The 57671-nt window shown below is 60.4% G+C and carries 48 protein-coding genes and 1 pseudogene (2 of these 49 cut by a window edge); 31 read left to right on the forward strand and 18 right to left on the reverse strand.

What is annotated here, in order from left to right; genetic code table 11:
* The 3 genes from fadA to P406_RS20470 form a co-directional block, all read right to left on the reverse strand.
* Positions 1 to 778, reverse strand: partial view of an acetyl-CoA C-acyltransferase FadA gene (gene fadA, locus P406_RS20455; RefSeq protein WP_003417674.1) — the 5' portion only. 398 nt of this gene lie to the left of the window's left edge; 778 of the gene's 1176 nt are visible here — the first part of the coding sequence; the start codon lies at positions 776 to 778; its stop codon lies beyond the left edge, outside the window.
* Between the two features lie 4 nt (positions 779 to 782).
* A complete protein-coding gene (gene fadB, locus P406_RS20460) occupies positions 783 to 2948 on the reverse strand; it encodes a fatty acid oxidation complex subunit alpha FadB (RefSeq protein ID WP_046237191.1) in 2166 nt (721 codons plus the stop codon).
* A 693-nt stretch (positions 2949 to 3641) separates the two neighbouring features.
* Positions 3642 to 4079 carry a hypothetical protein gene (locus tag P406_RS20470; RefSeq protein WP_003412166.1) on the reverse strand — a complete coding sequence of 146 codons (438 nt, stop codon included), beginning with the start codon at positions 4077 to 4079 and terminating at the stop codon, positions 3642 to 3644.
* 130 nt (positions 4080 to 4209) lie between these two features.
* On the opposite strand from P406_RS20470, the gene P406_RS20475 reads away from it, so the two are divergent.
* Entirely contained in the window at positions 4210 to 4650 is a 441-nt protein-coding gene (locus P406_RS20475; RefSeq protein ID WP_003412168.1) for a universal stress protein, read from the forward strand.
* Between the two features lie 68 nt (positions 4651 to 4718).
* On the opposite strand, the gene P406_RS20480 is transcribed toward P406_RS20475, so the two are convergent.
* Complete coding sequence (locus tag P406_RS20480; RefSeq protein WP_003412170.1) at positions 4719 to 6629, reverse strand: ATP-binding cassette domain-containing protein; 1911 nt, start codon at positions 6627 to 6629, stop codon at positions 4719 to 4721.
* A 204-nt stretch (positions 6630 to 6833) separates the two neighbouring features.
* Here P406_RS20480 and P406_RS20485 point away from each other — a divergent pair, with 204 nt between their 5' ends.
* On the forward strand, positions 6834 to 8762 hold the full coding sequence (locus tag P406_RS20485; RefSeq protein ID WP_003412171.1) for a transglycosylase SLT domain-containing protein: 1929 nt from the start codon (positions 6834 to 6836) through the stop codon (positions 8760 to 8762).
* A gap of 57 nt (positions 8763 to 8819) precedes the next feature.
* On the opposite strand, the gene P406_RS20490 is transcribed toward P406_RS20485, so the two are convergent.
* Together P406_RS20490 and P406_RS20495 are read right to left on the reverse strand one after the other, a co-directional pair.
* Entirely contained in the window at positions 8820 to 9629 is an 810-nt protein-coding gene (locus P406_RS20490; RefSeq protein WP_046237193.1) for an MOSC domain-containing protein, read from the reverse strand.
* A gap of 102 nt (positions 9630 to 9731) precedes the next feature.
* Positions 9732 to 10658 carry a chemotaxis protein CheV gene (locus P406_RS20495; protein ID WP_003315817.1) on the reverse strand — a complete coding sequence of 309 codons (927 nt, stop codon included), beginning with the start codon at positions 10656 to 10658 and terminating at the stop codon, positions 9732 to 9734.
* A gap of 450 nt (positions 10659 to 11108) precedes the next feature.
* On the opposite strand from P406_RS20495, the gene P406_RS20500 reads away from it, so the two are divergent.
* Both P406_RS20500 and P406_RS20505 read left to right on the forward strand, forming a co-directional pair.
* Positions 11109 to 11540: a hypothetical protein gene (locus tag P406_RS20500; protein WP_003412175.1), complete on the forward strand. Its 432-nt coding sequence runs from the start codon at positions 11109 to 11111 to the stop codon at positions 11538 to 11540.
* Positions 11541 to 11706: 166 nt separating this feature from the next.
* A complete protein-coding gene (locus P406_RS20505) occupies positions 11707 to 12369 on the forward strand; it encodes a response regulator (protein WP_046237194.1) in 663 nt (220 codons plus the stop codon).
* Here the strand turns inward: P406_RS20505 and yegS are convergent.
* Complete coding sequence (yegS, locus tag P406_RS20510) at positions 12353 to 13270, reverse strand: lipid kinase YegS (RefSeq protein WP_046237195.1); 918 nt, start codon at positions 13268 to 13270, stop codon at positions 12353 to 12355. The two genes, P406_RS20505 and yegS, sit on opposite strands and share 17 nt — an antisense overlap.
* Before the next feature lie 523 nt (positions 13271 to 13793).
* Here yegS and P406_RS20515 point away from each other — a divergent pair.
* The 11 genes from P406_RS20515 (at position 13794) to P406_RS20565 (ending at position 28077) form a co-directional block, all read left to right on the forward strand.
* Complete coding sequence (locus P406_RS20515) at positions 13794 to 15230, forward strand: undecaprenyl-phosphate glucose phosphotransferase (RefSeq protein ID WP_003417681.1); 1437 nt, start codon at positions 13794 to 13796, stop codon at positions 15228 to 15230.
* Positions 15230 to 16687: a mannose-1-phosphate guanylyltransferase/mannose-6-phosphate isomerase gene (locus tag P406_RS20520; protein WP_046237196.1), complete on the forward strand. Its 1458-nt coding sequence runs from the start codon at positions 15230 to 15232 to the stop codon at positions 16685 to 16687. The genes P406_RS20515 and P406_RS20520 overlap by 1 nt, the downstream gene beginning before the upstream one ends.
* A gap of 132 nt (positions 16688 to 16819) precedes the next feature.
* Positions 16820 to 17599, forward strand: coding sequence for a polysaccharide biosynthesis/export family protein (locus tag P406_RS20525; RefSeq protein ID WP_003370469.1), 780 nt, complete (start codon positions 16820 to 16822; stop codon positions 17597 to 17599).
* Positions 17600 to 17616: 17 nt separating this feature from the next.
* Entirely contained in the window at positions 17617 to 19608 is a 1992-nt protein-coding gene (locus tag P406_RS20530) for a GumC family protein (protein WP_003417683.1), read from the forward strand.
* Positions 19608 to 20786, forward strand: a complete 1179-nt coding sequence (locus P406_RS20535) for a glycosyltransferase (RefSeq protein ID WP_046237197.1) — start codon at positions 19608 to 19610, stop codon at positions 20784 to 20786. The genes P406_RS20530 and P406_RS20535 overlap by 1 nt, the downstream gene beginning before the upstream one ends.
* A 1-nt stretch (position 20787) precedes the next feature.
* Positions 20788 to 22101 carry a cellulase family glycosylhydrolase gene (locus P406_RS20540; protein ID WP_003417685.1) on the forward strand — a complete coding sequence of 438 codons (1314 nt, stop codon included), beginning with the start codon at positions 20788 to 20790 and terminating at the stop codon, positions 22099 to 22101.
* A 3-nt stretch (positions 22102 to 22104) separates the two neighbouring features.
* Positions 22105 to 23322 (forward strand): glycosyltransferase family 4 protein, encoded by a 1218-nt coding sequence (locus P406_RS20545; RefSeq protein ID WP_046237198.1) that lies wholly within the window; start codon positions 22105 to 22107, stop codon positions 23320 to 23322.
* The gene (locus P406_RS20550; protein WP_046237199.1) at positions 23313 to 24413 is read left to right on the forward strand and encodes a glycosyltransferase family 4 protein; all 1101 of its coding nucleotides are present in this window, start codon (positions 23313 to 23315) and stop codon (positions 24411 to 24413) included. The genes P406_RS20545 and P406_RS20550 overlap by 10 nt, the downstream gene beginning before the upstream one ends.
* The gene (locus P406_RS20555; RefSeq protein WP_046237200.1) at positions 24413 to 25828 is read left to right on the forward strand and encodes an O-antigen ligase family protein; all 1416 of its coding nucleotides are present in this window, start codon (positions 24413 to 24415) and stop codon (positions 25826 to 25828) included. The genes P406_RS20550 and P406_RS20555 overlap by 1 nt, the downstream gene beginning before the upstream one ends.
* Positions 25825 to 26646 carry an acyltransferase gene (locus P406_RS20560; RefSeq protein WP_003417689.1) on the forward strand — a complete coding sequence of 274 codons (822 nt, stop codon included), beginning with the start codon at positions 25825 to 25827 and terminating at the stop codon, positions 26644 to 26646. Before P406_RS20555 ends, P406_RS20560 begins: the two co-directional genes overlap by 4 nt.
* A 15-nt stretch (positions 26647 to 26661) precedes the next feature.
* Complete coding sequence (locus tag P406_RS20565; RefSeq protein WP_046237201.1) at positions 26662 to 28077, forward strand: lipid II flippase MurJ; 1416 nt, start codon at positions 26662 to 26664, stop codon at positions 28075 to 28077.
* Here the strand turns inward: P406_RS20565 and P406_RS20570 are convergent.
* Entirely contained in the window at positions 28011 to 28964 is a 954-nt protein-coding gene (locus P406_RS20570) for a LysR family transcriptional regulator (protein WP_046237254.1), read from the reverse strand. The genes P406_RS20565 and P406_RS20570 overlap by 67 nt on opposite strands.
* Positions 28965 to 29092: 128 nt before the next feature.
* Between P406_RS20570 and P406_RS20575 the strand changes: the two genes are divergently transcribed.
* The 6 genes from P406_RS20575 (at position 29093) to P406_RS26855 (ending at position 34508) form a co-directional block, all read left to right on the forward strand.
* On the forward strand, positions 29093 to 30253 hold the full coding sequence (locus P406_RS20575) for a TDT family transporter (RefSeq protein WP_046237202.1): 1161 nt from the start codon (positions 29093 to 29095) through the stop codon (positions 30251 to 30253).
* A 65-nt stretch (positions 30254 to 30318) separates the two neighbouring features.
* The gene (locus P406_RS20580; protein ID WP_046237203.1) at positions 30319 to 31251 is read left to right on the forward strand and encodes a hypothetical protein; all 933 of its coding nucleotides are present in this window, start codon (positions 30319 to 30321) and stop codon (positions 31249 to 31251) included.
* An 81-nt stretch (positions 31252 to 31332) separates the two neighbouring features.
* Entirely contained in the window at positions 31333 to 31677 is a 345-nt protein-coding gene (locus P406_RS20585; RefSeq protein ID WP_082100886.1) for a DUF7693 family protein, read from the forward strand.
* A gap of 553 nt (positions 31678 to 32230) precedes the next feature.
* The gene (locus P406_RS20590; RefSeq protein WP_046237205.1) at positions 32231 to 33448 is read left to right on the forward strand and encodes an aldose 1-epimerase family protein; all 1218 of its coding nucleotides are present in this window, start codon (positions 32231 to 32233) and stop codon (positions 33446 to 33448) included.
* Between the two features lie 106 nt (positions 33449 to 33554).
* Positions 33555 to 34232, forward strand: coding sequence for a type 1 glutamine amidotransferase domain-containing protein (locus tag P406_RS20595; protein ID WP_046237206.1), 678 nt, complete (start codon positions 33555 to 33557; stop codon positions 34230 to 34232).
* 126 nt (positions 34233 to 34358) lie between these two features.
* The gene (locus P406_RS26855) at positions 34359 to 34508 is read left to right on the forward strand and encodes a hypothetical protein (protein ID WP_002554136.1); all 150 of its coding nucleotides are present in this window, start codon (positions 34359 to 34361) and stop codon (positions 34506 to 34508) included.
* A gap of 7 nt (positions 34509 to 34515) precedes the next feature.
* On the opposite strand, the gene P406_RS20600 is transcribed toward P406_RS26855, so the two are convergent.
* Positions 34516 to 35451 carry a LysR family transcriptional regulator gene (locus P406_RS20600; protein WP_046237207.1) on the reverse strand — a complete coding sequence of 312 codons (936 nt, stop codon included), beginning with the start codon at positions 35449 to 35451 and terminating at the stop codon, positions 34516 to 34518.
* 222 nt (positions 35452 to 35673) lie between these two features.
* Positions 35674 to 36765 carry an MBL fold metallo-hydrolase gene (locus tag P406_RS20605; RefSeq protein ID WP_046237208.1) on the reverse strand — a complete coding sequence of 364 codons (1092 nt, stop codon included), beginning with the start codon at positions 36763 to 36765 and terminating at the stop codon, positions 35674 to 35676.
* 194 nt (positions 36766 to 36959) lie between these two features.
* Here P406_RS20605 and P406_RS20610 point away from each other — a divergent pair, with 194 nt between their 5' ends.
* Positions 36960 to 37574, forward strand: a complete 615-nt coding sequence (locus P406_RS20610; protein ID WP_003315845.1) for a TetR/AcrR family transcriptional regulator — start codon at positions 36960 to 36962, stop codon at positions 37572 to 37574.
* Positions 37575 to 37594: 20 nt separating this feature from the next.
* Here the strand turns inward: P406_RS20610 and fahA are convergent, their stop codons facing one another.
* Complete coding sequence (gene fahA / locus P406_RS20615) at positions 37595 to 38890, reverse strand: fumarylacetoacetase (RefSeq protein WP_046237209.1); 1296 nt, start codon at positions 38888 to 38890, stop codon at positions 37595 to 37597.
* Positions 38890 to 40194 carry a homogentisate 1,2-dioxygenase gene (gene hmgA / locus P406_RS20620; RefSeq protein ID WP_046237210.1) on the reverse strand — a complete coding sequence of 435 codons (1305 nt, stop codon included), beginning with the start codon at positions 40192 to 40194 and terminating at the stop codon, positions 38890 to 38892. The genes fahA and hmgA overlap by 1 nt, the downstream gene beginning before the upstream one ends.
* Positions 40195 to 40334: 140 nt before the next feature.
* Here hmgA and P406_RS20625 point away from each other — a divergent pair, with 140 nt between their 5' ends.
* Positions 40335 to 41126, forward strand: a complete 792-nt coding sequence (locus P406_RS20625) for an IclR family transcriptional regulator (RefSeq protein ID WP_046237211.1) — start codon at positions 40335 to 40337, stop codon at positions 41124 to 41126.
* 81 nt (positions 41127 to 41207) lie between these two features.
* On the opposite strand, the gene P406_RS20630 is transcribed toward P406_RS20625, so the two are convergent.
* On the reverse strand, positions 41208 to 42782 hold the full coding sequence (locus tag P406_RS20630) for a sensor domain-containing diguanylate cyclase (RefSeq protein WP_046237212.1): 1575 nt from the start codon (positions 42780 to 42782) through the stop codon (positions 41208 to 41210).
* Positions 42783 to 43146: 364 nt separating this feature from the next.
* Here P406_RS20630 and P406_RS20635 point away from each other — a divergent pair, with 364 nt between their 5' ends.
* Positions 43147 to 45345, forward strand: a complete 2199-nt coding sequence (locus P406_RS20635; protein ID WP_046237213.1) for a putative bifunctional diguanylate cyclase/phosphodiesterase — start codon at positions 43147 to 43149, stop codon at positions 45343 to 45345.
* A gap of 60 nt (positions 45346 to 45405) precedes the next feature.
* Here P406_RS20635 and hppD read toward each other — a convergent pair whose 3' ends face one another.
* Positions 45406 to 46482, reverse strand: a complete 1077-nt coding sequence (hppD, locus tag P406_RS20640) for a 4-hydroxyphenylpyruvate dioxygenase (RefSeq protein ID WP_003370421.1) — start codon at positions 46480 to 46482, stop codon at positions 45406 to 45408.
* A gap of 141 nt (positions 46483 to 46623) precedes the next feature.
* Positions 46624 to 46769, reverse strand: a pseudogene (locus P406_RS30035) (maleylacetoacetate isomerase); the annotation flags it as partial.
* Positions 46770 to 46907: 138 nt separating this feature from the next.
* Here P406_RS30035 and glcD point away from each other — a divergent pair.
* From glcD to P406_RS20660, 4 genes are read left to right on the forward strand one after another with little or no spacing between them, the layout of a single operon-like run.
* Positions 46908 to 48407, forward strand: a complete 1500-nt coding sequence (gene glcD / locus P406_RS20645; RefSeq protein WP_046237214.1) for a glycolate oxidase subunit GlcD — start codon at positions 46908 to 46910, stop codon at positions 48405 to 48407.
* On the forward strand, positions 48407 to 49465 hold the full coding sequence (glcE, locus tag P406_RS20650; protein ID WP_046237215.1) for a glycolate oxidase subunit GlcE: 1059 nt from the start codon (positions 48407 to 48409) through the stop codon (positions 49463 to 49465). Before glcD ends, glcE begins: the two co-directional genes overlap by 1 nt.
* A 3-nt stretch (positions 49466 to 49468) precedes the next feature.
* Positions 49469 to 50701, forward strand: coding sequence for a glycolate oxidase subunit GlcF (gene glcF, locus P406_RS20655; protein WP_046237216.1), 1233 nt, complete (start codon positions 49469 to 49471; stop codon positions 50699 to 50701).
* A gap of 34 nt (positions 50702 to 50735) precedes the next feature.
* Entirely contained in the window at positions 50736 to 51143 is a 408-nt protein-coding gene (locus P406_RS20660; RefSeq protein WP_046237217.1) for a heme-binding protein, read from the forward strand.
* Between the two features lie 47 nt (positions 51144 to 51190).
* Here the strand turns inward: P406_RS20660 and P406_RS20665 are convergent, their stop codons facing one another.
* Both P406_RS20665 and gntR read right to left on the reverse strand, forming a co-directional pair.
* Positions 51191 to 52162, reverse strand: coding sequence for a beta-propeller fold lactonase family protein (locus tag P406_RS20665; protein WP_046237218.1), 972 nt, complete (start codon positions 52160 to 52162; stop codon positions 51191 to 51193).
* 328 nt (positions 52163 to 52490) lie between these two features.
* Positions 52491 to 53507 carry an HTH-type transcriptional regulator GntR gene (gene gntR / locus P406_RS20670; RefSeq protein ID WP_046237219.1) on the reverse strand — a complete coding sequence of 339 codons (1017 nt, stop codon included), beginning with the start codon at positions 53505 to 53507 and terminating at the stop codon, positions 52491 to 52493.
* A gap of 283 nt (positions 53508 to 53790) precedes the next feature.
* On the opposite strand from gntR, the gene P406_RS20675 reads away from it, so the two are divergent.
* The 3 genes from P406_RS20675 (at position 53791) to csrA (ending at position 56441) form a co-directional block, all read left to right on the forward strand.
* A complete protein-coding gene (locus P406_RS20675) occupies positions 53791 to 54279 on the forward strand; it encodes a gluconokinase (protein ID WP_003412230.1) in 489 nt (162 codons plus the stop codon).
* Positions 54280 to 54377: 98 nt separating this feature from the next.
* The gene (locus P406_RS20680) at positions 54378 to 55730 is read left to right on the forward strand and encodes a GntP family permease (RefSeq protein ID WP_003412234.1); all 1353 of its coding nucleotides are present in this window, start codon (positions 54378 to 54380) and stop codon (positions 55728 to 55730) included.
* 522 nt (positions 55731 to 56252) lie between these two features.
* Complete coding sequence (gene csrA / locus P406_RS20685; protein WP_002554157.1) at positions 56253 to 56441, forward strand: carbon storage regulator CsrA; 189 nt, start codon at positions 56253 to 56255, stop codon at positions 56439 to 56441.
* Between the two features lie 118 nt (positions 56442 to 56559).
* On the opposite strand, the gene P406_RS20690 is transcribed toward csrA, so the two are convergent.
* Positions 56560 to 57671, reverse strand: the 3' portion of a protein-coding gene (locus P406_RS20690) for a pyridine nucleotide-disulfide oxidoreductase (protein WP_046237220.1). Its footprint extends 289 nt past the window's final position; only the last 1112 of its 1401 coding nucleotides appear in the window; its start codon lies off the right edge, out of view; the stop codon is at positions 56560 to 56562.

Here is a 57671-nt window from a genome sequence, read left to right on the forward strand (position 1 = left end):
CACGCTGGGCCGACATGACGATCATGCACGACGCACCGTCAGTGATCTGCGAGGACGTACCGGCAGTCACGGTGCCACCTTTTGGATTGAAGGCAGGCTTGAGTGCCGCCAGACTTTCCAGAGTGGTGTCCGGACGGATGGTTTCATCGTAGTCGAAGACCTTGAGGAAACCGTTCTCGTCATAGCCCTGCATCGGGATGATTTCGTCCTTGAACTTGCCTTCCAGCGTCGCCTTGTGCGCCAGCTGGTGGGAACGCAGACCGAACGCGTCCTGCTGCTCGCGGGTGATGCCGTGCATTTTTCCGAGCATTTCGGCGGTCAGGCCCATCATGCCGGAGGCCTTGGCAGCGTGCAGGGACATGTGCGGGTTCGGGTCAACACCATGCATCATGCTGACATGACCCATGTGCTCGACACCGCCGATGACGAACACATCACCGTTGTTGGTCATGATTGCCTGAGCAGCCGTGTGCAGCGCGCTCATGGACGAACCACAAAGACGGCTTACCGTCTGGGCGGCCGAGGTGTGCGGGATCTGGGTCAGCAATGACGCCATGCGCGCGATGTTCCAGCCCTGCTCCAGGGTCTGGTTGACGCAGCCCCAGATCACGTCCTCGACTTCAGCCGGGTCGACCTTGTTGTTGCGCTCGAGCAATTTGCTGATCAGGTGCGCGGACATATCTTCGGCGCGGGTGTTGCGGTGCATGCCGCCCTTGGAGCGGCCCATCGGGGTGCGACCGAAGTCGACAATCACGACGTCTCTTGGATTAAGGCTCATTGGTTCATTCCTCGGAAGACGCTTGACCGAAGAAGCTCTGGCCTTTGGCGGCCATCTCACGCAGCTTCGCGGTCGGTTGATACAGGGCACCCAGTTCGGCGTATTGGTCAGCCAGGGCAACGAATTCGGCAACACCGATGGAATCGATGTAGCGCAGCGCGCCGCCACGGAATGGAGGGAAACCGATACCGTAGATCAGGCCCATGTCAGCCTCGGCAGCGGTTTCGACAATGCCGTCTTCCAGGCAGCGGACCGTTTCCAGGCACAGCGGGATCATCATCCAGTTGACGATGTCTTCATCGCTGACTTCGCGCAGCTCGTAGACAATCGGCTTGAGCACGTCCAGCACTGCCGGGTCATTGACCTTCTTGGGCTTGCCCTTCTTGTCGGTCTCGTACGCGTAGAAACCCTTGCCGTTCTTCTGCCCGAGGCGCTTGGCGTCGTACAGAGCATCGATCGCAGAGCGACGATCATCTTTCATACGATCAGGGAAACCTTCGGCCATGACGTCACGACCGTGGTGGCCGGTGTCGATACCGACCACGTCCATCAGGTAGGCAGGGCCCATCGGCCAGCCGAATTTCTCCATGACCTTGTCGATGCGCACAAAATCCACGCCCGCACTGACCAGTCTGGCGAAACCACCGAAATACGGGAACAGCACGCGGTTGACCAGAAAGCCCGGGCAGTCGTTGACCACGATCGGGTTCTTGCCCATTTTCTTGGCGTAGGCAACGGTCGTGGCGACCGCTTCTTCACTGGATTTCTCGCCACGGATCACTTCCACCAGCGGCATCATGTGCACCGGGTTGAAGAAGTGCATGCCGACGAAATTTTCCGGGCGCTTGAGGGCCTGGGCCAGCAGGCTGATCGAGATGGTCGAGGTGTTGGACGCCAGAATGGTGTTTTCACCCACGTTGGCTTCGACTTCGGCCAGTACCGCCTGCTTGACCTTGGGGTTCTCGACGACTGCTTCGACGACCAGATCGACATTGCCGAAATCGCCGTAGGACAGCGTAGGACGAATGGCGTTAAGCGCTTCGGCCATCTTCGCCGCGGTCAGACGACCTTTCTCCAGGCGACCGCCAAGCAGTTTGGACGCTTCGTTCAGACCCAGTTGAATGGCTTCTTCGCGGATATCCTTCATCAGGATCGGCGTGCCTTTGACTGCCGACTGATAAGCGATGCCGCCGCCCATGATCCCGGCGCCCAGCACGGCCGCCTGCTTCACGTCCTTGGCAATCTTGTCGTAGCCCTTGGCTTTCTTTTTCAGCTCCTGATCGTTCAGGAACAGGCCGATCAGACTCTGCGCGGCAGCAGTCTTGGCCATTTTCACGAAACCGGCGGCTTCGATTTCCAGCGCCTTGTCACGACCGAAGTTGGCGGCTTTCTGGATGGTCTTGATGGCTTCGACCGGGGCCGGATAGTTCGGGCCGGCCTGACCTGCGACGAAGCCCTTGGCGGTTTCGAATGCCATCATCTGTTCGATGGCATTGAGCTTGAGCTTGTCCAGCTTCGGCTGACGCTTGGCCTTGTAATCGAACTCGCCGGAAATGGCGCGCTGGATCAAATCAAGGGCGGCGGCCTGCAGCTTGTCGGGCGCTACCACTGCGTCCACGGCACCGACCTTGAGAGCGTCTTCCGCAGCGTTTTCCTTGCCCGAGGCAATCCACTCGATCGCGTTGTCGGCACCAATGATGCGTGGCAGACGCACGGTGCCGCCGAAACCCGGGTACAGGCCCAGCTTGACCTCGGGCAGACCGACGCGAGCGCTGCTGGCAATGACTCGATAGTCTGCGGCCAGGCACATTTCCAGACCGCCGCCTAGCGCGATACCGTTGATTGCCACGACAGTCGGCACGTTCAGGTCTTCGAAATCACTGAAAATCCTGTTCGCTTCCAGATTGCCGGCGACCAGCTCAGCTTCCGGCAACTTGAAGTTGTCGACGAATTCGGTGATATCGGCGCCGACAATGAATGAATCTTTGCCACTGGTGACAATCACGCCCTTGACCGATGCGTCGGCCTTGACCGCATCGACTGCCTGGCGGAACTCATTGAGGGTGAGACGGTTGAACTTGTTGACGGACTCACCCTTGAGGTCGAAATTCAATTCGACGATGCCACTTTCAAGAGCCTTAACCGTGATGGCTTTACCTTCGTAAATCATCAACTGATCTCCACAATATGGAAGCTGAACAATACCCGCCGGACCTCAATGTCCGACGGGGCTACGACGTCGCCGTCGATGAACACGCCAAATCACACGCTTACCGCCGCGACGTGGTAGTCGGGATTCTGTCAGAGCCCTCTGACGACCAAACGCTCATTTCATACGCCCGTTTGATTTGGGTACGCACACCATCAGGCATAACCACACGATTGTCAATTCGACAAAACGCCTGAAAATCCACGTTTTAACAGGAGCATGCGCAAGGCCCATAATGCCCACGAAGACCTGCGATCCTCCATCATTCGCAGTAATGATAGTGGCCATTCGAATACCCTGCAGCTGCAGCATGGGGCACGCCGTAATACGCCGCCACGCAAGGCCTGGCGGGCTTCTGCATGACGATAGCCGCGACGCGTGACATTCGATAGGCGCCGCGAACAATCAGCCAGGAACGCACCGCACGAGGGCACGCGCAAAAAATATTTGCAGGAATCGCGACAAAAAGGAGCAAAAGGTCTAGAGTCGCAGCACTGCGCCACAAGAGGCTCGCAATGCAGCTGATTTGCGGGTGCGCAACAGCGAAAGCCGACATGGCGGCGAAAGCCTGTCGGCACGCGACGAATTATCGGCCTGCCTGGCCAACCCCGGCCCGATGTTGTTATCGGGCTTTTTAATGCCTGCGATTCAGGGTCAGGCCAGCGCCTTGAGCAGCGCATCAATACGCTGTAACACTTCTGCCTCGCCCCGCTCCGCCCAGTACACCGCAACCAGCTGCCCGTCAGCCTCGACCTTGTAGGCATCCACGGGCAATGTTTGCAGGTAAGGAAGCAGCTTCGCGTCTTCGCAAGGCTCGCGCCAGCGGTTGCACCACACGCCCGGCTCGCTTTGCCAGTACACCCAGGCATCTGCATGCGAGCCCAGACGCGGACGATGGTACTGCGCGCAAGGGCTGGGCGGCTCCTTGCTCAGCCAGTGCGGCCACTCCTGCGGGGTCAGTTGCATGCCCATGCCCAGGCGCCGCGCCTGCATGCGCAACGCCATCCTGCCGCTCTGCTGGCGCGAGGGACGTAACCACACCAGCGGACTCAACATCACACCAATGATTGACAGGACTATCCAGACCGTCATATTTCTTGCCCCCAGCCGATTTCAGGCTCTTTACAACACTCTTGAAAACAATGACTTGCACATGGGCCTGCCCAGATGCCAACGAAAGAGCCATACTCTCATCATTGCAATTCTCCCGGAGGACACCCTCATGCCATACAAACACATTCTGGTTGCCATCGACCTCACCGATGAGTGTGACCCGGTTATCCGTCGCGCCAGCGGGCTGGCCAAGGCCAGCGGGGCAAAACTGTCGGTCGTGCACATTGTCGAACCGATCGCCATGGCGTTCGGCGGCGACGTGCCGATGGACCTTTCACAGTTGCAACAGCAACAGATCGACCAGGCCAGGGAGAAGCTTGCAAAGCTGGAGGTCAAGCATACGGAGCTGGAGAACAGCAAAAGCCACATGGTGTTCGGCCAGCCACGCCAGGAAATCCACAAGCTGGCCAAGAGCGAAGCGTGCGATCTGATCGTTGTCGGCAGCCATGGCCGTCACGGCCTGGCCCTGCTGCTCGGCTCGACAGCCAACGACGTTCTGCACGGCGCACCGTGCGATGTGCTGGCGGTGAGCCTCAAGAAACCCGAGTAAGCTGACCTGCTACAGCGAAAAGCCCGGTCAACCCGGGCTTTTCTGCATGTCAGGAACGCGCCGGACGATCACTCGTCCAGTTCGGCCCAACGCTCCAGCAGCTTGTCCAGCTCGGCCTGCAGGTTTTCCAGCTGCGCCAGCACGGCTGCAGTCTGCTCCGCCGAGCGCTGGTAGAAGCCCGGCTCGGCCATTTCCGCGTTCAGCGCGGCCATCTTGCCTTCGACTTCATCGATCTGCGCAGGCAACGCCTCCAGTTCGCGCTGAAGCTTATAGCTGAGCTTCTTCTTCGCCACCGGCATGTCCTGAGCGGCGACCGGTGCGGCCTGCACCACAGCGCTGGCCAGCTCGGCCTTGCCCGACTTGGTGTCGGCGACGCCCAGCAGACGCGGCGAACCGCCCTGACGCAGCCAGTCCTGATAACCACCCACGTACTCGCGAACCTTGCCCTCGCCTTCGAACACCAGGGTGCTGGTGACGACGTTGTCGAGGAATGCCCGGTCGTGACTGACCATCAGCACAGTGCCCTTGAAGGTCAGCAGAACCTCTTCGAGCAGCTCCAGAGTTTCGACGTCCAGGTCGTTGGTGGGTTCGTCGAGCACCAGCAGGTTGGCTGGCTTGCTGAACAGCTTGGCCAGCAACAGACGGGCACGCTCGCCACCGGACAGCGCCTTGACCGGCGTGCGGGCACGCTGCGGGCTGAACAGGAAGTCGCCGAGATAGCTCAACACATGACGGCTCTGGCCGTCGATGTCGATGAAATCACGTCCCTCGGCAACGTTGTCGATTACGGTCTTTTCCAGATCGAGCTGGTGACGCAACTGATCGAAATAGGCCACATCCAGACGCGTGCCGACTTCAACCTTGCCGCCGGTCGGCTGCAGGTTGTCGAGCATCAGCTTGAGCAGCGTGGTCTTGCCGGTACCGTTGGCGCCGAGCAGACCGATACGGTCCTCGCGCTGCAGGACCATGGAGAAATCCTTGATCAGGGTCGGCCCGCCCGGGTGGGCGAAGCTGACGTTATCGAGCACCATGACCTGCTTGCCGGATTTCTCGGCGGTGTCGAGCTGAATGTTGGCCTTGCCGGTACGCTCACGGCGCTCGCTGCGCTCTACACGCAGCTCCTTGAGCGCACGCACGCGACCTTCGTTACGGGTACGACGCGCCTTGATGCCCTGGCGTATCCAGACTTCTTCCTGAGCCAGACGCTTGTCGAACAGTGCGTTGGCGGTCTCTTCGGCGGCCAGCGCGGCTTCCTTGTGGACCAGGAAACTGGCGTAGTCGCCATCCCAGTCGATCAGGCCGCCGCGGTCCAGCTCGAGGATGCGGGTCGCAAGGTTTTGCAGGAATGCCCGGTCGTGCGTGATGAACAGCACTGCACCCTGGAAATCCTTGAGGGCTTCTTCAAGCCAGGCGATGGCGCCGATATCCAGGTGGTTGGTAGGCTCGTCGAGCAACAGCAGGTCCGGCTCGGACACCAGCGCCTGGGCCAGCAGAACACGGCGACGCCAGCCACCGGACAGTTCGGCGAGGGTCTTGTCGGCAGGCAGCTGCAAGCGGCTGAGCGTGCTGTCGACCAGCTGCTGCAAGCGCCAGCCATCACGGGCTTCGAGGTCCTGCTGAACGTGCATCAGCTTGTTCAGGTCTTCCTCGGTGACGCAGTTCTGCGCCAGGTGGTGGTACTCGGCCAGCAAGGCACCGACGCCATCCAGACCTTCGGCAACCACGTCGAACACCGTCCGTCCGTCGGCTACCGGCAATTCCTGGGGCAATTCGCCGATCTTGAGGCCGGGCGCGCGCCAGACAGCCCCGTCATCAGGCTTCTGAACGCCTTTTACCAGCTTCAACATGCTGGATTTGCCTGTGCCGTTACGGCCGATGATGCACACCCGCTCGCCACGGGCGATCTGCCAGGACACCTTGTCCAATAACGGCATGGCGCCGAAAGCAAGGGACACATCGCTGAATTTGAGCAGGGTCATGAGCTTCTCCAAAAACCGGGCGCGCATTCTACCTGAGATAGCAGGCAGATGTCGGCATTCATGGCACCGCCGCGCGCCTCGACAAGACTTTATGACCGCCAATTATTTCCATATGAGACAAGCTCGTCGGCAATGCTTTCACCAAGAGCTGGCAAAAGGCTAAGCTAGCAATACTTTTCACCGACTCATCTGCTCGGAAGTCTCATGCGCAGTCGTTTGTTCAGCTTTTTATCGTGCCTGCTCCTCTCCGCCACCGCCGTCCAGACTGCTCATGCGGTAGACCTCAACCAACAACGCAAGTATTACGACGAAGCGAAGCGCGCACTGGCCAAGGGCGATTCCGGCCCCTACCAGATGTACGCCACGGCCCTGGCCGACTATCCGCTGGAGCCTTACCTCGAATACGACGAACTGACGGCGCGCCTGAAAACGGCAAGCAATCCCGAAATCGAGAAGTTTCTTGCCGAGCACGGCGACCTGCCGCAAGCCAACTGGATGAAGCTGCGCTGGTTGCGCTGGCTGGCCGAGCGTGGCGACTGGCAAACCTTCGTCAAGTATTACGACCCGAAGATGAAGTTCGTCGAGCTGGACTGCCTGTACGGTCAGTACCAGTTGAACAGCAACAAGCGCGCCGAAGGTTTCGCCAGTGCCGAAAAGCTCTGGATGACCGGCAAGACATTACCCGCTGCCTGTGACGGTTTCTTTGCCCAGTGGGCGGCCGCCGGCCAGCTGACCGAACAGAAGCGCTGGCAGCGCGCCAAGCTGGCGGCGCAGACGCGCAATTACAGTCTGGCCAGCACGCTGGTGGACAGCCTCAACTCGCTGGCACCGCAAGGACGCCTGCTGCTGGCTGTCGCGCAGAAACCCGAGATGGTCAACAACCCGTCGCAATTTGCCCCGGTAGACGAAGCGATGTCCGACGTGGTCGGTCTCGGCCTGCGCCGGCTCGCCAAGCAGGACCCGCAGAAAGCCCTGTCGATGCTCGATGGCTATGCCGCGACCATGCATTTCTCCCGCGAAGAGCAGGTCGAGATTGCCAAGGAAATCGGCCTGACCCTGGCACGTCGTTATGACGACCGCGCACTGGAGGTCATGACCAAATACGACCCTGAATTGCGTGACGACACCGTGACCGAGTGGCGCCTGCGCCTGCTGCTGCGTCTGGGTCGCTGGGAAGATGCCTATGAGCTCGCGCGTCGACTGCCCAAGGATCTGGCAGCGACCAATCGCTGGCGTTACTGGGAAGCCCGCTCTCTGGAACTGGCACAACCCAACAGCCCGCTGATTGCCGCGCTGTACAAGGATGTCGCCAAAGAGCGTGACTTCTACGGCTTTCTGGCTGCCGACCGCACCCAGAGCCCGTACCAGCTCAACAACAAGCCGCTGGTGCTGAGCCAGGCGCTGATCAACAAGGTACGCAACACGCCGGGCGTGCGTCGCGCACTGGAGTTTCACGATCGCGGCGAGATCGTCAACGGTCGGCGCGAGTGGTATCACGTGAGCCGCCTGTTCAATCGTGACGAGATGGTTGCCCAGGCCAAGCTGGCCTACGACATGCAATGGTATTTCCCGGCAATCCGTACCATCAGCCAGGCGCAATACTGGGATGATCTGGATATTCGCTTCCCGATGGCACACCGCGACACGCTGGTACGCGAAGCCAAGGTGCGTGGCCTGCATTCGAGCTGGGTGTTCGCCATCACGCGCCAGGAAAGCGCCTTCATGGACGATGCCCGCTCGGGCGTCGGTGCCAGCGGGCTGATGCAACTGATGCCTGCCACCGCCAAGGAGACCGCGCGCAAGTACAGCATCCCGCTGGCCTCGCCTCAGCAGGTGCTGGACCCGGACACCAATATCCAGCTGGGTGCCGCCTACCTGAGCTCGGTGCATGCGCAGTTCAACGGTAATCGGGTGCTCGCCTCAGCGGCCTACAACGCCGGCCCGGGCCGTGTGCGCCAATGGCTTAAAGGTGCCAACCATCTGGCCTTCGATGTCTGGGTAGAGAGCATTCCGTTCGATGAAACCCGCCAGTACGTGCAAAACGTATTGTCGTACTCGGTGATCTACGGCCAGAAGCTCAACTCCCCTCAGCCTCTGGTCGACTGGCACGAGCGGTTCTTCGACGACCAGTGACCGGTCGGCAGGAGTGCTGCGCTCAGCACTCCTGCCGGACAACGGCAGTCCCCGCCCCTACTCCAGCACTTCGACGGACATGCCCACTTCAAGCTCGCCCAACCCCTCGTTGGCCACGTTCTGGCCGAACAGCACGTTGCCTTCCACTTCCCGATAATTCTTGAGCGTGGCGAACGGTTCGCGATCTGCACTGCGCTCGCCGGTTGCCGGGTCGACAGTGGTCAGGATGCAGCGTGCGCAAGGCGTGAGCAGCTGGAACTCGATGTCGCCGATGCGGATGCGTTTCCAGCCATCCTCGGCAAAGGCCTCGGCCCCTTCGATCACCAGATTGGGCCTGAAGCGCAGCATTTCCATCGGCCTGCCCATGCGCGCTGACAGGTCATCGAGCGATCCCTGACCGATCAGCAACAGTGGAAAACCATCGGCAAAGCTCACCCGGTCGTTGACCGTCTGATAGCCGCCAGGGATCCAGCGTGCACGCTCCGCCGGCAGATAGACCATACGCGTGGGCTTGCCGATAAACCGGCTGACCCATTCGGCCGCCTCATCGCCCGCATCCGGCACCTGCAGCGAGTCACGCCAGACGGTGACGCCACGCAGATTCAGGTCGATATTCAGCGGAACCGCGACGTCCAGGGGTTCGAAGCCAGGTGCCGAAAGCGTCACGCCGCCACTGGCGTTCCACAATACCGACAGTTGGGACATGTGCGGCAGCGCACGCTGAGTGAAGAACCGGCCATTGCTGGCGTCGACCAGCATCCAGCGTCGATCACCCGCCAACCCCAACGCATCGAACGATGCGCGCTGCATCGACTCGGCCTTGCAGGATTTGAGCGGGAAACGATAGAGCGAGCTGAGACGTAACATGGGCGCCGATTCCTTTGAGGGCTGGATAAGCTTTGCTGCAGACAGCAAAGCTTATCCGATGCCGGAGCCGGCGGCACTCGCGATGAAGAATCGCGCGCGGCGTCAGACAATCATCAAAAGACGTTCGCGCACGACCTCGACCAGCTTGTCGGGCTGGAACTTGGAAAGGAAGTTGTCACAGCCGACCTTCTTGACCATCGATTCGTTGAAGCTGCCGGACAACGAGGTATGCAGGACGATGTACAGGCCGCGCAGGCGTGCATCGTTACGAATCTCGGTGGTCAGGCGGTAGCCGTCCATTTCCGGCATTTCCGCATCGGTGAACACCATCAGCAGCTTCTCATGCACGTTCTCGCCTGCATCCGCCCAGGCCTTGAGCATGTTCAGCGCCTTGAGACCATCGCTGGCGACGTGCAGCTTGAGACCCAACTGAGACAGCGTGTCGCGCAACTGCGCCAGCGCAACCTTGGAGTCGTCGACCAGCAACACTTCGCGGCCACGGGCGTTTTCCAGCACCGGGTCTTCGAGCTTTTCGCGGGACACCTTGGCGTTGTAAGGCACGATCTCGGCGAGTACTTTTTCAACGTCGATGATCTCTACGAGCTGATCATCGACCTTGCTGATCGCGGTCAGGTAATGCTGACGACCGGCGCTGACCGGCGGCGGCATGATGGCATCCCAGTTCATGTTGACGATGCGGTCGACACCGCCAACCAGAAAGGCCTGAACCGATCGGTTGTATTCGGTGACGATGATCGTGCTGCCTGGGCCCGGGACCAGCGGACGCATGCCGATGGCCTGGGAGAGGTCGATCACCGGAAGGGTCTGGCCGCGCAGGTTGACCACGCCGCACACAAACGAGTGGCGTTGCGGCATGAGGGTCAGCTTGGGTAGCTGCAATACTTCCTGGACCTTGAACACGTTGATCGCAAACAACTGCCGACCGGCAAGGCGAAACATGAGGATTTCCAGGCGATTCTCGCCCACCAGTTGTGTGCGCTGATCTACTGTGTCGAGAATGCCTGCCATTATTAGCTCCTGAAGCGATGGTCACATTGATTCTGTTGAGCCTGTATCGGCTGAAATCAGCCGGACCTTAATGGCGATGAACGGCCACTCTCAAGCATTGATGTCATTTTACCATCATGCTTTACTGATGTCGCTTTCAAGACACGCAAATGCAGCTCCAAACCAACACCGAAAATGCCTCGGTGCCTCTCTGCGACCAAAACCAAATCAAATATCTGCAAAAAGTCAATCAGGGATAACCTGATATGATCGACATCTAATTGCCACTATTGTGACGGCATTCTCACTACATGAATGGCGTTTGATTTGTGTCCGCGTCCCAATCCTTGCAATCGAGTGGCGCTGGCAACATTCAGAAACGCCCTACATACTTTTGTTTGAAATCGACATTAACTGTCAGCCATTCGCCGCGGGCGGAAGTTCGCTATCCATGATCAGTGGAGACAAAGGATGCTGAGCCACAACGATTGGCAGCACAAGCACGACCAGTTCCTGAGCCTGTCTCAGGCACTTCTGCACAAGTCGGAAGAATGTCTTTCGCATCTGGAGCTGATCCCCAACGATGAGGACGCTACCGGCTGCCTGTTGACCACCCTGCGCAAGCTCGCGCAGGAGGCAGAAGCCGTTCCAGTGCCGTGCATTGCCGATTTTTCCCGTCAGCTGTGCCAGCTGTTGAAAACCGGCGGCCAGGCCAACGAGCTTTCTCAGGAAGCCCTGCTCGCCGTCAAGAACTGCCTGACACTGATGTACTGGCAAGTCGAGCTTCTCGATCCGCATACCGGCGAGCTGACGATGGACGACCACGAACAGCTTGAACTGCTGGAAAAACTGGCCAGCGTCTCCGCGCAATCGGCTTCGCCGAAAGATGCAACCCGCCAATAACACTCGATCACATCCGGCCGTTGAGAGTCACATAGCGATGTCATTGAGGCAGCGTTGTCACGTCAGCATTTTCCGTTCATTGTCTTTATTGCAGCTAACATCCTATTCAAGTATGACCCGAGGCTGCACACACGTTTGAGCGGTCTCATTTGCACAAGAAATCACAATGACCTGCAATCTGTTATTGGTCGACGACCACTCCCTTATCAGAGCCGGCGTGCGAGCGCTGGTTGCAGACATGCCTGGATATACCATCCTGGGCGAAACGGCTGACGGCTCGCAACTGGCGAGTCTTGCGCAGCGCCTCAAGCCCGACATCATCCTGCTCGACATCTGCATGAAAAGCATCGACGGCCTGGATGCACTCAAGCACCTGCTGAAGGTGCAACCGCACTGCAAGGTGTTGATCCTGTCGGCGCAGAATGATCCGGACATGATCATGCGTACGCTAGACATCGGCGCGCAGGGTTATCTGCTCAAGGACACTACGGCTGCGGAACTCGAACAGGCATTGGAGGCGCTACGTGGCAACGAGCGCTATCTGAGCCCGGCCATTGCTCAGATGGTCATCGAGTGCGCACTGCGCGGTACACCCTCGGACCGGGCCCAGGCGGCGAAAGAGCGCTTTCGACTGACCGCTCGGCAACTTGAAATCCTGCGCCTGATCGTGCGCGGCAAGTCCACACGCGAGATCGCCGATGGCCTGGGGCTGAGTGTCAAGACCATCGAGACTCACCGCGCCCAGGTCATGAAACGCCTGCAGATATTCGACGTGGCCGGGTTGGTGCTGTTTTGCGTTCGCGAACGGATTATCAGTCTGGACGACTGAGCTTCGGTGCGCCGCCCAGTAACGGCGAGTCCGCTGGCAGGTGCACCTGAAGCGCGCCCGGCCGGGCCTCGAAACGCAGGTCCTCGCCCGACAGCGGCTCACCGTCCAGATTGATATCCAGGCCTTGGGCGGACTTGAGCTCTACCCAAGGCAAACGCGCGCGAATGAACATATTGTCGATCCCCAGCCCGCCCTCCAGAAGGCTCCTCAGCGTGCCGACCACTTCCTGAGGCGCTGGCAGGATGCTGATGTCGAGAAGACCATCATCGGCCATCGCGGTCGGGCACAGCTCGTGTCCGCCGCCCGCCTGCCGACCATTGCCGATACCCAGTGCAAGCAAGTCACCGCGCCAATGAAAATCCGGCCCGGTGAGCTCGCCATGCGCCGCATGCAGCTCGCTGAATCGGGTCAGGCCGGTAAACAGATAGGCAGCGCCCCCAAGTACCTTCTTCAGGTCCTCGGACGTGTTGGCCGTGACCTGGCTGCCAAACCCGCCGGTCGCCATGTTGAGGAACAGCTTGCCGCCGACCTCCCCCAGGTCGACGGCACGTGGCGCCACGTCCATCAGTTGCAGGGCTTTGGAGACCTCCAGAGGCACGCCGGCCGCACGGGCGAAATCGTTCGCAGTCCCCAACGGCAGAATAGTCAGGCTGGCCTTGGTTTCGGCCAATGCCAGGGCTTCGGCGATATCGCGCAAGGTACCATCGCCACCACCTGCGACAATGTGCCGATGACCGGCGGCCAAGGCTTCGTCGACCAGGCGCTGGGCATCGCCGGCTTCCCAGGTCAGTCGCACGTCCAGTTCCCAACCCTGCTTGCGCTTGTCTGCCACTGCGTCACGCACGTCTTCATTGAGTGCCTGTTTACCGTGAAGAATGAGCATTGCCCTGCGTTGTGTCATGACACCTCCTCTGCCGAACCCTACGAATTGAAACCTGCGAGCGACGCTCTTTTCTGTTATCGGCGCCCGCTTACATTTCGCACGACGCATGACTGTGACCCCGGACGGTCGGAAAAAGCCCATCCGATGCGGAAATTTTTTTCACCCTGGCAACCGCTCGTTTTGCCCCGCAGGCACTGGCGAGAGCCACTTAACGGGCGGTCCGGATCAACGCCTGCGTCATGAATGAAGCACTTTTGTACTGTCGCTATTCGTTTCATGAGCTTTACTGACAGCATTACCCTCAACTGAGAGAAATTTCCTTCACAAATGATTGAAAAGGCTTAAATAAAATCCGGTCAGGGACGACATACATAAAGTGCTATTCACAAAAGACGATCTGGATTCCTCATCAGCACGATGCGTAACTGGCTACGCTTGGACTCAGTCCACGTAGAAACACCCTTCGGGTGTTGCAGGCAGACAATAGAAAGACGTCCTGAATCAGCAGAATTCAGGCGCATACAGGGAGTAAGGGATTTCTATGAGGTTGCAGCCCGTCGACAGTCTTTCGCTGACCCGCACCAGCCTGGTCGAATACTTTCTTTTCGGCATCCGCCTGGCTCACGGCATCGCCTGCATACTGCCGGGCCTGGTGATCATGCTGTTGATCAAGGATGGCGGCGCGGAAACACAGCAGAGTTACCTGACCATGCTGCTGTTTTTCGGTTTTGTCGGGGTGCTGGTATTTCAGGCCATGGGCGTCTATTCCGAAGCGCTGTTCAGCAACGATCTGCGCATGGGCGCGATGGCGCTGGCCTGGACCGCCGCGTTCGGACTGCTGCTGTTCATGCAGCAGGCAATGGGCCTGTTCGGCTACCTGCCACCCGAAGAACTGCTGATCTGGTACCTGACCAGCCTTGCGCTGTTCGGCATCATTCGCCTGCTGCTGCTGACGCTGTTCAAGCATCAGATGCGCAAGGGCGTCTTCCTGCAGCACGCGGTGATTCTGGGCGCGACGGAGAATGGCCAGCGCCTGGCCGAATACCTGCTTGAACATCAGGACATTCGTTCGGGCGTGACCGGTTTTATCGACGACCGTATCGGCCGCATGCCCAAGACCGTGGCCAACCTGCCGTTGCTGGGCAACACCAACGATCTGGAACGACTGATCCGCGAAGAGAAAGTCACTCAAGTGCTGGTCGCCCTGCCGTGGACGGCAGAAAACCGCATGGACTACATCATCCGCGAACTGCGCAGGCTACCGGTCAACGTGCTGCTGGTGCCGGACATGATTGCCTTCCGGCACACCCACAACCGCATCACCGAAGTCGCCCGACTGCCGATGTTCAATGCCTCGGATCTGCCGCTCAGTGGCTGGTCACCGTTCATCAAACGTGCTGAAGACATCGTGCTGTCATCGCTGGCATTGCTGGCGCTGTCACCCTTGATGCTGCTGGTCGCGCTGGCGATCAAGCTCGATTCCCCAGGCCCGGTGTTTTTCCGTCAGAAGCGTTACGGTTACAACAATCGCCTGATCGAAGTGTTCAAGTTCCGCTCCATGCATCAGCACCAGGCCGATGCAACCGCTGAGCGGCAAACCACCCGCGGCGACGCCAGAATCACCCGGGTCGGACGCTTCATTCGCAAGACCAGCCTGGATGAACTGCCCCAGCTGTTCAACGTGGTGGCGGGCAGCATGTCGATGGTCGGGCCGCGCCCGCATGCCACGGCGACCAAGGCTGCCGGGATTCTGTTCGAGCAGGCGGTGAAGGAATACACCTCGCGGCATCGCGTCAAACCAGGCATTACCGGACTGGCGCAGATCAACGGCTATCGGGGCGAAACCGACACTGTTGAAAAAATCGAAAAACGCGTCGAGTTCGACCTTGAGTACATAGAAAACTGGTCCGTCTGGTTCGACCTCTACATCCTTATGCGCACTGTGCCTGCAGTGCTATTCACCCGTGAGGCTTACTGATGAGCACTCTCATTCCCTGCATTATTGCCGGCGGCTCCGGCACTCGCCTGTGGCCGGTTTCGCGTGAAGCCATGCCCAAGCCGTTCATGCGCCTGCCCGATTGCCAGAGCCTGCTGCAGAAGACCTTTCTGCGTGCGGTCGGTCTGCCCGGCGTCGAGCGTCTGCTGACGGTGACCAACCGGGAAGTTTACTTCCGTACGGTGGACGACTACCGCCAGTTGAACAAAGGCAATGCACGCCTGGATTTCATCCTCGAACCCTTCGGCCGCAATACGGCAGCTGCCGTCGCCGCTGCAGCCCTGCATGTCAGCCAGCTGTATGGCGACGAGGCGCAACTGCTGGTGTTGCCTGCCGATCACCTGATCACCGACGTGGCGGAATTCTCCAGAGCGGTGAGCGCCGCACAGAGGCTGGCTGCAGAGGGCTGGCTGGTGACGTTCGGCATTCTGCCGACCGCACCGGAAACCGGTTTCGGCTACATCGAGAAAGGCCCGGCACTCAATGCCGACGCCTGTCAGGTCGCCCGTTTTGTCGAAAAACCCGACGCGATCACTGCACAGGGCTATCTGGACAGCGGTGAGCATTTCTGGAATGCCGGCATGTTTTGCATGCGCGCCGACGCCGTGCTGCGCGAGTTGCGCACGCATGCGCCGGACGTCCTGAGCGCCGTCAGCGCCTGCCTGGAGTCGAGCCCGCGCAAGGAAGGCAACCGTGAGCTGCAAGTCGAGCTGGACGGTGAGTCGTTTGCCCTGACACCGGACATTTCCATCGACTACGCGCTGATGGAACGCTCCGAAAAAGTCGCCGTGGTGCCCTGTCAGCTTGGCTGGAGTGATATCGGCTCGTGGCAGGCGGTGCGTGAACTGTCTCCCGGCGATGCTCAAGGCAACTACTGCAATGGCGAAACCGTGCTGCACGACGTCAGCAACTGCTACATCGACTCACCCAAGCGTCTGGTGGGCGCTATCGGCCTGGACAATCTGATCATCATCGATACCCCCGACGCCTTGCTGATCGCTGACGGTCGTCGCAGTCAGGACGTCAAGATCATCGCTCAGGAGCTCAAGCGTCAGGGCCATGATGCCTACCGCCTGCACCGCACGGTCACACGCCCATGGGGCACCTACACCGTTCTCGAAGAGGGCAAGCGTTTCAAGATCAAGCGCATCGTGGTTCGTCCGCAGGCGTCCCTGTCGCTGCAGATGCACCATCACCGCAGCGAACACTGGATCGTGGTCAGCGGCATGGCCCGTGTCACCAACGGCGAGCGTGAGTTCATGCTCGATACCAACGAGTCGACCTTCATCAAGCCGGGCCACACGCATCGTCTGGTCAACCCCGGCGTCATCGATCTGGTGATGATCGAAGTGCAGAGCGGCGAGTACCTGGGCGAAGACGACATTGTGCGTTTTACCGATATTTATGGACGTGTACCCGACAAGGCCGTGAAGAGCTGATCGGCGCAGCAACACGCGCCGCTTGATCCACAGGGCGCGCAATTGACAGCACCCGGAACAGGCATGACCCGCCAACATGAATTTATTACCCGCAAGGGAGCCGTATTTGTGCATGACAGGAGTTCAGGACCAATGAAAAGCATGATGCTGATTGCCAGCTTATTGCTGTTGAGTGCGTGCAATACCCCTTCCAGGGTGGGCCTGCCCGATGACCGTGCGCAAATAGAGGCCGGCCAGGCTGCGGGCCGCGCGCTGGCAGGCAAGCCACTACCGCCGGAGCGAATCCGCCCAGGCGATACGCTGCGCATCGTGCGCAACAGCGGAGAGGCGCCGTCGATTTCGGCGTTTACCGCCAACTCCATCTATGAACTGACCCTGTTTCAGGTGCTCAACGACGGCACCTTTTCCTATCCTTATATCGGCACCGTCAAGGCCGCAGGCCTGACACTCCAGCAACTGAACGACCTGCTGGAAAGCAAGCTGCAGAACGTCTACCGCGAGACCGCGCTGACCATCAACATTTCCCAGTCACCGGGCAACACGGTGTTCGTCGGCGGCGCGGTGCGCAACTCGGTCACTTTGCCGGTCAACGTCGCCACCAACCTTGACCAGGCGATTGTCGGCGCGGGCGGCGTGGCGCTCGACGCCGATGCCGGTCAGGTCGCGCTGCTGCGTCAGGAAGAAAACGGCCTCTACAAGACTTACTTCTTCGATTACAGCAAGTTTCTCTGGGCCGGCGGCGCCGGTGGCCCTAGCGCACCGGTCCTGTTGAAACGCGGCGATATCGTGTTCGTTCCCAAATCATCGGTCGGCAACAAGGTTGACGGCGTGTCCCTGTATTTCAACCAGTTGATCCCCTTCGCGAAGTCGATCGGCCTGGGCATGAATTACGAGCTGCGCAACAACAATTAATTGTCAGGGAAACAGACATGATCAACATCCGCTCATTCCGCGACTTGCTGCGCCTGCTGTTCATCTTCCAGCGCGAAGTCAGGATTACCGTGCTGGCGACGTTCGTCATCATTCTTCTGGGCGCGTTTCTGCTCCCCAACCGCTATGAGTCCACCGCCCTGCTGCTGGTCAAGCCGGGGCGCGACAGCAGCACGGTGCCGATCGAGTTGTCGGATCGTCAGGCCATCGTGATACCGAGCGGCCTGCGCGATCCGCTGCTTGACGAGGAGCGCATGCTGAGCGGGCGGCCGATCATGCGTGCCGTGTCCGAGAAATACCTCGCCGAGTTGTCCATGGTGCCGCCTGAAACCGGCGTTCTGGCCTCGGTGAAGAACGGCATCAAGACCGTCGTCGGAGCGCTGGTCAACGGCGTGCGCAGCGTTCTGCAATTCATCGGGCTGGTAGAACATCGCTCCCAGGCCGAACGTCTGGCCGAGGATCTGGAGAAAAACTTCAAGGTCAGCCATGAGCCCGGCTCGTCGGTGATGGAACTGAGGTTTACCTGGAACGACCCGGAAATCGCGCAGACCGTGCTCAAGACCTGGATCACCGAGTATCAGACGCAGCGTACCAAGACGCTGGGCCGGGTCAGCCTGTACGCGTTCTACGAAGGGGAAGTGAAGGCCACTGGCGCGAACATCATCGAGTATAAGAAGCAGATCCAGAACTACCTGAACCAGTTGAGTGCGGTCAGTATTTCCCAGCGTCTGGCCGACACCTCGCAGGGGCTAAACGATCTGCGCACCGAGCGCAACAACACCACCCGCTCGATTGCCTCGACCAAGGCAGGTCTGGACCTGCTGAAAAAACAACTGGCAGCGCAGCCCAAGACCGTCTCGGCAGGCCGCGAACTGGCCCTCAACCCCAATCGCCAGGACTTGCAGAACCGCATCAACGGCAAGGAAGTGGAACGCCAGGAAATGCTTCGCTCGTTCAAGGAAGAGGCGCCGCCTATTCGGGCCATCAACGAAGAAATCAATAACCTCAAAAAGCTGCTCAAGGAACAGGACGCCACCGTACAGCGTTCCGAAAGCATCACGCCCAACCCTATCTACAACCGCATGCAGAACGTCTACGCCGATCAGCAGACCAGCTACGCACGCCTGCAAACCCAGCTTCTTCAGCAGAACGCGCAGATCGCGCAGCTGGAAAGCGACCGCCAACAGGCATTGAATCTGGAACCGGAACTGTCGCGCCTGCAAAACGAGCTCGATGCGGCAGAGAAAAGCTACGCGCTGTACAAGGACAGCCTGGAAAAATCGCGTATCGACCGTGAGCTCGACAACAGCCAGATCAGCAATATCGCGACCGTCGAGGACGCGACCTTCAACCCCAGCCGGGTATTCCCGAAAAGCCTGCTGATGCTGTTTCTGGCATTCCCGCTGAGTATCGTGGTCGGTGCCGTGGCGCTGTACTTCTTCTACCTGCTGGACCAGCGCATTCATGACGGCGACAAGATCGAGAGCAGTTTTGGTGTTCCGGTCTGGACCAGTCTCCCCGATCTGGAACGTGCTCAGGAACGCAGTGCGGCCTTCACCTCCAATCTGCATCGGGTGTACGGCATTCTGCCGCTGGACCAGGTAGACGAGCGCGGCTTGACCATCGGTTTCACCTCGGTCAAATACGGCGCCGGCGTGTCGTTCGTGATCGCGCGGTTGAGCGCATTGCTTGCCGAACAGGGCCATCGGGTACGCACCGAGGGCCGCGGTCCGGCCATTCCGGGCGAAATTGTGCTGATCAATGCCTCGGCGCTTTCAGCGAATCAGGACGCCTTCGTGCTGCTGCGCAAGGCTGACCTGATCGTACTGGTGGTTCGCGCCCAGGACACCACCGTGCCGATGCTGGAAGACACGCTGAACAACCTCAACACCGCGTTCAAGAAAGTCGACGGCATCATCATCAATCGTCGGCGTTTCGAAGTGCCTGAAAAGGTCCTGAATTTCCTCAAGCGGATCGGGAGCCGAGGCTGATGCGGATAGCTCTGCTTGCGCCGCTGCCACCCGAGCAGAACGGCATCGCCGATTACGCAGGACATCTGCGGCATGCGCTTGAAGGCCTGGGTCTGCAGGTCAGTACACCGCTGCAGGGCGTCGGCAACGATCCGCGCGCGGCAGAACAGCGAGTGGCCGAAACCGACTGGAGCGGCATCGATCTGGTCCACGCCGAACTGGGCGGCGGGCGACTGGCGGAGTTTCAAGCCCTGCGCGCACTGCGTCGGCGTTTCCCCAAGCTGCCGTTGACCGCGACCGTGCACGATCCCGAGCGGCTGGTCTGGCGGCGCGAAAAACTGCCCTGGCCGTTGTCGATGGTCAGCGGCATGCGCTCGCCGCTGCCGGAAATCGCCACGGTACTGGCCGATCCGCTGTGCCTGCGTGAAGAACGGCAACTGGCGCGACACATGACCCGCCTGGTGACCCTGACCCAGGCGGGCAGTCAGAGCCTGCGCCAGCGCATGGGTCTGACTGCCGCGCAGATGGCGGTCATCAATCACGGCAACCTCGACATCGCCCCCGCGCAGTTGCCGCCATTGAATCCCCTGCGCCTGCTGTATTTCGGTTTCATTTATCGCGGCAAGGGTATCGAGGACCTGCTCGATGCGCTGTCCAGCGTATTCACTGCCCAGCCTGCGCTGCGCTCGACCGTACGCCTGACCCTGGCCGGTGGCAGCGAGCCGGAAATGGCCTTTGGCCCGTCCGGCAGTTATCTGGAACAACTGCGACTGCGCATCCGCCAACTGGGCCTTGTCGACCTGATCGACTGGCAGCTGGACCTGCCTGCCGAACAGATCCCGCAGGTTATCCAGGCCCACCACGTCATGGTTTTGCCTTATCGCGAGTCAAGCAAACTGAAGATTCTCGGCAAACTGCGCGGCACCAGCGGCGCGCTGTCGTGGGCGGTGGCCTGTGGCCGAGGCGTGATCACCTCGGATGCACGCTCGTTTGCTGAAGAGGTCTCGCACGGCAACGGCATGATCTACCCGCAAGGCGACGTCGACGGGCTGGCGCAAGCACTGGCCCGCGCCTGCGCTACACCAGAGCTGGTCAGACAATGGGCCGAGAATGCCGCGCTGATGGGCAAGGCCCGGGTCTGGAGCCATACCGCAGAACATTTTCACGATGTATTTCGTCAGGCTTGCCAGGAGAAGTGACATGCAGCGTCCACCCAGATTCGGGCAACTTGTCACCGGCGTACTGCTCGGCGCAGCGCTGAGCTGTGCCGCGCAGGCGTCAACGATCCTCAAGGCTCCCCGCGAAGTGGTCTGGGCGGACTTTCTGGGCGTCAACGTACAGTTTCAGTATTTTGCCCCGGACATCTATCAACAGCAGATGAGCCGTCTGGACGAACTGGGCCTGAACTGGGTGCGACTGACCATTCACTGGCCGGTGATCGAGCCGCAAAAGGATCGTTACGCCCTGACCGAGCTGGACGCCGCCATGGCCGCGATCAAGGCGCATAATTACAACACCCTGGCGTACCTGGTCGGGTCAGCCCCTTTCGCCAGCAGCGCGCCGGCCGATGCAAAGAGCCGCGATCAATATCCCCCGACGGATTTCAACGTGTTCGCCGCACGCATGACCGCCCTGGCCCAGCGCTATCCTCAGGTCAATAACTGGCAGGTCTGGAACGAGCCGAACATCGTCTGGCTGCCCAAAGAAGATCCGGCTGGCTATGGCCGTTTGCTGACCACCACTGCCAACGCAATACGCGCCGCCCTGCCGGACAAGACGATCGTCACTGCGGGCATGGCTTACTACAGCCAGATGCACAGCACCTCCGGCTACATGCTGCAGACCCTGCTCGATAACGGCCTGGGCCAGCAGAATATCGTCGCGGCCTATCACCCCTACTCCGAGTACCCGGAAGGCGATTCCACACCGGATCGCGATTTTCTGGTGCGCGCCAATGCCATGAACCAGTTGTTGCACAGCAATGGCGTCAAGCAGGTGTGGGCCACAGAATGGGGCTGGTCGAGCTATGCAGGCCCGGTGGAAATGCAGCACCTGATTGGCACCTCCGGCCAGGCTGATTACACCCTGCGACGTCTGGCGCTGATGAGCGCCATGGATTTCCAGCGCATCTTCCTGTTCAACCTCAGCGATCTGGACGAGCGCGCCTCGGCCCGCGATCAGGGTTACGGGCTGCTTGACCTGCAAGCCAGTCCCAAACCGGCCTACACCGCGCTGCAGAACTTCTTGAAAATCACCGGCCCGCGCCTGCTACCCGCCGAGCCGCCAGCCGTGAGCAGCGTACCGGACGACCTGTATGCCGTTCCGTGGACGCGTGCAGATGGCACGCATCTGCTGATGTTCTGGAGTGCGGCGGGCACGTCGCTGACTTTTCCGGCTATCACCGATGCGGTGGTTCACGACCCATTGACCGGTAGCCGCACCCCGCTGTCCGGCAGCCAGGGCGTCACCCTGCTGCTGAAGCCGACTCTGCAAATTCTGGAATGGAAGCCCTGAGCCATGCGAATCCTGTGGACGCTCCCCTACCTGCCCTGGCCCACCACCAGTGGCGGCAAGACCCGGGAATACCATTTGCTGCGCAACCTGGCAGCGCGCGGTCATCGCATCACGCTGCTGGTGCAGTCCAAGAACCCGCTGGACGACGACGCGCGCGCAGCACTGGAGCCGTGGCTGGAACGCCTGATCGTGATCGATCGCCGCCCGCTGCTCAGCCTGCGTACCGTGCTGGCCGTGGCTTTTGCACCGCCACCGATGCTGGCCAGCGTGAACGGCTACGCGCCGCAACTGGAAAAGGCCTTCGAACAGTTGCTGGAGGAGGACTGGGACATTATTCAGTTGCAGCACACTTATGCCTTTCAGCCCTTCGAACGTGCGCTCAAGCGCTCCGGCAAACCCTTTGTGCTGACCGAGCACAATGTCGAATCGGACCTGGGTGCCGCCAGCTACGACCGTCTGCCACGCTGGGCCAATGCCTTTGCGGTCTATGACCGCTGGCGCTACCGGCGCTGGGAAACCCGCGTGTTTCGCCAGACCGGCGAGCTGATCGCGGTCACCGAAGACGATGCCAAGGCACTTTCGCGCCTGAGCGGCAGGGCTACGTCCTATGTGGTCAACAGTGTCGACTGCGATTATTACGCCAGCGTCCATGCGGACCGTCACAGCCATCGCCTGCTGTTCATCGGCAACTATGAATACGGCCCCAATGTCGACGCCATCGAGTGGGCGCTGGACGAGATAATGCCAAAGGTCTGGGCCCTGGCACCGCATGTGCGTTTTGCCATCGGTGGCTTCGGTATGCCTTCGGCCTGGCGCGAGCGTTGGCCTGACCCGCGCATTGAATGGCTGGGTTTTGTGCCTGACCTGCGTGCCTTGCAGGCCACTGCCTCGATGTTCTTCGCGCCCCTGCGCCAGGGTGGCGGCTCCAAGCTCAAGACCCTGGAAGCCATGGCCGCCGGCCTGCCGGTGGTGACCACCGCACAGGGCGTTTCCGGGCTGGCGGTGCGCAATGGCGAACATTACCTGGGCAGCGAGGATGCCTCCGGGCTGGCGACACTGATCGCTGAATACACCGACCAACCACTGCAGCTCGAGCAGATTGGCGAAGCCGGCCGCGTCTATGTTCGCGCCCGGCATGACTGGTCCGTTTCCGCCGCTCAGCTGGAAGTGATCTACACCCGCTTTTCGTTCTCCAAGCAAGGATTGCGCTCATGCGTATAGGACTCGATTACCGCGCCGCAGCCGGTTACCCCACCAGCGGCATCGGACGCCAGAACCTGGCACTGGAACGGGCATTCCGTGAACATCCGGACGTGCAACTGCAGCTGTTCGGCGTGGCCCCCTACGATCATCCGGTACGCCGCCTGATGCATACCCCGCGCTGGGCCGCCCCATTGAATTCAGTGCATCGGCTGCCGGATCGCCTGCGCTTCGAAGGCCAGTATCTGCCTGCAGCCCTGCGCGATGCCGGCATTCAGATCTACGTGGCCAATATCAACATGGGCCTGCCGCTGGGGCGCAAACCAGCCGGTGTGCGCTACGTACTGCAACTGCACGATCTGTTTCAGCTCACGCAGCACAACAGTCACGGTTCGCAACTGAAAGCCAGGCTCTACCGGATGACCGACTACCTGTCGATTGCCTGGTCGCTGAAGGTTGCCGACCAGATCTGGGTGCCTTCGCAATTCACTGCAAACGAAGCGGCGCGCCTGTTCCCCAGGATCAAGGCCAAGCTGCGCGTCATACCGCTGCTGGTGGAATCCTTCAAGGGTGAGCCGGCCGACATCGCGCAACTGCGCCTGCCGCTGCGTTACTGGCTGTGCGTGGGCACGCGCGAACCGCGCAAGAACATCAAATGGTTTGTGGACGCCTGGCAGACCGCGCGCATGCAATTCGTCGATACCCCGGAGCTGGTACTGGTCGGCGGCGATGATCCGCTGACCGAGGCCCAGCGCCAGTTACCGGGTCTGCATGTGCTCAGCGGCCTGAGCGACGCCGAACTGCACGCCGTCTACAAAAATGCCGAGCGGCTCTGGCAACCCTCCAAAAGTGAAGGTTTCGGGCTGCCGGTGATTGAAGCACTGAACACCGGCACACCGGTTGCAGTGGCCTCGGGCTCGTCGCTGGACGAAGTCGCCCCGCCCCACAGCCCGCGCTTTTCGCCGGTCGACAGCGGTAATCTGATCAGGTTGATGGGCACTCTGTCGCAGGCCGCCGAAGAGGATCCGGCGATTGCCACAGACTGGACGCAGCGCTACCAGTTGAAAGCCTTTTGCGAACGCGTGCACGCGGCGCTGGAGGAATTGCGCTGATGCCACTGGCCTTGCCCCTGGGGTTGCTGTTCAGCCTGCTGTTCGGCGTGATGATCTGGATGCTGCCGGCGCCCTTCGTGGTGGCGGCGGCAATCGGTATCGTGGCGGTTGCCACGATCATCCGCCGGCCGGTACGCGGGCTGCTGCTGTTCTGCCTGATCGGAACCTTCCTGCCCTACTCGACGGTTCAGATCGGCATTCGCACTACGGTGTCCGAAGCGCTGATCATGCTGACCTGGGCCAGCTATCTGCTGCATGCAGTCTTTCAGGAACGCCACCGTGTGCCCCATATGCTGCGCCCCGAACGGCTGCTGGTGGCGTTGATGCTGTTCAGTGCGTTTCCTTTTCTGGTCGGCCAATTGACCGTCGTCGCCGAGGGCAACGGCCCGATCAACTGGGTCCGCTGGTTATTCAACCTGTCGATCCTGTTTCTGGTGCCACGTCTGCTGACCGACCTCAAGACGCTGGAAAACGCAGTCATCGCGCTGCTCGGCGGAACGCTGTTGCTGCTGGTGCTGTCGATCGGGGTCTACGTCACCAAAGGCTCGGCCACTGCAATCATTCCGATTCTCGGCAGCCTGGGCTACAGCGGTGCCGACGTGTTGAGCGAGAGCCTGCTTTCGTTCGCCAGCCGCATGGGCTCGCCGTGGATGCACCCCAACGTGGCCGGCGGTGCGCTGGCGATGCTGCTGCCGCTGGCCTTCTGCTTCGGCATGACGCGCAGCGGCACGGCTCGCAAGCTGGGCCTGGCGGTGGCGGCACTGGGTACGGTCGGCCTTTTGCTGACCGGCTCACGCGGCGCGCTGTTGAGCCTGATCGCAGTAATGCTGCTGATGGCCCGGCGACGCATTCCGCACTTGGGACGGCTGCTGATGGGTGGCATGGTGGCCGGCATTCTTCTGCTGATGTTCTACCCGCCTCTGCAAGACCGACTGATGGGGCTGTTCAGCGACGACGATGCCAGTACCGCGATTCGCTTTCTGGAATACAGCCATTTCCCCGACGCAGTGGCCACCTTCCCGTTCGGCATCGGTTTCAAGACCGACCCGCCGGTCTTGGGCTACACAGAGTTCGGCATTTCCAACCTGTGGCTGAACTTCATCTACAAGATCGGCATACCCGGCATGCTGCTGTTCATCGCCATCACCCTCAGTTGGTGGAAGGAAGTGCGCCCCGGAAGCGGCCGAGTCGTGCTGACTCGCGACAACGGTATTGCGCTGGGCTGCACCACCGGTGTGCTGGCTGCGTTGTTCAGCGGTCTGTTCGACCATTACTTCAGCTTCACCAGTGTGCTGGTTGCAGTGTTCTGGCTCTTGCTCGGCATCAGCCTGCACGAAACCCGCCGCCTGCGCGCCATGCCCGACACCACATCCAGACACCTTGACGCCTCACCCGAGCCGGGAGCCTCCTCATGAAACACCGCATGCTGCATTCTCATAATCTCAGAGAGGCACTGCCCGATTACGCGCGCAAGATGGCGGTGCCGCTCGACGAGCTGGAAGCCGCCTACCAGTGGATGCTGGACAACGAAGTGTGCTTTGAAACGCGGATCAAGGAACGCACCCTGTCGTTCATCTGCTACCTCAATATCGAGCCAAGAATCGAACACCCGCTGGCGCGACGCTTCTACAAGCTGCTGGCCAGCGAAACCAAGGGCGCACTTATTCCGCTGTACGGGATCAACTGGCCGACCCTGCGCGACCGCATGTTGCGGACCTGGGAGCAGGCTTACAACATCCTCATCTGCAAGATCCCCAGCCACACCCTGCGCCTGCTGTGGTTGCGCATCGGCGGCGCGAAGATCGGCAAGGGCTCGACGGTCTGGCGCAATACCGAAGTGCTCGGCGTCGACAGCCTGCGCATCGGCGATGACAGTACGGTGGGCTGGCACTGCCAGCTGGACGCACGCGGCGGCCTGGTGATCGGCGATCACGTCACCATCGCTTCACATGTGCTGATCATCGCCGGCGGACACGATCTCAACGAGCCTGAATTCTGGGCGGTAGGCGGGCCGGTGTTCATCGGCGATTACGCCTGGATCTGCAGCCGCGCGCTGCTCTCGTTCGGCGCCGACATCGGCGAAGGTGCCGTGGTGGGCGGTAACAGCGTGGTCTCCAAACCGGTTCCGCCCTACGCCATCGTCAGTGGCCCGAACGCGGAGATCAAGGGCGAGCGCGCTCGCGGCCTCAAGTACAAGGTGGGCGGCAAAGGCCTGTTCACCTTGTTTCACTGATCAGAAGCGTAGGCGATGCTGGGATCGACACTTTGGCTGACACTGGCCACCCTCACCGGTCTGGCTGCCGGATTTGCCCGCGAATGGCTATTGGTGGCGGCCTGGGGTGCCGGAAGCCAGAGCGACGCGTTTCTGGTTTCGATGTTCCTCCCCGAGGCGCTGCGCATGTCACTGGCCGCGGGCTTGCTCAGCGCTGCTGCCCTGCCCCTTTATCAGCAGCGTACCGCTGAACAGCAACAGCGCTGGCTGGGAGGCATGGCACCGCGTCTGTTGCTGACCGGGCTGGCCATGAGTGTCATTCTGCTGTTGAGCGCCGGGGGGCTGGTGCGCCTGATCGGTCCGGGGCTGGACGCCGACGGCTACGCACAGGCTGCCAGCGGCCTGCGCTGGCTGGCCTGGTGCGCGCCGGGTTTCATGCTGCATGCGCTGTTTTGCGTACCGCTACAGGCTCGCTCGCGCTTCGTGCTGGCTGGGCTCGGCTCACTGCTGTTCAACCTGCCGCCAGTCATCTACCTCGCCACATTAAGCCATGCCTCGACGTCGACCGGGCTGGCCAGCGCGTGCGTGCTGGGTAGCGTGCTGATGCCGGGTGTGTTGTTGCCAGCCCTGTATCGCTCGGGCTGGCGGCCTTGGCAGTGGCAATCGGAAGCTGGCGCAATGCGCGAGCTGTTGCAGCGTATCGGCCCGCTGCTGAGCAGCAACCTGGCCAGCCAGGGGCTTGCCCTGCTGGAGCGTATGGTGGCTTCGCTGCTCGGCGAAGGCGCGGTGACCTGGGTCAACCTGGCGCGCAAACTGATCAACCTGCCGCTGATTGCCTTGATGAGCCTGAATCAGGTACTGCTCGGCCTGATGAGCGGCAGTGCCGGCGATCAGCGCCTGTCGCTGCTCAAGCGCGGGCTGGGCAGCGCGACCTTGCTGACCCTGCCGGCGGTGGCCGGGCTGATCGGCGCGGCCGGGGCGCTGGTAACACTGTTGCTGCCCAATCAGACTCAGGGCGGGCCGCTGCCGGAACTGCTGGCCTGGTTTGCCGTGCCGCTGATGTTCGGCGCCTGGAATGCCTTGCTGGCGCGCTATGCCTACGCGGCCGGCGACACGCGCCTGCCACTTAATTGCGAGCTAGTCGGCAGTCTGTGCAATGCGCTGCTGCTCGGCGCACTGCCCTTCGCCTTCGGCTTGACCGGCATTGCCCTTGCCGCGCTGGGCGGCGCGCTGGTCACCGGCGTGCTGCTGATGCGCCGCCAGTCTTTGCTGCATGTCTTGCCGTGGCGCAGCCACTGGTTGCTGGCGAGCCTGCTGATGACTATCGCCGCCCTGTTGCTGCATCCGTTGCACGACACCTGGCTGCAACTGGGCCTGAGCTGTGTTTATGGCGCGCTACTGCTGGTCGGGCTGGCGCTATGGCTCAAGCCGTGGCGAAACGTGTCAGCCTGATCGGCGGCCTGACGACAGGCTTCCCTGAAGCGCTCAAGGCTCGGCGAGATGAACTTGTCGCGATGCCTGATCATGAAGAACCGGCGATTGAGCGGCGGCAGCGGGCTGGCGAGCGTGCGCAACTGCCCGCTGGCCAGCAGGTCGGCGACCACACGACGGGACAGGCAGCTGATGCCAATGCCTTGCGCGAGGGTGCGCATGATCGCTTCCGAGCTGCCTACCTGACGCATGTCCTGCAGGTCATGCAAATGCCTGAGCAGCAAGTGTTCGACCTCTTCGCGCGTTCCCGAACCCTGCTCACGCAGCAGCCACTCCGCGCTCTGCAGTTCGCCCAGCGACACGTGTTCCTGACCGGCCAGCGGATGGGCGCAGCCGGCGACGATGAGCATTTCATCGACCAGCCATGGCTCGGCGATCAGTTCGGGCAGATGACAGGGAGCCTCGATGAGGCCCATATCGATTTCAAACTGCGCGACCTTGCGAGCAATCAGTGCGCTGTTGCCGATGTCCACATCGATTCGCAGCTGAGGCGTCGAGCCGCGCAGTGCCCCGACGATCTGCGGCACAACGTAATTGCCGATGGTGCTGCTACTGCCGATGCGCAGGCGAGCATTCAACGCCGCGTCGGGCAACAGAAAGCTGTCCTCGATCTGCTGGGCGTTTTCCAGCATTTTCATGGCACGCGGCAGTAGTGCCTGCCCGCTGTCATTGAGCAGCAGACGCTTGCCCACCCGGTCAAACAAACGCGTACCCAGCGCGCTTTCCAGCTCGTTCAATGCCGCGCTGGTGGCTGACTGGGACAGCGCCAGAGCGCTACCTGCGCTGGTAGTGCTGCCACAGCGGGTGATCGCGCAAAAAATCTGTAATTGCCGCAGGTTGATTCTCAAGGCCATCTCTCTCGCCGGGTAGACCTACCTGAAAAACAGGTAACTATGAGAGAGATTACCCGTTTAGAAGATTGACTGTCGATCCGTAGACTGATGGCACGTCCCGAAATCACCAGCAGGAGACTGCCATGAGCAGACTCGCAATCCTCATCAAGGGCAACGCCCCCTTCGCAGCACTGACCAGCCCGCTGGAGGCGATTCGGCAGTTCATCCCCAACTGGTTCGCCGTGACCATGGGCACCGGGATTCTGTCGCTGGCGCTGGCTCAACTGCCGGGTAGCCCTGCCCCGCTGCGCGCGCTGGGTGAAGCGTTGTGGTTCCTGAACATCGCCCTGTTCACGCTGTTCAGCGTGATGTACGCCAGCCGCTGGTTGCTGTTTTTCGATGAGGCACGTCAGGTCTTCGGGCACTCCACCGTGTCGATGTTCTTCGGCACCATTCCCATGGGCCTGGCGACCATCATCAACGGCCTGCTGGTGTTCGGGCCGGCGCGCTGGGGCAGTGCCATTGTCCCGGTTGCTGAAGCCTTGTGGTGGCTGGACGTGGCGATGGCCCTGGCGTGTGGGGTGCTGATCCCTTTCATGATGTTCACCCGTCAGGAGCACAGCATCGAGAAGATGACTGCTGTCTGGTTGTTACCGGTGGTCGCGGCAGAAGTTGCAGCGGCCTGTGGGGGATCGCTGACAACGCATCTTGCGGGCGCTGACTCGCAGTTCACGGTGCTGATCACCAGCTACGTACTCTGGGCCTACTCGGTGCCCGTGGCGTTGAGCATTCTGGTGATTCTGCTGTTGCGCCTGGCGTTGCACAAACTGCCCCACGAAAGCATGGCCGCGTCCAGCTGGCTGGCACTCGGCCCCATCGGTACGGGCGCACTGGGCATGCTGGTGATGGGCAGCGACGCCCCGGCCATCTTCGCCGCCCACGGCCTCGCATCCATCGGCACGGTGGCAGCAGGCATCGGTGTGGTGGTCGGTATGCTGTTCTGGGGGCTGGGTCTGTGGTGGATGGCGCTGGCCGTGCTGATTACGGCGCGCTACGTGAAACAGGGCATCGGCTTCAACCTGGGCTGGTGGGCGTTCACCTTCCCGCTCGGCGTGTATGCAGTGGCGACGCTCAAACTCGGCGCCACCCTGCATCTGGGCTTCTTCGATGTCTTTGGCACGTGGCTCGTTGCGCTGCTGGCGCTGATGTGGTCGGTCGTGTCGGTACGGACTCTGGCCGGCGCCTACCGGGGTTACCTGTTCGTCTCGCCCTGCATCGCAGCACTAGGAGGTGTCCGCCGGTAAGTTTCCTTGAACTTACCTCGGCGGCGAGGCGCCTGAGAGGAATATCTTCATGACAGAGAGCCTCCATGCCCAACTCAGCATTTTCCGCCAGCCACTTTTCGGGCAACCATGCCGCTCGCGATGAAAACATCGTCATCAACTCCTACACCACCGTGCTGCGCAAGACGGGCGTTCCCCATGAGCTGTTCGCGACCTACTGGCGCGACGTTCATGGCCCGCTGTGCGCCAGGCTTGAAGGCCTGGGCTGGTATGTCCAGCATCACCTGACGCGGGAAAAGGACGGCCACCTTTGGCCGGTCATCGAAGGCGTTAAGGCCTTGCCGGGCTACGTGCTGGATGGTGGCGTAGAGATCGGCTTTCTGTCCGCCGAAGCGCAGAAACAATTCAAGGATGCCAGCGCCCTGCTGTTCTCAGACGAGCAGAACATGTTCGAGGAAACCATCGCCTACGACGTACCGGATGGCTCCAGCACGCTGGTGGATCGCCTGCCTGACCCGATCCCCAACGAAACCGCCACACTGGACAAGATGCATCTGCACTTTCATCTCGCCAGCGCTGACCTGCCTGCAGCCCGAAAAGCCGTTGAGCAGCTCGCTCGCGACATGGCGGGTTCCGATGCCGTGCTGAAACTGCGCCTGCACCTCGCACAACCTTACGACAACGCCAAGCCTGCACCGCCTGCGCCGGATGTTAATCATGAGGTCGAAGCGCCGCGCCTGAATATCGTCATGATGGAGTTGGTGTTCGAATCGGCCTGGACGCGCCGGACCTATTACGCCAGCGAGCAGTTCAAGACGATCACCCAAGGCATCAGCGAGCATGTTCGTTACATCACGCCGTTCGGTGTCAGCGGTGTCTACACCTATGTGCGCGATGCGCTGATGACCACTGCTGGCGTACGCGGCAGCAGGCAGGCCGAGCTGATCCGGCAGTTGGGCGCGATCAACCAGACCCGGCCCGAGATCGAAAGCCTGTTTGGTGCGCCGTCGACTTTTTGATGTATCTGCTCCGCATGTCTGCTTTAACCGGCACGATTCGGAATCGTGCTTTACTCAGCAAAATGGAATTGGGTGATGCCTGTGAAAGCTTTGACGACTCGTGAGGTGTATCAGCAACTGCGGGATGCTGCGATGGGTACACGGTCGCTGATGCTTCTTGGCACACCCTCCGGTTCCGGGCTGCAGCAGGTCGAGATTGACGGCTGGCTGCTGACGCTGGAAGTCACCGAGGGCAGCCCGACCCGCTGTCGGACATGTCGCTGTCCGCTGGGTCGGGAAGGCTCGTTCGAAAGCTGGCTGCGCACTGATCCGGTGAGTTTGCTCAGTGGCTGGGAGCATGCGCAGATCGAGCGGTTGCTGGGTGAGGCGGCAGCCGAGCGGCCTGGGCTCGATCAGGTTCGGGGGCAGTCACCTGACTCTCAATGAGCGGTGCTTTAACGTGCGTGGTTATGTTTGACCGAGGCACCTCTCGCTCCTCATCGTCCGTACTCATCGTTATACACAAGTCTGCTTTTGATTCTGGCCGAAGGCCGTGGGAGCGAACTTGTTCGCGAAGGGGGCTGTATAATCGCCGAAAATACATCGACTGAAACACCGTCTTCGCGAACAAGCGAAGCGTCACCCGGCTCACTTCCACGCCCTTCGGGCAGAAGCCTGTAAGTCCTTTATTCCGGGCATTCTAGAACTTGCGTATAACGCTGAGCGCTGCGCGTGGTAATGCAGTTCGTGACGCTCCGCGTCACACAGCGGTTCTGCGACATCAGGTGGATTGGCGTTCGACTCAAGTCACCTTTTCGCCTCTCGGCGAGTCACTTTGATGAGGTCAAAGTAATGTCGCACTCGCATAGTCAGTGCCATTAAGACTGAAAAGCGCCCTGCCTGGACTCTACCCATTGCTGAATCGTTTAACTCGGCGTTAAATAGCTGTTCAGACGGTATGCAACACCATAATTCCAATAATTACAGAAGGACCACCATCATGAAATCCCTTCCTCTGCTCGTAGGCCTCGGCGCTCTTACAGCCGCTTCCAGTGTGTTTGCCTGGGATTACGTGCTGCTCGACACCGACAAGGCTGCGCAGAATCAGCAGATCACCAGTCAGCAACTGGGCGTCAAGACCGACAAGCCGTTCACTGTCACGATGCGTACCCTGCATGGCGGTCGTCAGGAGGGCGTGAGCATCATCGATATCGACAATGGCGCGATGAAGCTGTCAGTCGTCCCGACCCGTGGCATGAACGTGCTGCAGGCGTCAGTCGGCGATGTGCGCATGGGCTGGGATTCGCCGGTCAAGGACGTGGTCAATCCGGCCTTCATCGAGCTCAATGGCCGCGGCGGTCTGGGCTGGCTGGAAGGTTTCAACGAGTTGGTAGCTCGCTGCGGCTATGAGTGGGTGGGCCATCCGGGGATGGACAACGGCGAGCTGCTGACCCTGCACGGCCGTGCCGCCAACATTCCGGCGAGCAAGGTGACACTGCAGATCGACGAAAAACCGCCCTACGCGATCCGCCTCAAGGGCGAATTGAAAGAGCAGGCATTCAAGAAGGTCGACTTCTCGGTGCAGACCGAACTGGTCACCGAGCCAGGCAGCACGAGCTTTTCGCTCAACGATACGCTGACCAACAATGGCGACTACCCGAAGGAATACCAGGCGCTGTACCACAGCAACTTCAGCACGCCGTTCCTTGAGCAAGGGGCGCGTTTCGAAGCGCCGGTCAAGCAGGTCTCGCCGTTCAACGACAAAGCCAAGGGTGATCTCGGCGACTGGCAGACCTACCGCGCGCCGACGCCGGATTACGACGAGACGGTCTACAACATCGTGCCTTACGGCGATGCCAAGGGTGACACGCTGACCGTGCTGCACAACAAGGCTGGCAGCCTGGGCGTGTCGGTCGGTTTCAATACCAAGCAGTTGCCGGTGTTCTCGCTGTGGAAAAACACCGACACCAAAGGCCAGGGCTACGTCACCGGTCTGGAACCGGGGACCAGCTTCTCCTACAACCGCCGCTTCCAGCGCCCGCTGAATCTGGTGCCAACCATTGCCCCGAAAGAGCAACGTCAGTTCCAGATCAGTTACAGCCTGCTGGCTGACAAAGGCGCGGTCGACAAAGCCCTTGGGCAGGTAAAGCACATTCAGGACGGTCGCGAGACCGAAGTGCGCAAAGAGCCGCTGGTGGATCTGACCAAAGAGCAATGATCCTCATCTGACGTTTCTCCAACGCAGCGGTGGTAAAAAAATTCTCACAACACTTGAGGTTTTCGCCTGTCTACACCCTCTCAACCCTTCGAAGACGAGCATGCACATGAAAATCCTGATGGTTTTGACATCCCATGACCAACTGGGCGACACCGGCAAGAAAACCGGTTTCTGGCTCGAAGAGTTCGTCGCGCCGTATTACGCGTTCAAAGAGGCCGGTGCCGACGTTACCCTGGTTTCTCCGAAAGGCGGTCAACCACCGCTGGATCCGAAAAGCGATGAGCCAGACGCTCAGACCGAAGACACCAAGCGCTTCTCCAACGATGCTGATGCGCAGAAAGCGCTCTCCAGCACAGGCCGCCTGGCTGACGTCAATGCTGCCGATTTCGACGCCGTGTTCTACCCGGGCGGTCACGGCCCGCTGTGGGACCTGGCTGAAGACAAGGACTCCATCGCGCTGATCGAGGCCTTTGCCAAGGCAGACAAGCCACACGGGATGGTCTGCCACGCACCTGGCGTACTACGTCACGTAAAAGCGCCGGACGGCCAGCCGCTGGTCAAGGGCCGCCGCGTCACAGGCTTCACCAACAGTGAAGAAGAAGCGGTCGGCCTGACCAAGGTCGTACCTTTTCTGGTCGAAGACACGCTCAAGCAACTGGGCGGCGACTATTCCAAGGGCGAGGACTGGGGCGTGTACGTGCTGACCGACGGCAAGCTGGTGACTGGCCAGAACCCGGCCAGCTCTGCGCAGGCAGCCAAAGACCTGATCACTCTGCTGAGCTGATCGATCTGCGCGGTTCGGCGTCCGACGCTGTCAGTATCGGGCAACGGACCGCGCGTCGTTTAAATCGAATCCTGCACCCGCCACACTGACCAATAACCATACTCTCCGACAATAAGGAATACGGTCATGGCTGATGAATCCAAACGCGAAGACCTCGATCACAAGCCGGAAAACGCAGGCAAAGTGGGCGAGAAGAACAAACAGCTCAATCAGCAGGGTGAACAGGCCCGACCTGCCACTTCCCCCGACCCGCAGAAAGACAAGTCAGGCAACTGACACTGCGTCAGAGCAAACCGCGTTCGGCACACACCTTAACGACTTGTTCACGCAGCCAGCCACTGGCTTCGTCTCGATCCGCCTGGGCACTCCATAGCATGTCCAGGCTGAAGCCAGGCAGGTCAGGCGGCAATTCGAGTACGGAAATCCACACTTCATTACCCAGCAGCGTCTGAATACGGCGTGGCAGCACCAGCATGAAATCGGTGCCTTCCAGCAATTGCAAGGCCGCCCGGTAGCTGTTGGCCCGCGCGACGATGTTGCGCTCCAGCCCCTGGCGCTGCAGCCAGCCATCCACCATGTTGGTGTCGGACGTCCACGGCGTCGGGTAGACATGACGGTGCTGAATAAAGGTTTGCAGGTCGATCAGGGCGCTGAGCGGCGCGAATCTGGAGTCCATGACGCAAACCAGATCATCCTCCATCAACACCTGCGAAATCAGACTGTCCGGGACTCGGTGAAAGCCAGGCCCGAAGCACAGGGCGAGGTCAAACAGGCCATCGTTCAATTGCTCCGCAGGCAACTGCTGCTCAAGTTTTTGCACATTGACCGTCACCGAGAAACCGGCGGCAGCGAAGTCACGCATCAAATGCGGCAATACCAGCAGCTCGAAATACTCCGGCGCGCAGACCGTGAAGGTCGTTTGTGTGCGAGTCGGGTCGAACAGCTCGAGACCGTCGTGACACAGATTGACCGAGCGCAGAATCTGCTGCACATGATCGTGCATGGCCAACGCCTTGCGGGTCGGACGCATACCGTTGCGGGTGCAGATGAACAGATCGTCCTCAAAGTTCGCACGCAGCTTTTTCAGGCAGTAACTGACCGTCGACTGGCTGACATGCAACGCTTCCGCGACCAGGGTCAGGTTGCGCTGCTCATACACCGAGACAAAGACCATCAGGTCCTGCATGTCCAGCTTTCTCAGGGCATTACTGTTAAGCATCAAGGTATCTCGCTGGCGCTGTGACCGGGCGGTCAGGTCAACGCGCACAAGATAGCATCAAAATGCAATCACTACGCCCCTCCGCTCGCTACCATCATGCCTGCGTCGGAGAGAATACAGTTGCCGTCCATCATGCCGCTTGTCTGGTCTGACTACCCTTGAGGGCGTCCTGGAGATCGTCTGCAGCTAGCGGAGTGTCTGCCTTCCACGCTCAGGCAATCATCAGGCATTCTGCCGACGGCAGCTGCAGGATTCTGCGCCGTCTGCCTGTTCGGTTTCGGACTCGACCACCTCATCCACGCCCAACCACCAGGTCAGACCGCGACACGGGTATTGCACATAGAACGGCTGGCCCATCATCGGCGTAGTGATCGAGACATTCTGCTCCCAGGCCAGGGCCAGAATACGATCAAACGGCTCGTGCCAGGCATGCATCGACAGGTCGAAGGTGCCGTTGTGGATCGGCAGCAACCAGCGACCGCGCAGGTCCAGGTGCGCCTGCAGCGTCTGCTCGGGCTGCATGTGCACATCGGGCCACTCGACATTGTAGGCGCCGGTTTCCATCAAGGTCAGGTCAAAGGGTCCGTATTGCTCGCCGATGGTTTTGAAGCCATCGAAGTAACCGCTGTCGCCACTGAAGAAGATCCGCTGATCGCCATCGATCATCACCCAGGACGCCCACAAGGTGCGGTTGCTGTCGAGCAGCGTACGCCCGGAGAAATGCTGTGAAGGTGTGGCGACGAACTCGATGCCCGCCACTTCGGTGGACTGCCACCAGTCCAGCTGACGCACCTTGTGCGCAGGCACGCCCCACTCGATCAACGTATCGCCCACGCCAAGCGGCGCCAGAAAGTGCTCGGTCTTTTCGGTCAGCGCCTTGATGGCCATGCGATCGAGGTGGTCGTAATGGTTGTGCGAAAGGATCACCGCCTTGATCGGCGGCAACTCTTCGAGGCTGATCGGCGGCTGATGAAAGCGCTGCGGGCCCGCCCACTGCACGGGTGAGGCACGCTCGGCAAACACGGGGTCGGTCAGCCAGAACTGGTCGCGCAGTTTGAGCAGAACGGTCGAATGCCCCAGGCGGTACACCGTGTTGTTCGGTGCAGCCAGCAATTGCTGACGCGACAGCGGCTGCACAGGGATGTCGCCTGCCGGGCGTGTGTCCTTGGGCTTGTTGAACACCTGATCCCAGAAAATACCGAGCGTGCGCAGCAGGCTCGATGGCTTCATGGTGGCGTGATTGCGGTATCGCCCTTCGTGACGGGACAAGACAGGCAGTGAAGAAGAGTCCTTTTTCTGATGCGTCGAGGCCATGGTTCGCTGACTCCTGGGGGCAGGTTGAGGCTCCAGCCGTGCATACTTCGTACGTGATCCTGTCGCAGGATGTCCGAGGGAAAATATGTAACAGTGTTTTACACTACACGGTGTAGTTTTAAGCTTGCATGATCCTTGGCGACAAGTAAACTGCTGAGTGTAATTTTCTCTAAACGCACGTTTGAAGCGAACCTATGACCGAACCCATGCGCCTCACCGATCAGAAACGCGAATCCATCGTCCAGGCGGCTATTGCCGAATTCGGCGATCGTGGCTTCGAGATCACCAGCATGGACCGGATCGCCGCGCGGGCCGAGGTTTCCAAACGTACGGTCTATAACCACTTCCCCAGCAAGGAAGAACTGTTCGCCGAGATGCTGCAGCGCCTCTGGAGCTGCGCGCCGCCGCAGGCCGAAGTGGTTTTTCATCCGCAGATCGGCTTGCGCGAGCAGTTGCGGGAATTGCTGTGGGGCAAGATGCGCAACCTGACCAACAGCCACTTCCTCGACCTGGCCCGCGTGGTGGTTGGCGCGACCATTCACTCGCCCGAGCGGGCGCAGGTGTGGATGGCGCGGATCAATGAACGAGAAGAAACCTTCAGCGCCTGGATTCGCGCCGCGCAGAAGGACGGCCGTCTGAAACCGGTCGACCCGGCCTTTGCCGCGACGCAAATGCATGCGCTGCTCAAGTCGTTCGCGTTCTGGCCGCAGGTAACGTTCAGTGCGGCATTGCTTACCCCCGAGGAGCAGCACACGGTGGTCGAATCGACCTTGGACATGTTTCTCGGCTGGTACGAAATAGCCCGCTGAAGCAGCCGAGCACGGTATTTTCAGTCGAGCACAACGCCCCGGCACTCGCCAAAGCCAATCGAGACGTGCCCTTGGCGATGACAACGGGCACGCAGAATCACCTCGTCGCCACGCTGCAGGAACATTCGCTCTTCACCATTGGGCAAGCTCACCGATTGTTTGCCGCCTGCGGTCATCTCCAGCAGGCTGCCGTACTGACCTTCCTCGGGGCCGGACAACGTACCGGTGCCGAGCAGGTCGCCCGGCTGCAACTTGCAGCCGTTGACGCTGTGATGCGCGACCATCTGCGCCACTGTCCAGTACATGTTCAGCGAGTTGCTCAGACCCAGTCGGTGAGGCGCCAGCCCGTCGGCTTTCATCTGTGCCGTCAGCAGCAACACTTCCAGCTCGATATCCAGCGCCCCGCCCTGCTGATCGTGGTCATCCAGCAGATACGCCAACGGTTGCGGATCGCCTTCCGGACGCGGCGGTTGGGCACGACGAAACGGCTCAAGGGCTTCGGCGGTTACCACCCAGGGCGAGATCGTGGTGGCAAAGCTCTTGGACAGGAACGGCCCTAACGGCTGGTATTCCCACGCCTGTATGTCACGCGCCGACCAGTCGTTGAGCAGGCATAACCCGGCGATGTGCTCGGCGGCCCGATCGATCCCGATGGCCTCGCCCTGGGCATTCCCCGGCCCGATCCAGACCCCCAGTTCCAGTTCGTAATCGAGGCGCTGGCAGGGACCGAAAACGGGAACCTCCTGGCCTGGCACCAGGGTTTGCCCGCTGGGCCGGCGCACCGTCGTGCCAGAGGGACACAAGGTCGACGCTCTGCCGTGATAGCCGATCGGCACGTATTTGTAGTTGGGCAGCAGCGGGTTGTCCGGGCGGAACAGCTTGCCGACATTCAGTGCATGATGAATACCGACGTAAAAGTCCGAGTAATCACCCACCCGAGCGGGCATGTGCAGGGTGCACTCACTCATCGGCAGCAACAAACCGGCAATGCCCTGCAGCCGGTCGCGCTGTGGACTGTCTTCATCGAGCAACTGCAATAAGGCGGCGCGCAACACCCGTCGGGCAGCGGCACCCAGCGCAAGGAAATCATTGAGCTGGTCGCGGCTGGCAACCTCGGCCACGTCGGCGGCCTGCCCCTGAAACACCCCGGACTCTGTTGCCACGCGTAGATCGAAAATCCTGTCGCCGATGGCCACCCCACCACGCGGAGCGGCCTGGCCATGGCTGAACACGCCCAACGGCAGGTTCTGCAGGGGGAAATCGGTATGCCCGTTGGCAGATTCGACCCAGCTGCGACGATTGAGCGCGGTATTCATCAGCGTGGCTCCCTGGTGAACGTTCTGGCCATGTCCTTCCAGCAGGCATCGTAATCGGCTTGCAGTTGCGGGCAGTCGAGCGCATGACGACTGGGGCGCAAGACCTTGCCGGTCTCGAACATGAAGGCCATGGTGTTGTCGATCCTGTGCGGTTTCAGTTCGGCGGCAATGGCCTTTTCGGCGGTGACATTATCAGGGCCGTGCGCACTCATGCAGTTGTGCAGCGAAGCGCCTCCGGGCATGAAGCCTTCGGCCTTGGCATCGTACGCGCCGTCGATCAGGCCCATGAATTCGTTCATCAGGTTGCGGTGGAACCACGGCGGGCGGAAGGTGTTTTCAGCCACCATCCAGCGCGGCGGAAAGATCACGAAATCGATGTTGGCCTGGCCGTGAATAGCCCCCGGAGAGGTCAGCACGGTGAAAATCGACGGGTCCGGGTGATCGTAGCTGACCGTACCGAGGGTGTTGAAACGCCGCAGGTCGTACTTGTACGGAACGTTGTTGCCGTGCCAGCCCACCACGTCAAAGGGTGAGTGCTCCAGTTGCGTCGACCACAGTTCACCGAGGAACTTCTGCACCAGCTGCATCGGCTGGCTACTGTCTTCAAAGCAGGCGACCGGGGTCAGAAAATCACGTGAGTTGGCCAGCCCGTTGCTGCCGATCGGGCCCAGTTCCGGGAGGCGCAAGGCGCAACCGTGATTCTCGCAGAGATAACCGCGGGCGCTGCTGTCGAGCAGATGCACGCTGAACTTCAGACCTCGCGGCAAGACAGCGATTTCCAGAGGTTCGATATCCAGCAGGCCCAGTTCGGTGACGATTCTGAGCCGGCCCTGCTGCGGCACCACCAGCCATTCTCCATCCGCACTAAAGAACGCTCGCTTCATGGAAGTATTGGCGGTGTACAGGTAAACGCTGACACCCTCGGCCTGCTCCGCCGCCGAGGTGCTGGCGAGGGGGACGAGACCGTCGATGAAATCGGTCGGTGCCGCCGGGATGTCGAAGGCATTCCAGCGCAACCGATTGGGGTTGATCGGCCCCTGCTCCTGACCGGCGATCTGCCGATCCATGCGCTGATAACGCGGATGGGCTGCCGATGGCTTGATCCGATACAGCCAGGTACGTCGGGCTTCGCTGCGCGCGACCGTAAAAGCGGTGCCCGAGAACTGCTCGGCATACAGACACAGCGGATGCTTCTGCGGCGAATTCTGGCCAACGGGCAGCGCGCCGGGCAGCGCCTCGCTGCTGAACTGGTTGCCAAAGCCCGACTGATAAACCAATGCGTCGGAACTGGAGTGGATAGCCATCTGGACCTCTTGTTGTCATGGGGTCGGGCAGAGACAGGACGAAACATTATTTTACGTAAAGCGATTACGCATAACGTAATTTGAGTTTGCCAGCCGGTCAAGCTATAAAGCTGCCTTTCCCGATCGGCGCACAGCACCCCATGACCCAGCAAACCGAAAGCCCCGCAGGCGGACGCCAGCAGAAGGTCCAGGCCGCCGAAGTCGGGCTGGGCGTGCTCAAGGCGCTCGCTGAACTCTCCCCTGCCACGTCCCTGTCGAGACTGGCCGAACACTTGGGCATGCCCGCCAGCAAGGTCCATCGTTATCTGCAGGCGCTGATTGCCAGTGGCTTTGCCGAACAGGATGCTGTCAACAATCACTATGGTCTGGGACGCGAGGCGTTGCAGGTCGGGCTGGCCTCGCTCGGCAAGCTGGATGTCCTCAAGGTCTCGGCCCCCTGGCTGGCCAGCTTGCGCGACGAGTTGAATCAGACCTGCTTTCTGGCGGTATGGGGCAACAAGGGGCCGACCGTGGTGTACGTCGAGCCCTCGATGGGTGCGGTGACGCTGGTCACGCAGATCGGCTCGGTGCTGCCGCTGCTTGGCTCGTCCACCGGTTTGGTGTTCGACAGCTTTCTGAACGGGCGCGAAACCGCTGTGCTTCGCGAGCAGGAAGTGCCGTTGCTGAGCGCCAGCCAGCTGCGTGAGGCCGAGCAGCATGTCGAGCAGATTCGTACCACCGGCGTGCACCAGATTCAGGGCTTGCTGATGCCGGGTATCAACGCCGCCTCGTCACCGCTGTTCGCCATGGGTGACAAGCTGGTGGGCGTGATCACCGTGGTCGGGCCGGGATCGGTGTTGAACGACGAGACCCAGAGTCTGGCGGCCAGACGGCTTTTGCAAACGGCGCAGGCCATCAGCGAGCGTATGGGCGGTAACCGTCCGTCAGACTGACGTTGCGCCTGCCGCGACGCACGTTGGTGTGCCGAACATATTGATAGCAACCCTGTGCGGTTACCTATCCATGACGCTCGACTATCGAGTGGAAGCGGTGGATACCCTGGCAAAATGACTGTCTGCTTGCCACCCTTGAATCAAGCGACCTTCGACGCGGTCACGTCCTTTGGTCTTGGCCAGGTAAAGGAGTCGATCCGCTTCCTCCAGCGCAGCAGTATGCCGATTATTCTCTGCCGCGTTGACCGCCACCACGCCCGAGCTGATGCTCAGCCTGCCCAGCGGGCTGGACGAGTGCTCTATACAACTGGCTTCAATGGATGATCTGATTTTTTCCGCGAGCCTCAGCGCGCCTGCCAGGTCGGTTTCAGGCAACAAAATGACAAACTCTTCACCGCCATAACGTGCTGCCATATCCCCGGACCGGTCAAGACTGTCGCCAATCAGCCCCGCCACTTGCCTCAGGCAGTCGTCGCCCTGCAGATGACCGTAGGTGTCGTTGTATTGTTTGAACCAGTCGATATCCAGCAAGATGATCGCGATGGTTGCATGACTCCGGCTTGCCCGCCCCCACTCCTGCTGCAAGGCCGCATCGAAGCAGCGTCGATTGGCCAGGTGCGTCAGGCTGTCCGTGTGAGCGATGATCTCCAGGTCGTTCCTGGCGATATTCAGTTCACCCTCCGCCGTGATCAACTGCTGGATTTGCCGGTACAGCAGGACGCCCAGAAAAACCAGCGCCAGGATAATGATGCCGGTGATGGTCATGGACCGCTGTGCATAGGCCCACCAGGGCGCGAGCACATGCTGGCAGGAGATGCCGGCAGCGGCAACGATGGGCAACCCGGACACGCGCCGATAGGCGTAGATCCTTTCCACCCCATCCACCACGGAGTTGATCACCGCGGTGCCGCTGTCGCTGTACGGCAGATAGCGAGTGAAGATATCGCCCTTGGCCACATTGGTGGTCATCAGTGCGGTTAAGGTGGGCCGCCGTGCGAGCAGGTCGCCATTGTTCAGAGCGAGAAAGATCACGCCCTTGTCGTCTACATCCATACGCTGGAAAAACGCCTGGAAATAAGCCACCGGCACGGTGGCCAGGGCAACGCCTGCAAAACTGCCATCCGCCGCATTGATACGTCGACTGACCGGGATGACCATGTCCCCCGTATTGCGGCTCTCTACAATGGACCCTACATGAATGGACGGGTCAGGGTTGTCGCGGTGGTAGATGAAGTAAGCACGGTCTTCGTTGTTGCGGGTCTGCACGCCCTTGGCAAAGGAATTGGCGACCCAGTTGCCTTGAGCATCGTAGATGAACAGCCCTTGTAGCCCTTTGACGTTCACCAGGTCTTGAGCCATCAGTCTGGTCAAGCGGCTTTGCTGCTCGCCTGCGGCGCCATCCTGCTCAACACGCTCGGCAAGGTCACGCAGCGTATTGTCAGCCTGCTGCAGGGTGTCCTGAGCCTGCTGTTCGGCAGCAAGCACGATATTGGACACCGCAATCCTCGCCGTGGCGACGCGCTCGAGCTTGGATTGGTTCATCTGCCAGGCGGTGGCCAGGATCAACGATAGACAAACCAGGGCAATGAAGCCGATCAAAGCTTTGCTGAGCGCCGAGGGGGTAAGCCTCGTCGGAATAAAGGAAAGCGGCTTCATAGGATTGTCATCAAATTGGCAGTGAAACCCTCTATGCAGTTTTCGTACCTTTGCGACACTGAGCCTGAGCATCTTGTTGCGCCAGGGTAATACTGGCCTTAGTTGTATCGATGCCCGCCACGCTAGTTGCTCAAGAAGTTGTTACAGGTATCCGGTTTTTTGACGATACAGCTTCTGAGCTGTCCGAAAACAGCTGCCGATACGCTACTGTGAGAGGTGCTCCAATGCCAATGTATCGAACGTTGCTTTTCCGGCGTGGCGCAAGCGCATGCTGTCAGAGTGCCTTCACCGGTGCCGGCATAGCGGCGTTGCTTATCGATCGCTTCGTATTTCAGGTGCGATCAGCTTATAGCGATGGCCTCAAATGAATAGTTACCCAGTCGGCGATGATGACGAAGAACGTATTCGAATCCTGAATGCCTTTTCGTTGATGGATACCCCATCTGAGCACGAATACGATCAGATCGTGCAAATGGCATCGCGGATTTTCGACGTGCCCATTGTTTTGATTTCTCTGGTTCATCGCGACCGCCAATTCTTCAAGGCGCGGGTTGGCCTCGATGTCTGCGAAACGGGCCGCGACGTCTCATTCTGCAATTTCGCGCTCATGGGCCGTAACGTTTTTCTGGTGCCCGATGCATTGCAGGACGAGAGGTTCAGCTCAAACGCGCTGGTGGTTGGCGCTCCCTATATTCGCTTTTATGCCGGGGCGCCGCTGATAACCGCCAGCGGTCATGTGCTGGGCAGCCTGTGCCTGATCGACAATAAACCTCGAGAGACCTTCTCGGAGCGAGATCAGCGGGTTCTTCAGGACCTGGCGGTCATGGTCATCGAAAGAATGGAGTTGCGTCGGCTCGAGCTCGAGAATGAAGACAGCCACGCCCGCTTCATGAATATCACCTCGACCTCACCCGACGCGATCATCTGCTCGGACAGCAAAAACCGGATCATCTCATGGAACAATTCGGCCGAGCTCATTTTCGGGCATCGATCCGAGGACGCCATGGGAAAGCCTCTCGACATCATTATTCCGCCCGAAATGCGCTCCAGGCATCATGCAGGTCTGTCGAGGGTGGCTGCAGGCGGCCCGGCCTCCATTATCGGAAAATCCATCAACCTGACGGCCATCCATCGCGACGGTCATACCCTCCCCATCGAGCTCTCGCTCTCACAATGGACGTATGCCGGCGAGCCACAATTCGGAGCGATCATTCGGGACATCACCCAGCGTGTCGAGGCGGACAAATTACTCAAACATGCGGCCGAATACGATCACCTGACCGGGCTTGCCAATCGATCGACGCTCAAGAGGCGGATCAAGGAGGCGTGCGATGCGCAGCTGTCAGCAGCCATCCTGCTGATCGATCTGGACGGCTTCAAGGACGTCAATGACACGTTGGGCCACGCTGCAGGTGATTTTGTGCTCAAGGTGACCTCTCACCGTCTTCGCGAACACGTACCGGCCTGCCATATGGTCTCGCGTCTGGGCGGCGATGAGTTTGTCGTGTTCCTGTCCGACACGGCAGACCCTGACAAGGCGATCAAGCTGGGCCTGGCGCTTATCGCGGTCATCGAGGAACCGATAGAGTTTGAAGACAATTCGGTCTACATCGGCGCCAGCATTGGCGTCTCCGTAAGGTGTGGCTCCGACTACGACGAGGAACAAATGCTCGGTAATGCGGACCTGGCGCTCTACCAAGCCAAGTCTGACGGACGCTCCCTTGTTCGCACATTCACCTCCGAGCATCGACAGACCGCTTCACGACGAGGCGCGCTCAGCTCATCGATGCGTCAGGCATGGGCCAACAAAGAATTCGAGCTTTATTACCAACCCCAAGTACGACTTGCGGATGGTCGTATCACCGGAGCCGAGGCCCTTATACGCTGGAACCATCCGACACTGGGTGTGGTGTCCCCGGCGGTTTTTCTACCTGCACTGGAAGCGGGTCTGCTTGCGGTGCCGGTGGGCGAATGGATCCTGCGTTCAGCCTGTGAGCAGGCAGCGCAATGGCGAAATACCGGCTGTGAGGAATTCCGCATCGGCGTCAACCTGTTCGCCGCGCAGTTTCGCATGCGTGACTTTGCCGAAATGGTTGAAAGTGCGCTTGAAGACTTTTCCTTGCCGGCACACTCGCTCGAGCTGGAGATCACGGAAAACATCATCCTGCGAAACGAACAGCGCATTATGGAACCACTTCGCCACCTTCGCTCATTGGGTGTGGGCATCGCGTTCGACGACTTCGGTACCGGCTATGCGTCCCTGAGCCTGCTGAAAGACTATCCGGTGACACGGCTGAAGATTGACCGCTCATTCGTGAGTGGCGTGGATCGCAGCAAAAAAGACGAAGTCATCATCGAGGCCGTTATCAGGCTGGCGACCGGCTTCAATCTTCAAGTCACGGCAGAAGGCATAGAAACCCGTGAGCAGGAAAGTCTGATGCGCCATTATGTGTGCGACGAAGGCCAAGGCTATCTGTACGGTCGCCCCATGCCGGCGCATGAATTCACCGAGCGCTATATCTCGCGTTACAACCGGCAAGCTGACGTGCTCAAGCACAAATGACTCAGAACGAGCCTGGGCAGGCTCGTCTGATCGCACAAGGCGGACGCTTCTGGTGATCGCTCAGTCCGGCGTCAGTACACCGCGCTGGATCTGGTCGCGTTCGATGGATTCGAACAACGCCTTGAAGTTGCCTTCGCCAAACCCGTCATCGCCCTTGCGCTGAATGAACTCGAAAAACACCGGGCCCATCAGCGTTGCGGAGAATATCTGCAACAGCAAACGACGCTCGCCGCCTTCGGAAGAACCATCGAGCAGAATACCGCGTGACTTGAGCTCGGCTTCCGGCTCACCGTGATCAGGCAGGCGGCCTTGCAGCATCTCGTAGTAGGTATCCGGCGGCGCGGTCATGAAGCGCATGCCGGTTGCTTTCAGCGCGTCCCAGGTCTTGATCAGGTCATCGGTAAAGAACGCCACGTGCTGAATGCCTTCGCCATTGAACTGCATCAGAAACTCTTCGATCTGACCCGCGCCCTTGGACGATTCTTCGTTCAGCGGAATGCGGATCATGCCGTCCGGGGCGGTCATGGCTTTGGAGGTCAGGCCGGTATATTCGCCCTTGATGTCGAAGTAACGCAGCTCGCGGAAATTGAACAGCTTTTCATAGAAACCGGCCCAATACGCCATGCGTCCGCGGTACACGTTGTGGGTCAGGTGATCGATGAATTTCAGACCGGCACCGACCGGATGGCGGTCAACGCCTTCGATGAAGTTGAAATCGATGTCGTAGATCGACGTGCCCTCGCCGAAGCGATCGATCAGGTACAACGGCGCGCCACCGATGCCCTTGATCGCGGGCAGGCGCAACTCCATGGGTCCGGTCGCGATTTCCAGCGGTTGTGCACCCAGTTCCAGTGCCCGGTTATAGGCCTTCTGCGCATCCTTCACGCGGAACGCCATACCGCATACCGAAGGACCATGCTCGGCGGCAAAGTACGATGCCAGGCTGTGCGGCTCGTTGTTGAGGATCAGGTTGATCGCGCCCTGACGAAACAGGGACACGTCCTTGGAGCGGTGCGTTGCGACTTTGGTGAAGCCCATCATCTGAAACACGGGCTCAAGGCTGTTGGGCGTCGGTGAGGCGAACTCGATGAATTCAAAGCCCATCAGGCCCATTGGATTTTCGTAAAGATCAGCCATGACTGGCTCCTTGCAGGAAAGTGAGAGTGGGTACCCTGGCAATCACTGTCCTGCGGGCGGCGCACACGGAATCCCTCGCACGCTGCGTGCGAGAAAATCACCGAATATCAGTTGCAGACCAAGAATCTTCATGAGGGCAGCCTACTCCGGCTTGTCCGATTGTGCATCACTGGTAAAAGGCCGGGGCTGCAGGGCCAGGTGCTCGACCCGCTGATACGCGCACACGCAGTCAGGTCGACGTGGTAACGATGCGCTGCGTACAACCGGGGTAGCAGGTAAATATTCGCATGGATGCGGTGTTTTTATTTTCGTAAACCTATTACGTAATGCGTAAATTGCGTGATCCGCACTACGCTGTCAACTCAAGCCTCGCAGCGAATGAGCTAGGATGCATTAACCCGACAAAAACAACCCAGGGTGGCTTGATGAACATTCTGTACGACGAACGCATCGACGGCGTGCTGCCCGCCGTCGACAAGCAGCAGCTGTTGCAGGCGCTGCAACAGCAGTTGCCCGACCTGGACATCCTGCATCGCCCCGAAGAGCTGCGGCCTTACGAGTGCGACGGGTTGTCGGCCTATCGCAGCACACCGATGCTGGTGGCATTGCCGCGGCATGTGGAAGAAGTACAGACGCTGCTCAGGCTGTGCCACGCACGTCGCGTACCGGTGGTCGCTCGCGGGGCCGGCACCGGGCTGTCGGGGGGCGCGTTGCCACTGGAAAAAGGCGTGCTGCTGGTCATGGCGCGTTTCAACCAGATCCTCGATATCGACCCTTCCGCGCGCCTTGCGCGGGTTCAGCCCGGCGTGCGCAACCTGGCCATTTCCCAGGCGGCAGCGCCCCACGGCCTGTATTACGCGCCCGACCCGTCCTCGCAAATCGCCTGCTCCATCGGCGGCAATGTGGCGGAAAATGCCGGCGGGGTGCATTGCCTCAAATACGGGCTGACCGTGCATAACCTGCTCAAGGTCGAGATCCTGACGGTGGAAGGCGAGCCGATGACACTGGGCAGCAACACGCTGGACTCGCCGGGCTTCGACCTGCTGGCACTGTTCACCGGCTCCGAAGGCATGCTCGGCGTCATTACCGAAGTCACGGTCAAACTGCTGCCCAGACCGCAGGTGGCCAAGGTGCTGCTGGCGGCGTTCGATTCAGTGGAAAAGGCCGGACGCGCGGTTGCCGATATCATCGCCGCGGGCATCATCCCCGGCGGGCTGGAGATGATGGACAATCTGGCGATTCGTGCCGCCGAGGATTTCATTCACGCAGGCTACCCGGTCGATGCCGAAGCCATCCTGCTCTGTGAACTTGACGGCGTCGAAGCCGATGTACATGCCGACTGCGAACGGGTCAGCGAGGTGTTGACACTGGCAGGCGCGACCGAAGTGCGCCAGGCCCAAGACGAGGCCGAACGGATCCGCTTCTGGGCCGGGCGCAAGAACGCTTTCCCGGCCGTGGGTCGCCTGTCGCCGGATTACTACTGCATGGACGGGACCATCCCGCGCCGTGAGTTGCCGGGCGTGTTGCGCAGCATCAGGGAGCTATCTGAGCAATACGGCTTGCGCGTCGCCAACGTGTTTCATGCGGGCGATGGCAACATGCATCCGCTGATCCTGTTCGATGCCAATCAACCGGGTGAGCTGGAGCGCGCCGAGGCACTGGGCGGCAAAATCCTCGAGCTATGCGTCAAGGTCGGCGGCAGTATCACCGGCGAGCACGGTGTCGGTCGCGAGAAGATCAATCAGATGTGCGCCCAGTTCAATAGCGACGAGCTGACCTTCTTCCATGCCATCAAGGCGGCATTCGACGCCAGCGGCCTGCTCAACCCCGGCAAGAACATCCCGACCCTGCATCGCTGCGCGGAATTTGGCGCCATGCACATCCACGCCGGGCAATTGCCGTTCCCCGACCTGGAGCGTTTCTGATGAGCACGATGGACAACGACGTCAGCCAGGCAATGCTCGAGCGGGTCAATCAGGCGCTGCGCGACAACACGCCGTTACGCATTCAGGGCGGCAACAGCAAGGCTTCTCTCGGTCGTGAAACCGCTGGCGAACTGCTCGATACCCGCGAGCACCGGGGTATCGTCAGTTATGACCCGACAGAACTGGTGATCACCGCACGCGCCGGCACGCCATTGAGCGAGCTGATGCAGACGCTGGATGCCGCAGGCCAGATGCTGCCTTGCGAACCGCCCGACTTCGGCGCGGCAACGCTCGGCGGCATGGTCGCTGCGGGGCTCTCGGGACCGCGCCGCCCGTGGAGCGGATCGGTGCGTGATTTCGTGCTGGGCACGCGAGTCATCACCGGTCTTGGCAAGCACCTGCGTTTCGGCGGGGAAGTCATGAAAAACGTTGCAGGCTATGACGTTTCGCGCCTGATGGCAGGCAGTTTCGGCTGCCTGGGGCTGCTGACCGAGGTGTCGCTCAAGGTGCTGCCCAGACCACGTCTGTGCAGCAGTATCGCGCTGGAAATGGACAGCGCGCTGGCCTTGGCGCGCCTCGCCGAGTGGGGTCAGCAACCGATACCGATCAGCGCGGCCAGCCATGATGGCCACGTATTGCGCCTGCGCCTGGAGGGCGGTGAAGGTTCTGTGGCAGCGGCCAGGGACCGGCTTGGCGGCGAGCTGCTTGATGCCGCGTACTGGCAACAGTTGAATGCGCACCGCCTGCCCTTCTTCGATGACCCGCGGCCCCTGTGGCGGCTCTGTGTACCTGCCGACAGCCACCTGCCGGATCTGCCGGGCGAGCAGTTGATCGACTGGGGTGGCGCGCAACGCTGGCTCAAGTCGGATGCTGACGGACAGACCATTCGAGCCATCACCATGGCGGTTGGCGGCCATGCGACCTGCTACAGACAAGGCGTCGTCGACAGCCCCTTCGAGCCGTTGGCCGCACCTGTGCTGCGCTACCATCAGGCACTCAAGACCAGACTCGACCCGCAGGGAATTTTCAACCCCGGCCGACTGTACGCGGAGCTTTGACACATGCAGACCACGTTGAGTGAACACGCCAGAACCCTGCCGCGCGCCGAAGAAGCCGAACGTATCCTGCGCAGTTGTGTGCATTGCGGTTTCTGTAACGCCACGTGTCCGACCTATCAATTGCTGGGTGATGAGCTGGACGGGCCACGCGGCAGGATCTACCTGATCAAGCAGGTCCTCGAAGGTCAGCCGGTCACCGAGAAAACCCGTCTGCATCTTGACCGCTGCCTGAGCTGTCGCAACTGCGAGACCACTTGCCCGTCCGGCGTGGATTACCACAACCTGCTGGACATCGGCCGCGCGGCGGTTGAGACGCTGGTGCCGCGGCCACTCGCAGAACGCATGCTGCGTGAAGGCTTGCGTCGGGTCATCCCCCACCCCGGACTGTTCAAATCCCTGACCGGCATGGGCCTGAAGTTCAGGCCGTTGCTGCCACAGGCCCTGGCTACCAAGCTGCCTGCGGCTATCCATCCTGCCGGGCTTCGCCCGCACACCGGTCATGCGCGCCAGGTGCTGCTGCTGGAAGGTTGCGTTCAGCCGGGCCTGTCGCCCAACACCAATAGCGCCACGGCGCGGGTGCTGGATCGTCTGGGCATCGGCATCACTCCAGTCAGCCAGGCGGGCTGCTGCGGCGCCGTGGATTACCACCTCAATGCACAGGAGACCGGGTTGGACCGGGCGCGGCGCAACATCGATGCATGGTGGCCTGCGCTGCAAGGCGGTGCTGAAAGCCTGATCCAGACGGCCAGTGGTTGCGGAGCCTTCGTCAAGGATTACGGCCACCTGCTGCGCCATGATCCAGCCTATGCCGACAAGGCCGGGCAGATCAGCGCGCGAACCAAGGATCTGGTCGAACTGCTGCGCGACGAACCGCTGGAAACCCTCGGCATCAAGACCGATCAGCGCCTGGCGTTTCACTGCCCGTGTACGCTGCAACACGCGCAAAAACTCGGCGGCGAAGTCGAGCGCGTCCTGACTCGTCTAGGCTTCAATCTGACCACAGTGCCGGACGGTCATCTATGCTGCGGCTCTGCAGGCACCTACTCCATCACCCAGCCTGCCATCGCCCGGCAACTGCGCGACAACCGCATGAACGCACTGGAGAGCGGCAAACCGCAGGTGATTGCCACCGCCAATATCGGCTGTCAGACCCATCTGGCCAGCGCCGGCCGAACGCCAGTGCGGCACTGGATCGAACTGATCGACGCAGTGCTTGGCACGCCTGAATCACACTGAACCCTATTCAATAATCACTGCTCCGGAGAACCCCATGAAGATCAAAGCCGTCCTGACCCAGACCGAAGTCAGCCTGATGCTCGGAGCCGCACGCGAAGAGGCGCAGGCCAATGGCTGGGCCGTTTCCATCGCCGTCGTTGATGACGGCGGCCATTTGCTGGCATTCGAGAGACTGGACGACGCCGCACCGATCAGCAGCTACATCGCGATCGAAAAAGCCCGCACCTCGGCACTCGGCAAACGTGAGTCCAAGGGTTACGAAGAGATGGTCAATGGCGGGCGCACTGCATTCCTGAGTGCTCCGCTGCTGACTTCCCTGGAAGGCGCTGTGCCGGTCATCGTCGACGGCCAGGTAATCGGTGCGCTGGGGGTTTCAGGCGTGAAGGCCGAACAGGATGCTCAAGTCGCCAGGGCCGGTGTCGCAGCGCTTGACGCCGACTGACGGTCGACCCGGCCGGTAACGCGAAAGCCAGGCCACCGCAGGAGTCTTCATAGCCGGTAGATCGAAATCCAGCTCATGTCCGGATGGCTGGAATAGATATACGTGCCGGTCTTGTTGAGTACCGCGCCGCCTACCGACGGAAAGTAGGCAATGCAGGTGGCGATGCCCTTCACCGTATCGATCCGGTAAACGTCGTAATTACAGGTATAGATCACGTAGACATAGCGGTCATCCGGTGTCACTCCAATGACTTTCACCGGGTAGCCCTGCGTGCCGATCCTTTCCCTGTAGAAGGTTTTGTTGGTCGCGGCATCGATGATGTAGACCTCGTCGATGCCACCGACATACAGCCAGGCGCCATCGGAACTGAAGACCATCGAGCGCGGGTCGGAAAATCCGGGAATGTCGTGTTGCAGGTAATCGACCTTGCTGATCGCAAGAACATCGGTAGGCGCGGTCCGGTCAACCAGCATGGTCGCGTAAAACCTGTCGTTCAACGGGCTGATCCCGAGGGCCAGCGATGCGTTGGTCAGGGCGCCCAGATCGAACTCGTTTTCGACCGTGTAATTCTCGGTCTCGATCAGGCGAATCAACCCGCCGAGCGCGTTCTGAAAGGAAAGGCAGATAAAACGGCCATCTGCACTGCACAGGATCCTGTTGACGTTGGCTGCCGGCAGTATCCTGATCACTTCGCGCATGCGCGTATCGACCACGTAGCACCTTTTCTGGCCAATGGTGTAAAGCCTTTTGCCATCGGGGCTCAGGGTAATCGCGCCCGCCCCTGCCCGCTTGATGGCACCCGTTACGCTGGCACTGGCGATGTCGACCACACTGACTTCGCGACCGCTTTCATGGGCGACATACAACGTGGTTTCATCAGGGCTGATAGCGATCTCTGCAGGTACAAAGCCCAGCGGGATAATGCCGGTCAGCCACGCGATATCCAGGGGGACACCTGAACCGACGGGGTCGACGATATGCGTCAGGGCTCTAACGTTCTGAGATGCTTTTTTTTGCATTTCTCTCACCTTCAATAGGTCTTGTAAGACCGCCAGAACGGGGAATAGATAAGAAGATATATCCCCGTCATCCAACGATGCGGCCAAGACACTTATGCCGCTCCGAGCCAAAAACGTAGGGTCATTGAATACTCAACACGGGGGGATGGGTACTGTCAGAAATAACAGTCGAAATGGGCCGGAACCGTTCGAATGAGGGTATCGACGGCAGTGCAGGACAGCACGGTCGGGCACTCCAGCCCGGAGGCATCAAGCCCGCAGAGTGCCCCTACCATTGGTCAGCGCGATGCTCCGGGGAAGGCTCGTCAGGGTTGGCCGGGGAAAAGACTCAAGAGCTTTCCCGCACCACCAGTTCAAACCCGAGATCGACCTGCGGGTGCTGGGCGACCCCGTCCAGCAGGCCCAGCAATACCTGAGCAGCACGCTGCCCGACTGCTTCTCTGGGCGTGCGAATCGAGGTCAGGCGCGGCACCATGTGCGCGGACCCAGGCAGGTCGTTGAAGCCCACCAGCGAGACCCGTTCGGGGATCGCGACACCCAGGCGCAAGGCCTCCAGCGCAGCGCCCTGCGCCAGGTCGTCATTACAGAAGAACACCCCGTCGACATCCGGGTGCTGGTCAAGCAGGCGCGCAAACAACTCCCCGCCCAGGCCGATCGACGAGGCCTGGCGTGTCGAGACCTGCAGCGCGGGGTCGAACAGCCCGGCGTCTTCCAGCACCCGATGGAACCCGGCGCCACGTTGCAGTACACGGGGGTCGAGTTGGGCGGCCATGTACGCCAGTCGACGGCGGCCACGCCCGATCAGGTGACGCGCGGCTTCGGCACCGGCCTGTTGTTGCGAGAACCCGACGCAATAGGCGCCCAGGCGGGTGTCGAGCTCCATCATGTGCACACAGGGTATGCCACTGGTTTCAAGCATCTGGCGGGACGCTGCCGTGTGGTCGAAACCGGTCAGCAGAATACCGCGCGGGCGATTGACCAGATGGTTGCGCAGCAGCTTCTCTTCCTCTTCAGGCGAGTAATGGTAGTTGCCGATGACCACGTCCAGGCCACGCACGCGCAATACGTCCTGAATGGCTTCCAGCGTCTCGATGAATAACTGGTTGGAAAGCGACGGCACCAGCACCACGACGGTCTGACTGCAGGAAGAGGCCAGCGCCCTGGCTGCCGGATTGGCTACATAACCCAGGCTCTGCGCCGCAACACGGACCTTTTCGACCAGCTCAGGCGCCACGGTGCTGATACCGCGCAACGCACGCGAGGCGGTGATCGGAGAGACGCCAGCCAGCTTCGCCACTTCATTGAGCGTGGGGCGACCGGTAGAGCGGGAACCAATGCGTATCATGCGTTGCCAACTAACATAAGGGTTGCCAAATGTGTCGAATGCCCCATAAGGTAGCGCTGTCTCATGGAATGTGACAATGCTTTATCGCTGGTTTCACAGGGGTTGCCCGGTTCGGGTCCCGCGGAGAACAGCCTCCCATGCTTATTGATGAGCCCAAAACAACGACAAATAACTGGAACAGCCCCGGCTGGGACTCATGTCCAGCCGAAAGAAGACAGCGCTGTCTCCAGATGAGGTGCCTACTGTGACAACTGCGAATACTGCTATTTCCGCCCTTGTGGTGATGGGTGTATCTGGCTGCGGCAAAAGCGCCGTGGGTGCCGAGATTGCCCTGAACAGCGGCGGTCGCCTGATCGAAGGCGACGCGTTCCATCCACCGGCCAACATCGAAAAGATGAGCGCCGGAACCCCCCTCAACGATGAAGACCGTGCCGGCTGGCTGACCCGCCTGGGCGAAGAGATGGCTGCCGCCCTCGCCAAGGGTGAACATCCGGTCCTGACCTGCTCGTCGCTCAAGCTCATCTATCGCCAGCGCCTGCGTGATGCGGTGCCTGGCCTGGGTTTCGTTTTTCTGGAACTCAGCAAGGAACTCGCCAGCGAACGCTGCTCGCATCGGCCTGGGCACTTCATGCCCGCCAGCCTGGTGGACAGCCAGTTCGCGACGCTCGAGCCGCCCTATGGCGAACCGCTGACATTGATCGTGGACGCGTCCCAGCCTATCGATGTCATCGGCAAACAAGCCGCAGCATGGTGGAAAGGCTCTCACGCCTGATAAAGGCGTGAGTGCAAAAGACAGCGCTGTCTTGCGCACACACGATTGAAGTCGGCGCTGTTAACAGTTCCTTAAAACAATAAACCGGAGAGACACCCATGTTCGGTATGACCCATGAGACGTTCCTGCTCGTCGATGCGTTGGTGACCATCGTCGGCCTGGTGCTGCTGATCACCACCTTCAAGGTGCACCCTTTCGTCGCGTTGACCCTGGCGGCAGGCTTTCTTGGCCTGACCTCGGGAATGCCGGTCGAAAAAGTCATGAAATCCTTCCAGGACGGCTTCGGCGGCGTGCTGGGCTTCGTCGGCATCATCCTCGGCCTGGGCACCATGCTCGGCAAGCTGATGGCTGACTCGGGCGGCGCGGACCAGATTGCGCAAACGCTGATACGCACCTTCGGCAAACAGAAAGTGCACTGGGCAATGATGTTCTCTGCCTTCCTGGTGGGCATCCCGTTGTTCTTCGAGATCGGTTTTGTCCTGCTGATCCCGCTGGTGTTCATTGTTGCGCGGCGCACCGGCGTGCCTATCGTCAAGATCGGCATTCCGCTGCTGGCAGGCCTGTCAGCCGTACACGGTCTGGTTCCGCCGCATCCGGGCCCGCTGCTGGCCATCGGTATCTTCGGCGCCGATATCGGCAAGACCATTTTCTACGGACTGATCGTAGCGCTGCCAACTGCAATCATCGCTGGCCCGATCTTCGGTAACTGGATTTCCAAGAGCATCCCCGGTACGCCGTCCAAGGAACTGATGGATCAGATCGCCAAGGAGTCGAGCACTGAAAACCTGCCAGGCTTCGGCATCACGCTGGTGACCATCCTGCTGCCAGTCTTCCTGATGCTGCTCAAGACCCTTGCCGATGTGGTGTTGCCGGAAAACAACATGTTCCGCATCTGGATGGACCTGATCGGTCACCCGATCACCGCCCTGCTTGCCGCGCTGTTGCTGGCGTTCTACACCTTTGGTGCCGCACGTGGTTTTGATCGCAGCAAGATCATGAAGCTGCTGGATCAGAGTCTGGCTCCGGTGGCGGCAATCGTGCTGATTGTGGGCGCAGGCGGTGGCTTCAAGCAGATGCTGGTCGCCAGTGGCGTCGGTGACGTGATCGGGCATATGGCCGTGCAGGCGCAGATCAACCCGATCATGCTGGCCTGGCTGGTTGCGGCGGTCATCCGCGTCGCAACCGGTTCGGCGACGGTGGCAACCATTACCGGTGCCGGCATCGTAGCGCCGGTGGTCGGCCTGATTCCAGGGGTCAATCGCGAGCTGCTGGTGCTGGCAACCGGCGCCGGTTCGTTGATCCTCTCGCACGTCAATGACGCCGGATTCTGGCTGGTGAAGCAGTACTTCAACATGACCGTTGCCGAGACCTTCAAGACCTGGACGGTGATGGAAACCATCCTCTCGGTCGTCGGCCTGATTTTCATCATGCTGTTGTCAATGGCGGTGTAACCCCCGGACGAGCCCTCGCGGGAGCTGAAGCCCGCGAAGGCCTGGTCCCGCCTCACGCCTGTGCATCACCCTTCCCAGCCCCCCGCAATACACCGCATCAGCGTGGACACTACGGTGATCCGCAGCCCCTTCCTACACAATCGTTCACCACTTTCATTTGAATTTTCAGAAAGCCCGGGCAATCTGGTGCAGTCGTGCCTACGCTTATAGTCATATCGAAATGGCGTGAGCGGTACAGTCGGCTGAGACGATGATGACCCGGAACGGTGCAGCGGTTGACGTTACTTTTTATATGACGCCAGTAAATACGGGCATTTTCACGTCGAAACGGGCAGAATTGGCGCACTCGTCGTATCCGGGATGCAAATCTCGATGACAAGAAAATGAACCGAGGGAATTTAATTCACCTGTGCGACGTCATAAGACGGATGCATTTGGATGCACTCGGCAACAATCACCACGCAAAGGCAAACGCCAGCCTCTTGAGAGAGGCGTTTTCAAGAGGCCATCAAGGAAAAGATTATGTTGATACTCACTCGCAAAGTAGGCGAAAGCATAAACATCGGTGACGAGATCACCGTCACGATTCTTGGCGTTCAAGGGCTTCAAGTCCGCCTGGGCATCAATGCACCCAAAAATGTTTCAGTGCATCGTGAAGAAATCTACAAACGTATCCAGGCAGAACTGGCTCCCAACCAGGACCCACAATAATTCCCGCACTACCCCCTTATTCAATGCTGATCTGCCGTTTATTGGCAGACCGGCCGTACGGCGTCCCTGGGACGCCGTTTTTTATGGCCGCCATTCTGCGCTTCTCTGCTGCACCGGCCTAACCGGCCTGAAGGCCTAAAGCCGCCTGCATGAACCCTTCCGAAATGAACGTCTCGGCAGCTACAGGCTGATGAGCGAGTCTGCGTGTGACCGCCTCCAGCACCACTCGGCTGGCATCATGATGAAACTGCCAGACGCCGTATATCCGGCCGTCGAAGGCGGGTTCGCTGCCCAATTGCGGATCGACGCCCAGTCCGGCGCCCAGACCGAAAAGATGCAGGCCCTTGATTCGACGACCGTGCTGGTCGAACGGGCAGCCGCCAGCGTCCGAGTCGAGCCCCCCCTTGGCCTCGCGCAAACTGACAAGGTTGCCATCGGCATCACTCAGTCTGGGCAACACGGGCTGATAGCCAGAACACTGTACGATCACAGCCGAGTCGGCCAGAACGAGTCGGGCCTGCTCGTGTTCATCGGGGCGTCCGCCCAGTGTCTGCAGCATCTGCACGCGCACGCCGGTTTTGCCTACGCGACCGCTTTGCAGCGCTTGGCGCCCGATCTCCAGCGCACGGTAACGCAAACCTCCGGAGCGGTTGATCCGACCTGAAACCGGACAGACATCAAGCTGCGCGTCGAATGCGTAGCCGGCTGCGTGCGCCAGTTCAGCACTTTCGTAAAACAGCCTGATGCTGCTTCGATGAACGAGTGACAGCTCCTGCAAGCCGGCAAACTCCAGTGCATCCGCCAGATTCTCCAGCGTCGAAAACGCGCTGTGAGATCCCCCGACGATGGTGATGCGCCCGTTATCGGCCAGCGCCGGGGCAAACACTTCGCGTAACTGCACCGCGTTCATGCGCAACAAGCGGTCAGCGCTCTGGACAATGCAGTTATCCGGCAGCGCCAGGCCTTGTCGGGCAAGATCATCGATCAGGTGCTGTGGATCCTGGCGCCCGCCCAGGTTGAGTACCAGCGCCTGGCAGCGCACGCGTCTTTTGCCGTACACGCTGTCAACGTGCAGACAGAACTCGTCGCCCTCGCAAATCACCTCATCAAGGCGCGTGCCGGACCAGACCTCTACGCCATAACGTTGCACGATGTGCTCCAGCACCAGCCTGGCGGCCTCGGCCATGAGCAGGCCCACATCCGACAGCTGCGGCGCGCTCTGTGCCTGTG

It is taken from the genome of Pseudomonas syringae pv. coryli str. NCPPB 4273 (genome assembly GCF_000972175.1).
GTDB lineage: Bacteria > Pseudomonadota > Gammaproteobacteria > Pseudomonadales > Pseudomonadaceae > Aquipseudomonas > Aquipseudomonas syringae.

Bases quoted from the DNA above. Each gene is read 5' to 3' on its own strand.
- fadB (WP_046237191.1), bottom strand. From the start codon at position 2,948: ATGATTTACGAAGGTAAAGCCATCACGGTTAAGGCTCTTGAAAGTGGC.
- P406_RS20470 (WP_003412166.1), bottom strand. From the start codon at position 4,079: ATGACGGTCTGGATAGTCCTGTCAATCATTGGTGTGATGTTGAGTCCG.
- P406_RS20475 (WP_003412168.1), top strand. From the start codon at position 4,210: ATGCCATACAAACACATTCTGGTTGCCATCGACCTCACCGATGAGTGT.
- P406_RS20480 (WP_003412170.1), bottom strand. From the start codon at position 6,629: ATGACCCTGCTCAAATTCAGCGATGTGTCCCTTGCTTTCGGCGCCATG.
- P406_RS20485 (WP_003412171.1), top strand. From the start codon at position 6,834: ATGCGCAGTCGTTTGTTCAGCTTTTTATCGTGCCTGCTCCTCTCCGCC.
- P406_RS20490 (WP_046237193.1), bottom strand. From the start codon at position 9,629: ATGTTACGTCTCAGCTCGCTCTATCGTTTCCCGCTCAAATCCTGCAAG.
- P406_RS20495 (WP_003315817.1), bottom strand. From the start codon at position 10,658: ATGGCAGGCATTCTCGACACAGTAGATCAGCGCACACAACTGGTGGGC.
- P406_RS20500 (WP_003412175.1), top strand. From the start codon at position 11,109: ATGCTGAGCCACAACGATTGGCAGCACAAGCACGACCAGTTCCTGAGC.
- P406_RS20505 (WP_046237194.1), top strand. From the start codon at position 11,707: ATGACCTGCAATCTGTTATTGGTCGACGACCACTCCCTTATCAGAGCC.
- yegS (WP_046237195.1), bottom strand. From the start codon at position 13,270: ATGACACAACGCAGGGCAATGCTCATTCTTCACGGTAAACAGGCACTC.
- P406_RS20515 (WP_003417681.1), top strand. From the start codon at position 13,794: ATGAGGTTGCAGCCCGTCGACAGTCTTTCGCTGACCCGCACCAGCCTG.
- P406_RS20520 (WP_046237196.1), top strand. From the start codon at position 15,230: ATGAGCACTCTCATTCCCTGCATTATTGCCGGCGGCTCCGGCACTCGC.
- P406_RS20525 (WP_003370469.1), top strand. From the start codon at position 16,820: ATGAAAAGCATGATGCTGATTGCCAGCTTATTGCTGTTGAGTGCGTGC.
- P406_RS20530 (WP_003417683.1), top strand. From the start codon at position 17,617: ATGATCAACATCCGCTCATTCCGCGACTTGCTGCGCCTGCTGTTCATC.
- P406_RS20535 (WP_046237197.1), top strand. From the start codon at position 19,608: ATGCGGATAGCTCTGCTTGCGCCGCTGCCACCCGAGCAGAACGGCATC.
- P406_RS20540 (WP_003417685.1), top strand. From the start codon at position 20,788: ATGCAGCGTCCACCCAGATTCGGGCAACTTGTCACCGGCGTACTGCTC.
- P406_RS20545 (WP_046237198.1), top strand. From the start codon at position 22,105: ATGCGAATCCTGTGGACGCTCCCCTACCTGCCCTGGCCCACCACCAGT.
- P406_RS20550 (WP_046237199.1), top strand. From the start codon at position 23,313: ATGCGTATAGGACTCGATTACCGCGCCGCAGCCGGTTACCCCACCAGC.
- P406_RS20555 (WP_046237200.1), top strand. From the start codon at position 24,413: ATGCCACTGGCCTTGCCCCTGGGGTTGCTGTTCAGCCTGCTGTTCGGC.
- P406_RS20560 (WP_003417689.1), top strand. From the start codon at position 25,825: ATGAAACACCGCATGCTGCATTCTCATAATCTCAGAGAGGCACTGCCC.
- P406_RS20565 (WP_046237201.1), top strand. From the start codon at position 26,662: ATGCTGGGATCGACACTTTGGCTGACACTGGCCACCCTCACCGGTCTG.
- P406_RS20575 (WP_046237202.1), top strand. From the start codon at position 29,093: ATGAGCAGACTCGCAATCCTCATCAAGGGCAACGCCCCCTTCGCAGCA.
- P406_RS20580 (WP_046237203.1), top strand. From the start codon at position 30,319: ATGCCCAACTCAGCATTTTCCGCCAGCCACTTTTCGGGCAACCATGCC.
- P406_RS20590 (WP_046237205.1), top strand. From the start codon at position 32,231: ATGAAATCCCTTCCTCTGCTCGTAGGCCTCGGCGCTCTTACAGCCGCT.
- P406_RS20595 (WP_046237206.1), top strand. From the start codon at position 33,555: ATGAAAATCCTGATGGTTTTGACATCCCATGACCAACTGGGCGACACC.
- P406_RS26855 (WP_002554136.1), top strand. From the start codon at position 34,359: ATGGCTGATGAATCCAAACGCGAAGACCTCGATCACAAGCCGGAAAAC.
- P406_RS20600 (WP_046237207.1), bottom strand. From the start codon at position 35,451: ATGCTTAACAGTAATGCCCTGAGAAAGCTGGACATGCAGGACCTGATG.
- P406_RS20605 (WP_046237208.1), bottom strand. From the start codon at position 36,765: ATGGCCTCGACGCATCAGAAAAAGGACTCTTCTTCACTGCCTGTCTTG.
- P406_RS20610 (WP_003315845.1), top strand. From the start codon at position 36,960: ATGACCGAACCCATGCGCCTCACCGATCAGAAACGCGAATCCATCGTC.
- fahA (WP_046237209.1), bottom strand. From the start codon at position 38,890: ATGAATACCGCGCTCAATCGTCGCAGCTGGGTCGAATCTGCCAACGGG.
- hmgA (WP_046237210.1), bottom strand. From the start codon at position 40,194: ATGGCTATCCACTCCAGTTCCGACGCATTGGTTTATCAGTCGGGCTTT.
- P406_RS20625 (WP_046237211.1), top strand. From the start codon at position 40,335: ATGACCCAGCAAACCGAAAGCCCCGCAGGCGGACGCCAGCAGAAGGTC.
- P406_RS20630 (WP_046237212.1), bottom strand. From the start codon at position 42,782: ATGAAGCCGCTTTCCTTTATTCCGACGAGGCTTACCCCCTCGGCGCTC.
- P406_RS20635 (WP_046237213.1), top strand. From the start codon at position 43,147: ATGAATAGTTACCCAGTCGGCGATGATGACGAAGAACGTATTCGAATC.
- hppD (WP_003370421.1), bottom strand. From the start codon at position 46,482: ATGGCTGATCTTTACGAAAATCCAATGGGCCTGATGGGCTTTGAATTC.
- glcD (WP_046237214.1), top strand. From the start codon at position 46,908: ATGAACATTCTGTACGACGAACGCATCGACGGCGTGCTGCCCGCCGTC.
- glcE (WP_046237215.1), top strand. From the start codon at position 48,407: ATGAGCACGATGGACAACGACGTCAGCCAGGCAATGCTCGAGCGGGTC.
- glcF (WP_046237216.1), top strand. From the start codon at position 49,469: ATGCAGACCACGTTGAGTGAACACGCCAGAACCCTGCCGCGCGCCGAA.
- P406_RS20660 (WP_046237217.1), top strand. From the start codon at position 50,736: ATGAAGATCAAAGCCGTCCTGACCCAGACCGAAGTCAGCCTGATGCTC.
- P406_RS20665 (WP_046237218.1), bottom strand. From the start codon at position 52,162: ATGCAAAAAAAAGCATCTCAGAACGTTAGAGCCCTGACGCATATCGTC.
- gntR (WP_046237219.1), bottom strand. From the start codon at position 53,507: ATGATACGCATTGGTTCCCGCTCTACCGGTCGCCCCACGCTCAATGAA.
- P406_RS20675 (WP_003412230.1), top strand. From the start codon at position 53,791: ATGGGTGTATCTGGCTGCGGCAAAAGCGCCGTGGGTGCCGAGATTGCC.
- P406_RS20680 (WP_003412234.1), top strand. From the start codon at position 54,378: ATGTTCGGTATGACCCATGAGACGTTCCTGCTCGTCGATGCGTTGGTG.
- csrA (WP_002554157.1), top strand. From the start codon at position 56,253: ATGTTGATACTCACTCGCAAAGTAGGCGAAAGCATAAACATCGGTGAC.